The 57,671-nt window shown below is 41.5% G+C and carries 50 protein-coding genes (1 of these 50 running past the window's edge); 31 read left to right on the top strand and 19 right to left on the bottom strand.

The window, feature by feature from the left end:
- The 6 genes from Xinn_RS06190 to Xinn_RS06165 form a co-directional block, all read left to right on the top strand.
- Nucleotides 1-1,383, top strand: the 3' portion of a protein-coding gene (locus Xinn_RS06190; RefSeq protein WP_086956498.1) for an ABC transporter substrate-binding protein. The gene continues 228 nt to the left of window position 1, outside the view; the window shows 1,383 of its 1,611 coding nt (coding positions 229-1,611); its start codon lies off the left edge, out of view; it ends in the stop codon at nucleotides 1,381-1,383.
- 307 nt (nucleotides 1,384-1,690) lie between these two features.
- Entirely contained in the window at nucleotides 1,691-2,449 is a 759-nt protein-coding gene (locus Xinn_RS06185; protein ID WP_086954211.1) for an ATP-binding cassette domain-containing protein, read from the top strand.
- On the top strand, nucleotides 2,446-3,198 hold the full coding sequence (locus Xinn_RS06180) for an ABC-2 family transporter protein (protein ID WP_086954210.1): 753 nt from the start codon (nucleotides 2,446-2,448) through the stop codon (nucleotides 3,196-3,198). The genes Xinn_RS06185 and Xinn_RS06180 overlap by 4 nt, the downstream gene beginning before the upstream one ends.
- Entirely contained in the window at nucleotides 3,191-3,961 is a 771-nt protein-coding gene (locus Xinn_RS06175; RefSeq protein ID WP_086956497.1) for an ABC-2 family transporter protein, read from the top strand. Before Xinn_RS06180 ends, Xinn_RS06175 begins: the two co-directional genes overlap by 8 nt.
- 107 nt (nucleotides 3,962-4,068) lie before the next feature.
- Entirely contained in the window at nucleotides 4,069-5,709 is a 1,641-nt protein-coding gene (locus tag Xinn_RS06170) for an ABC transporter substrate-binding protein (RefSeq protein WP_244590146.1), read from the top strand.
- Between the two features lie 218 nt (nucleotides 5,710-5,927).
- Nucleotides 5,928-7,550, top strand: coding sequence for an ABC transporter substrate-binding protein (locus Xinn_RS06165; protein WP_086954208.1), 1,623 nt, complete (start codon nucleotides 5,928-5,930; stop codon nucleotides 7,548-7,550).
- A gap of 131 nt (nucleotides 7,551-7,681) precedes the next feature.
- On the opposite strand, the gene Xinn_RS06160 is transcribed toward Xinn_RS06165, so the two are convergent.
- The 6 genes from Xinn_RS06160 to Xinn_RS06135 all read right to left on the bottom strand — a co-directional run bounded on the left by Xinn_RS06160 (nucleotide 7,682) and on the right by Xinn_RS06135 (nucleotide 12,123).
- Complete coding sequence (locus tag Xinn_RS06160) at nucleotides 7,682-8,011, bottom strand: SymE family type I addiction module toxin (protein ID WP_086954207.1); 330 nt, start codon at nucleotides 8,009-8,011, stop codon at nucleotides 7,682-7,684.
- Nucleotides 8,012-8,142: 131 nt separating this feature from the next.
- The gene (locus tag Xinn_RS06155) at nucleotides 8,143-8,721 is read right to left on the bottom strand and encodes a TerD family protein (RefSeq protein ID WP_086954206.1); all 579 of its coding nucleotides are present in this window, start codon (nucleotides 8,719-8,721) and stop codon (nucleotides 8,143-8,145) included.
- A 40-nt stretch (nucleotides 8,722-8,761) separates the two neighbouring features.
- Complete coding sequence (locus Xinn_RS06150; protein WP_086954205.1) at nucleotides 8,762-9,859, bottom strand: TerC/Alx family metal homeostasis membrane protein; 1,098 nt, start codon at nucleotides 9,857-9,859, stop codon at nucleotides 8,762-8,764.
- A gap of 26 nt (nucleotides 9,860-9,885) precedes the next feature.
- On the bottom strand, nucleotides 9,886-10,341 hold the full coding sequence (locus Xinn_RS06145) for a tellurite resistance TerB family protein (RefSeq protein ID WP_086954204.1): 456 nt from the start codon (nucleotides 10,339-10,341) through the stop codon (nucleotides 9,886-9,888).
- 34 nt (nucleotides 10,342-10,375) lie between these two features.
- Nucleotides 10,376-11,536 (bottom strand): TerD family protein, encoded by a 1,161-nt coding sequence (locus Xinn_RS06140; RefSeq protein ID WP_086954203.1) that lies wholly within the window; start codon nucleotides 11,534-11,536, stop codon nucleotides 10,376-10,378.
- On the bottom strand, nucleotides 11,536-12,123 hold the full coding sequence (locus Xinn_RS06135; protein ID WP_086954202.1) for a TerD family protein: 588 nt from the start codon (nucleotides 12,121-12,123) through the stop codon (nucleotides 11,536-11,538). Before Xinn_RS06135 ends, Xinn_RS06140 begins: the two co-directional genes overlap by 1 nt.
- Before the next feature lie 486 nt (nucleotides 12,124-12,609).
- Between Xinn_RS06135 and Xinn_RS06130 the strand changes: the two genes are divergently transcribed.
- The 5 genes from Xinn_RS06130 (at nucleotide 12,610) to Xinn_RS06110 (ending at nucleotide 17,240) form a co-directional block, all read left to right on the top strand.
- On the top strand, nucleotides 12,610-13,779 hold the full coding sequence (locus Xinn_RS06130) for a phosphoribosyltransferase domain-containing protein (protein WP_086956496.1): 1,170 nt from the start codon (nucleotides 12,610-12,612) through the stop codon (nucleotides 13,777-13,779).
- On the top strand, nucleotides 13,772-14,608 hold the full coding sequence (locus Xinn_RS06125) for an HAD family hydrolase (RefSeq protein ID WP_086954201.1): 837 nt from the start codon (nucleotides 13,772-13,774) through the stop codon (nucleotides 14,606-14,608). The genes Xinn_RS06130 and Xinn_RS06125 overlap by 8 nt, the downstream gene beginning before the upstream one ends.
- Complete coding sequence (locus Xinn_RS06120; RefSeq protein WP_086954200.1) at nucleotides 14,608-15,687, top strand: cysteine protease StiP family protein; 1,080 nt, start codon at nucleotides 14,608-14,610, stop codon at nucleotides 15,685-15,687. The genes Xinn_RS06125 and Xinn_RS06120 overlap by 1 nt, the downstream gene beginning before the upstream one ends.
- A gap of 13 nt (nucleotides 15,688-15,700) precedes the next feature.
- Entirely contained in the window at nucleotides 15,701-16,645 is a 945-nt protein-coding gene (locus tag Xinn_RS06115; RefSeq protein WP_086954199.1) for an HpcH/HpaI aldolase/citrate lyase family protein, read from the top strand.
- Nucleotides 16,646-16,739: 94 nt separating this feature from the next.
- Nucleotides 16,740-17,240 carry a tellurium resistance protein TerW gene (locus Xinn_RS06110; protein WP_086954198.1) on the top strand — a complete coding sequence of 167 codons (501 nt, stop codon included), beginning with the start codon at nucleotides 16,740-16,742 and terminating at the stop codon, nucleotides 17,238-17,240.
- A gap of 46 nt (nucleotides 17,241-17,286) precedes the next feature.
- Here the strand turns inward: Xinn_RS06110 and Xinn_RS06105 are convergent, their stop codons facing one another.
- From Xinn_RS06105 to sbcD, 3 genes are all read right to left on the bottom strand, one after another.
- A complete protein-coding gene (locus Xinn_RS06105) occupies nucleotides 17,287-17,781 on the bottom strand; it encodes a TIGR00645 family protein (RefSeq protein WP_086956495.1) in 495 nt (164 codons plus the stop codon).
- 66 nt (nucleotides 17,782-17,847) lie between these two features.
- Nucleotides 17,848-21,543 carry an AAA family ATPase gene (locus Xinn_RS06100; protein ID WP_086954197.1) on the bottom strand — a complete coding sequence of 1,232 codons (3,696 nt, stop codon included), beginning with the start codon at nucleotides 21,541-21,543 and terminating at the stop codon, nucleotides 17,848-17,850.
- A gap of 15 nt (nucleotides 21,544-21,558) precedes the next feature.
- Complete coding sequence (sbcD, locus tag Xinn_RS06095; protein ID WP_086954196.1) at nucleotides 21,559-22,785, bottom strand: exonuclease subunit SbcD; 1,227 nt, start codon at nucleotides 22,783-22,785, stop codon at nucleotides 21,559-21,561.
- A 303-nt stretch (nucleotides 22,786-23,088) separates the two neighbouring features.
- Here sbcD and phoB point away from each other — a divergent pair, with 303 nt between their 5' ends.
- The 6 genes from phoB (at nucleotide 23,089) to Xinn_RS06060 (ending at nucleotide 30,703) form a co-directional block, all read left to right on the top strand.
- A complete protein-coding gene (gene phoB, locus Xinn_RS06090; RefSeq protein ID WP_086954195.1) occupies nucleotides 23,089-23,778 on the top strand; it encodes a phosphate regulon transcriptional regulator PhoB in 690 nt (229 codons plus the stop codon).
- Nucleotides 23,779-23,882: 104 nt separating this feature from the next.
- Nucleotides 23,883-25,184, top strand: a complete 1,302-nt coding sequence (gene phoR, locus Xinn_RS06085) for a phosphate regulon sensor histidine kinase PhoR (protein WP_086954194.1) — start codon at nucleotides 23,883-23,885, stop codon at nucleotides 25,182-25,184.
- 387 nt (nucleotides 25,185-25,571) lie between these two features.
- Nucleotides 25,572-26,912 (top strand): branched-chain amino acid transport system II carrier protein, encoded by a 1,341-nt coding sequence (gene brnQ, locus Xinn_RS06075; RefSeq protein WP_086954193.1) that lies wholly within the window; start codon nucleotides 25,572-25,574, stop codon nucleotides 26,910-26,912.
- A 664-nt stretch (nucleotides 26,913-27,576) separates the two neighbouring features.
- The gene (gene brnQ / locus Xinn_RS06070; protein ID WP_086956494.1) at nucleotides 27,577-28,917 is read left to right on the top strand and encodes a branched-chain amino acid transport system II carrier protein; all 1,341 of its coding nucleotides are present in this window, start codon (nucleotides 27,577-27,579) and stop codon (nucleotides 28,915-28,917) included.
- A 269-nt stretch (nucleotides 28,918-29,186) separates the two neighbouring features.
- On the top strand, nucleotides 29,187-29,393 hold the full coding sequence (locus Xinn_RS21925) for a branched-chain amino acid transport system II carrier protein (protein ID WP_086954192.1): 207 nt from the start codon (nucleotides 29,187-29,189) through the stop codon (nucleotides 29,391-29,393).
- Nucleotides 29,390-30,703 (top strand): sodium-dependent transporter, encoded by a 1,314-nt coding sequence (locus Xinn_RS06060; protein WP_086954191.1) that lies wholly within the window; start codon nucleotides 29,390-29,392, stop codon nucleotides 30,701-30,703. Before Xinn_RS21925 ends, Xinn_RS06060 begins: the two co-directional genes overlap by 4 nt.
- A gap of 100 nt (nucleotides 30,704-30,803) precedes the next feature.
- Here Xinn_RS06060 and ggt read toward each other — a convergent pair whose 3' ends face one another.
- From ggt to Xinn_RS06045, 3 genes are all read right to left on the bottom strand, one after another.
- On the bottom strand, nucleotides 30,804-32,567 hold the full coding sequence (ggt, locus tag Xinn_RS06055) for a gamma-glutamyltransferase (RefSeq protein ID WP_086954190.1): 1,764 nt from the start codon (nucleotides 32,565-32,567) through the stop codon (nucleotides 30,804-30,806).
- Nucleotides 32,568-32,816: 249 nt separating this feature from the next.
- On the bottom strand, nucleotides 32,817-33,419 hold the full coding sequence (locus tag Xinn_RS06050; protein WP_086954189.1) for a peroxiredoxin C: 603 nt from the start codon (nucleotides 33,417-33,419) through the stop codon (nucleotides 32,817-32,819).
- 155 nt (nucleotides 33,420-33,574) lie between these two features.
- Nucleotides 33,575-34,198, bottom strand: coding sequence for an acyl carrier protein phosphodiesterase (locus Xinn_RS06045; RefSeq protein ID WP_086954188.1), 624 nt, complete (start codon nucleotides 34,196-34,198; stop codon nucleotides 33,575-33,577).
- Between the two features lie 105 nt (nucleotides 34,199-34,303).
- On the opposite strand from Xinn_RS06045, the gene queA reads away from it, so the two are divergent.
- The 13 genes from queA to Xinn_RS05980 all read left to right on the top strand — a co-directional run bounded on the left by queA (nucleotide 34,304) and on the right by Xinn_RS05980 (nucleotide 48,749).
- On the top strand, nucleotides 34,304-35,404 hold the full coding sequence (gene queA, locus Xinn_RS06040; protein ID WP_086954187.1) for a tRNA preQ1(34) S-adenosylmethionine ribosyltransferase-isomerase QueA: 1,101 nt from the start codon (nucleotides 34,304-34,306) through the stop codon (nucleotides 35,402-35,404).
- Between the two features lie 70 nt (nucleotides 35,405-35,474).
- Nucleotides 35,475-36,599, top strand: coding sequence for a tRNA guanosine(34) transglycosylase Tgt (gene tgt / locus Xinn_RS06035; RefSeq protein WP_086954186.1), 1,125 nt, complete (start codon nucleotides 35,475-35,477; stop codon nucleotides 36,597-36,599).
- A 170-nt stretch (nucleotides 36,600-36,769) separates the two neighbouring features.
- The gene (gene yajC / locus Xinn_RS06030; RefSeq protein WP_086954185.1) at nucleotides 36,770-37,108 is read left to right on the top strand and encodes a preprotein translocase subunit YajC; all 339 of its coding nucleotides are present in this window, start codon (nucleotides 36,770-36,772) and stop codon (nucleotides 37,106-37,108) included.
- Nucleotides 37,109-37,136: 28 nt separating this feature from the next.
- Entirely contained in the window at nucleotides 37,137-38,984 is a 1,848-nt protein-coding gene (gene secD, locus Xinn_RS06025; RefSeq protein ID WP_086954184.1) for a protein translocase subunit SecD, read from the top strand.
- Nucleotides 38,985-38,994: 10 nt separating this feature from the next.
- Nucleotides 38,995-39,963, top strand: coding sequence for a protein translocase subunit SecF (gene secF / locus Xinn_RS06020; protein ID WP_086954183.1), 969 nt, complete (start codon nucleotides 38,995-38,997; stop codon nucleotides 39,961-39,963).
- Between the two features lie 144 nt (nucleotides 39,964-40,107).
- Nucleotides 40,108-40,557 carry a transcriptional regulator NrdR gene (gene nrdR, locus Xinn_RS06015; RefSeq protein ID WP_086954182.1) on the top strand — a complete coding sequence of 150 codons (450 nt, stop codon included), beginning with the start codon at nucleotides 40,108-40,110 and terminating at the stop codon, nucleotides 40,555-40,557.
- Nucleotides 40,558-40,567: 10 nt separating this feature from the next.
- Nucleotides 40,568-41,707 carry a bifunctional diaminohydroxyphosphoribosylaminopyrimidine deaminase/5-amino-6-(5-phosphoribosylamino)uracil reductase RibD gene (gene ribD, locus Xinn_RS06010; RefSeq protein ID WP_086954181.1) on the top strand — a complete coding sequence of 380 codons (1,140 nt, stop codon included), beginning with the start codon at nucleotides 40,568-40,570 and terminating at the stop codon, nucleotides 41,705-41,707.
- An 89-nt stretch (nucleotides 41,708-41,796) separates the two neighbouring features.
- Nucleotides 41,797-42,267, top strand: coding sequence for a 6,7-dimethyl-8-ribityllumazine synthase (gene ribH, locus Xinn_RS06005; RefSeq protein WP_086954180.1), 471 nt, complete (start codon nucleotides 41,797-41,799; stop codon nucleotides 42,265-42,267).
- A 27-nt stretch (nucleotides 42,268-42,294) separates the two neighbouring features.
- Nucleotides 42,295-42,711 (top strand): transcription antitermination factor NusB, encoded by a 417-nt coding sequence (gene nusB, locus Xinn_RS06000; RefSeq protein WP_086954179.1) that lies wholly within the window; start codon nucleotides 42,295-42,297, stop codon nucleotides 42,709-42,711.
- 100 nt (nucleotides 42,712-42,811) lie between these two features.
- Nucleotides 42,812-43,858 (top strand): thiamine-phosphate kinase, encoded by a 1,047-nt coding sequence (thiL, locus tag Xinn_RS05995; RefSeq protein WP_086954178.1) that lies wholly within the window; start codon nucleotides 42,812-42,814, stop codon nucleotides 43,856-43,858.
- Nucleotides 43,851-44,342: a phosphatidylglycerophosphatase A gene (pgpA, locus tag Xinn_RS05990; protein ID WP_086954177.1), complete on the top strand. Its 492-nt coding sequence runs from the start codon at nucleotides 43,851-43,853 to the stop codon at nucleotides 44,340-44,342. Before thiL ends, pgpA begins: the two co-directional genes overlap by 8 nt.
- Before the next feature lie 411 nt (nucleotides 44,343-44,753).
- Nucleotides 44,754-47,576 (top strand): aldehyde dehydrogenase family protein, encoded by a 2,823-nt coding sequence (locus tag Xinn_RS05985; RefSeq protein WP_086954176.1) that lies wholly within the window; start codon nucleotides 44,754-44,756, stop codon nucleotides 47,574-47,576.
- Between the two features lie 9 nt (nucleotides 47,577-47,585).
- The gene (locus Xinn_RS05980; RefSeq protein WP_086954175.1) at nucleotides 47,586-48,749 is read left to right on the top strand and encodes an MFS transporter; all 1,164 of its coding nucleotides are present in this window, start codon (nucleotides 47,586-47,588) and stop codon (nucleotides 48,747-48,749) included.
- 115 nt (nucleotides 48,750-48,864) lie between these two features.
- On the opposite strand, the gene pcp is transcribed toward Xinn_RS05980, so the two are convergent.
- The 7 genes from pcp to Xinn_RS05945 form a co-directional block, all read right to left on the bottom strand.
- Nucleotides 48,865-49,512 carry a pyroglutamyl-peptidase I gene (gene pcp, locus Xinn_RS05975; protein ID WP_086954174.1) on the bottom strand — a complete coding sequence of 216 codons (648 nt, stop codon included), beginning with the start codon at nucleotides 49,510-49,512 and terminating at the stop codon, nucleotides 48,865-48,867.
- Between the two features lie 23 nt (nucleotides 49,513-49,535).
- The gene (locus Xinn_RS05970) at nucleotides 49,536-50,552 is read right to left on the bottom strand and encodes a DUF979 domain-containing protein (RefSeq protein ID WP_186435695.1); all 1,017 of its coding nucleotides are present in this window, start codon (nucleotides 50,550-50,552) and stop codon (nucleotides 49,536-49,538) included.
- Nucleotides 50,549-51,277: a DUF969 domain-containing protein gene (locus tag Xinn_RS05965; RefSeq protein WP_086954172.1), complete on the bottom strand. Its 729-nt coding sequence runs from the start codon at nucleotides 51,275-51,277 to the stop codon at nucleotides 50,549-50,551. Before Xinn_RS05965 ends, Xinn_RS05970 begins: the two co-directional genes overlap by 4 nt.
- Before the next feature lie 333 nt (nucleotides 51,278-51,610).
- The gene (locus Xinn_RS05960) at nucleotides 51,611-52,291 is read right to left on the bottom strand and encodes a helix-turn-helix transcriptional regulator (protein WP_086954171.1); all 681 of its coding nucleotides are present in this window, start codon (nucleotides 52,289-52,291) and stop codon (nucleotides 51,611-51,613) included.
- Between the two features lie 461 nt (nucleotides 52,292-52,752).
- On the bottom strand, nucleotides 52,753-54,207 hold the full coding sequence (gene nhaC, locus Xinn_RS05955) for a Na+/H+ antiporter NhaC (RefSeq protein ID WP_086954170.1): 1,455 nt from the start codon (nucleotides 54,205-54,207) through the stop codon (nucleotides 52,753-52,755).
- A 37-nt stretch (nucleotides 54,208-54,244) separates the two neighbouring features.
- Nucleotides 54,245-55,246 carry a LacI family DNA-binding transcriptional regulator gene (locus Xinn_RS05950; RefSeq protein WP_086954169.1) on the bottom strand — a complete coding sequence of 334 codons (1,002 nt, stop codon included), beginning with the start codon at nucleotides 55,244-55,246 and terminating at the stop codon, nucleotides 54,245-54,247.
- A gap of 110 nt (nucleotides 55,247-55,356) precedes the next feature.
- Complete coding sequence (locus Xinn_RS05945) at nucleotides 55,357-56,031, bottom strand: helix-turn-helix transcriptional regulator (RefSeq protein WP_086954168.1); 675 nt, start codon at nucleotides 56,029-56,031, stop codon at nucleotides 55,357-55,359.
- Nucleotides 56,032-56,667: 636 nt separating this feature from the next.
- On the opposite strand from Xinn_RS05945, the gene Xinn_RS05940 reads away from it, so the two are divergent.
- Complete coding sequence (locus Xinn_RS05940) at nucleotides 56,668-57,561, top strand: type VI secretion system baseplate subunit TssF (protein ID WP_099137619.1); 894 nt, start codon at nucleotides 56,668-56,670, stop codon at nucleotides 57,559-57,561.
- Nucleotides 57,562-57,671: the final 110 nt, after the last annotated feature.

Below are 57,671 nucleotides of genomic sequence, written 5' to 3'. Positions count from 1 at the left end.
CAAAAAGGCAATATCGCTCCCCGATTGGCGACAAGCTGGGAAACGAATGATAACCAAAACTGGGTTTTTCATTTAAGAAACGGGGCTAAATGGTCTGATGGTACACCAATCACCGCCCATGATGTGGTATTTAGCTGGCAGCGTTTACTCGATCCGACAATGGGTTCACCTTATGGCAATTACCTTGTTGATGCTGCTGTCATTAATGCGGATGATATTCTTAAAGGCCAGAAAAACGCCGATGAGTTAGGGATAAAAGCACTGGATGATTATACGGTTGAAATAAAATTAGCCCAGCCTGTCGGTGATTTTTTGCAGAGACTGGCACATCCTGTCATGGTGCCTGTCAGTAAAAAAGTCATTAAAAAATATGGCGATAAGTGGATACAACCTGAATATTTTGTCAGCAGCGGGGCATTTAAATTATCTGAGTGGGTAGTGAATGAGAAAATTGTCGGTGTGAGAAATTCCCATTATTGGGATGATAAAAATACGGTTATTAATAAAGTCACTTACCTTACTTTAACTTCAAATAAAGCGGACTTAAACCGTTATCTGGCAGGGGAAATTGATATAACGCTGACCATTCCACAGGAATCCTTTGCATCATTAAAGAAAAAGTATCCAGAGCAAGTTCATGTTTCCCCCAGAATAGGCACTTATTACTATGAAATTAATACCGCAAAAGCACCGTTTAATGATGTGAGAGTCAGGCAGGCATTAAGTCTGGCGATAGATAGAGAAGTCATTGCTGATAAGGTATTAGGCCAGGGGCAACAACCGGTTTATACTTACCTTCCACCGAGTATTGGCGGCATTGATTTTAAACAGCCTGATTTTGCGACATGGACGCAAGAACAACGGATTGAAAAAGCGAAAAAATTATTAAATGAAGCCGGGTTTAATCAGAATAACCCGCTGAAATTTACCTTGTTGTATAACACGCTGGAGTCTCACAAAAAAATTGCCATTGCAGTCAGTTCAATGTGGCGGAAAAATTTGGGGGTTGATGCCACTATACAAAATCAGGAATGGAAAGTGTTGATAGATAATAAATATCAGGGGAAATATGATATTGCCAGATATGGTTGGATCGCTGATTATAATAGCCCGATGACTTATTTTAATATCTTTACCACAGGCCATACACAAAACTCATCTTTTTACTCAAATAAACAATTTGATCAATTGGTACTTGAATCGGGTAAAACAGGTGATATAGACGGGTATCAAAAAGCCTTAGACATTATTTCCAATGATACTCCGATGATCCCAATTTATTCTTATGTGAATAATAAAATGATTAAGCCTTATCTTGGTGGTGTTTATGTTGATCCACGAGGTTATTATCTTACAAAGGATATGTATGTGATTAAGCATTAAATAATCATTCATATTAATTTTAGTTTAATTATCACTAATGTCTCTCATTATAGGGATGTTAGTGATGCTATTAATTCTAACATAGAGACTTAAATGTTACAGGAGTCATAATGTTAATGTAAATAGTTTTTGATTGGACAAAAAACAAACATTGACATGATGTGTTAATTGGAATTATAAAATGATTGGCGCGGTTTTAATTTTAATTATTTTATGTCAGGTAATATTCTCTTTATTTCCCGATAGAGAATTATTGTCAGAAGTTGGGAATTATAAAAATTACTGTCTATAAAAATAGTTGGCTGGCATGATAAAAATAAATAATTTGCATTTTAGCTATCGAAACAGAGAGATTCAAAATGGCTTTTTTAAGAATTTATTTAAATCAAATGAAACTGAGGTGAGATTATTTGAGAGCTTAAATATAGAAATATTTAATGATGAAAAAATTATCGGATTGCTGGGTAAAAATGGTGCGGGTAAGACAACATTAATAAAACTGATTACGGGTATTTTGACTCCCAATTCTGGTGATATTAGTGTGTTTGGTATCTCTCCACACGGAAGGCCAGCTAAACTTTTATCTGATCTTGGCGTTGTTTTTGGGAATAGATCAATGCTCTGGGAGGAGCTATCACTCTATGAAAACATTGAGCTTTTTTCCAGAATCTATAAGCGCGTTTATGATAAAGAGCATATTGAAAGCCTGATCGAAATGATGAACCTCAGAAATATAGTCAGAAAACCGGCAAAAACCTGCTCTTTAGGCCAGTCTGTTAAATCTAATCTGTTAATACATATGCTGAATAAGCCAAAATTACTTATTTTAGATGAGCCAACAATTGGATTAGACATAGAATCACAAATTTTATTACGTAGTATTTTAAAGGAATACGCCAATATTAATGAAAGTAAAATACTGATCACTTCTCACAATATGATTGATATTGCAGATATTTGTAAAGATATTATCTTTTTGAAAGAAGGAAATGTGTCAAGAGTCAATCTTAATGAAAATGATTCAAAGGAAAAGAATGCCATATATTTAGAGAGGCTATTTTTGTGATTGCTAAATTCTCTTTTATAGAAACTATTCGCGCTAAGAATATTATATTAGGTTACTATTTTCTTATAATAACACTGTATACGGTTGAATTATCTTTTTGGAGTACAATGACAAATTCAAATGATTTTGCTCATTATACTCGTAATGAGATAATTACTTATATATTATGGTCTGTTATGGTGTTTCAATTAACAAGTATTGCAGGGTTTCCGGAGAGACTGGCATTCAATATTGAAGATGGAAGCATTGATAAATTAATTATCATGCCTAAGTCAATATTATTATACTATTCTGAATATGCGCTTGGGCAGATGTTATCAAGGATGTTTGTTATGTCTCCGCTGATTATTTTTATAATCTGGTATCAGGGGAATATGCCAGATTTATTATGGCTATTTATGGCGCTGTGTATAGGGTTGTTGATTAACTTATATTTAACTATGATATTATCCTGTCTGGCATTTAAATTCAGAGGGGCTTATTCATTTATTATGGTAAAGGATACGTTATCATGGGCATTATCAGGTGCAGTGATACCATTGGATGTATTTAATGATACTGTAAAAACAGTTTTTAATTATATTCCATTTCAATACATTACTTATGTCCCTGTTAAGATTGCAACAAACTCAATATCTCTCTACTTTATGCTTAGCGGTTTATTGGTGATGATATGTCTGGCGATAATTTTTAGTGTAATCTGGCGTTATATGCTGAAGTATAATCAAGGGTATAATGGAAATGCTTAATCTTATCATTATCGGATTTAAAAATAGCTTATCAGAAGCCAAGAAAAGCCCGTTTAATTTCTGGATGGCCGCTTTTATTAATTTTAATTTCTATGTGGCTCAGGGTTTTTTCTGGTATGCTATTTTAGGAACGCAGTCTGTAGATTATATGTTATCGCGTGATTTTATCCTTATATTTTTCACTACAGTGTGTTTGGTTGATAACTTTTATCTGTTTTTATTCGGGAGAGGAAGTTTTCTGCTAACAAATAAAGTTAAATCATTAAAACTCGATCCTCATTTGATATTACCTATTAATACACAGTTTCTTTATATTGCGACTGGTATCGCGTTTGAGCATTTTCTTTTATCATTCTTATCCCTTATACTGTTTTTTGCTGTTCATATCTACTTAGAAACGGAAGCCATTTACATTATTCTTCATTTAGTTATGGTGTTTGAAGGGATTCTGGTACTGACGGCGATTACATGGATTATAAGAACGACAATATTCTGGACATCTGCTTTAGTAAGTATTAAATATTCCAACCCTTGTTTTAAGGTATTGGTAAGACCGGAACAGTCTTTTCATGGTCTGATACGTATTATTCTGATGTTTGTACTTCCCTGTCTGTTTATAACTGGTGTTCCGGCTTCAGTTGCAAATGGAATAATGAGTATAAAATGGTTTTTTATTCAAACAGTTGTTACATTGATTTTGATTATTATAGCAAAGCTGGTGTTTGATATTGGTGTCAGACGATATGCAAAATATATAACGTAATAAAAAGTATCAAAGTATTATTTTTTAATATGTCAGATAGGTTATTTTTTACAGAGAAATATAATATTGAGTGTTTACATAATAATATAATTATGGAGAGCTTCATCATGTATATTAAGAAAATTATAGGGAATATAAAAGTAAATAAAAGAATCAGTTTACTCTCTTGTGTTATTGCAGCAATATTCGGAAGTATTTCATTATCTCAGGCAGCCGTTGTGCCGGAAGGGACAAAACTGGCAGCTAAACAGGAGATTGTACGTCAGAGTTTATCTGAGCCTGCTTCATTGGATGTACATAAAGTATCCAGTGATACTGAATTTGATATTATTCACGATTTTTTTGATGGGCTGGTTTATACCGACAGGCAGGGAAATATTGAACCGAGGTTGGCTGAACGCTGGGAAACGAATGATAATCAAACATGGGTTTTTCATTTAAGAAAAGGCATTAAATGGTCTGATGGTTCCCCCATTACTGCCCATGATTTTGTTTTCAGTTGGCGGCGTTTGGTTGCTCCTGACACCGTATCTCCCTATGGTAGTTATCTTGAAAATATCAGTATCATTAATGCTAATGATGTACTCACAGGAAAAAAGAAAGGCGAAGAACTTGGGGTAAAAGCATTAGATGATATGACATTAGAGGTTCGTCTGGATAAACCGATGGGCGATTTTTTACAGGCATTGACACATACAGTTATGGTGCCCCTTAATAAAAATGTCATTGCAAAATATGGTGAAAAATGGACAAGGCCGGGAAATTTTGTCGGTAATGGGCCATTTAAATTGTCCGAATGGAAGGTGAACGAAAAAATTATTGGAGTCAGAAATATCCATTATTGGGATGATAAAAATACTGTTATTGATAAAGTACATTATCCGGTGATTGCTTCTGAAAAGGCTGCTTTAAGTCGTTATTTGGCAGGTGAAGTTGATTTTACCAAAACAATTCCACTTGAATCTTTTGAGTCGGTAAAGGAAAAAATGGGGGAGCAGGTCTATATTTCTCCTAAAGTCGGTACTTATTTCTATGAATTTAATAATAAAAAGCCACCTTTTGATAATATTAAAGTCAGGCAGGCATTAAGTTTAGCTGTAGACAGAGATGTGATCGCCCACAAAGTATTAAGGCAGGGGCAAAAACCGGCTTATACTATTGTGCCACCAAATGCAGGAGGCTTTAAATTTTCAGAACCTGACTATGCTTCATGGACTCAGGAACAACGCATTGAAAAAGCTAAAGCGTTATTGAGCGAGGCGGGATTTAATAAAAACAACCCATTGAAATTTAATCTGCTTTACAATACCCATGAATCACATCAAAAAATTGCCATTGCTGTCAGTTCCATGTGGAAAAAGAATCTGGGTGTTGAGGCTACTTTACAGAATCAGGAATGGAAAGTAATGCTGGATAATATGCATCAGGGTAAATTTGAGGTTATCAGAAGAGCATGGATTGCTGATTACAATAGCCCAATGAGTTTTCTGAATATGTTTATGTCAGGGCAGGTTAAAAATACAGCTTTATATGAAAATCGTGATTACGATGAAGCCATTAAAAAAGCCAGTGAGACTAATGATGTATTATACCAGCAGAAAGGTCTGGATATAATAACGAAAGATTCACCTATTATTCCTATTTATTATTATGTCAATTCAAAGATGGTGAAGCCCCATGTTGGTGGGTTTTATGTCACTCCGATGGGCTATGTATCAACTAAAGACCTTTATATCATTGAACATTAAAAGGTAAATATATCTATTTTTTCATAGAGTAAGCTGCATCTGTTAAAGTTGCAGCTTTTTTCGTTCGCCATTCGCGGTCACTATCATTAATTAGTTTTTTTAAATTGTTATTTTCACCAGATGATTTATTAAATAAGAATATGCATTGATTGTTTTAAATGTAAGTCAATATTTCTTATTGATAAGGAATATTCATCACGTCAATAGAGGAAAATAATATGTTAAATAAAATGATTAATAGTAGGGCTGGAATATTAATTTATTCTATCATTATAGTATTGGGAAGTATTACGTCCTCCTATGCCGCAGTGATTCCTTCTGGAGTTCAATTAAGTGAAAAGCAAGATATTATTCGCAATAATGGCTCGGAGCCAGAGTCACTGGATGTTGATAAGGCTGAAGATAATATTTCAATGAATATTATCAATGATTTTTTCGATGGATTAGTCGGAACGGATAAAAACAACAAAATTGAACCCAGATTGGCAGAGAGCTGGGATACGAAAGATAATAAAACGTGGATTTTTCACTTGAGAAAAGGCATCAAATGGTCTGATGGTACCCCTATCACTGCCCATGATGTTGTTTTTAGTTGGCGTCGGTTGATTGATCCGGCAACTGTTTCTCCTTATGGTAGCTACCTTTCTGATGCTTTTGTTGTCAATGCACAAGCTATTTTAAACGGAAAAAAGAAAGTAGAAGAATTAGGAGTAAAAGCGTTGGATGATACGACGCTTGAGGTTAAGTTGGAAAGGCCGGTTGGTTATTTTCTGCAAATGTTAGCTTTTCCTGTTCTATATCCTATTAATGAAAAAGTAGTAACAAAATATGGGAATAAATGGATACAACCAAAATATTTTGTCTCCAGTGGGCCGTTTAAATTATCTGAGTGGCGTGTTAATGAAAAAATTGTTGGTATCAGAAATCACTATTATTGGAATGATAAAAATACAGTGATTAATAAAGTGACATATCTACCTATATCATCAAATAAATCAGAGTTAAATCGCTATTTAGCCGGAGAGATTGATATCACGTTTACGATCCCGTTAGAAGACTTTGCCTCATTAAAGCAAAAAATAGGTAATCAGATTCATATTACACCACTCCTGAGTACATACTATTATGACTTTAATAATAAAAAATATCCGTTTAATGATGTCAGAGTCAGGCAGGCGTTAAATTTAGCGTTGGATCGGGATATTATTGCTAACAGGATTGTTGCTCAGGGCCAGATACCGGCTTATACCATTCTGCCACCGGATGTTGGTGGGTTTAAATTTAAATTACCGGAATATGCAGCGTGGACACAAGAGCAACGAAATAAAAAAGCACGGCAATTATTAGAGGAGGCCGGTTTTAATAAGGACAATCCACTTAAATTTAATCTTGTTTATAATACTTCCGAAAGCCATAAAAAAATCGCTATTGCTGCTGCTTCCATGTGGAAAAAGAATATTGGTGCTATTGCCACTTTACAAGCCCAGGAATGGAAAGTCATGCTGGATAATGAACATGCCGGAAAATTTGATGTTGTCAGGGGAGGATGGATTGGGGATTATAATAATCCGGTAGCTTTTTTAAATCTGTTTATTACCAACCAAAGTAACAATGTTTCATCATACTCTAATAAAGAGTTTGATAATTGGGTGGAAAAAGCAGGAGAAAGCAATAATCAGGCTGATTTTCAGAAAACTATCGATATCTTAATAAAAGATTCGCCTATAGCTCCCGTTTATTACGCTGTGACGGCGGTGTTGGTAAAACCTTATATCGGTGGGTATTATGCTGATATAACCGGATATACAGCCACGAAAGATCTTTTTGTGATTAAACATTAATAACGGGTAATTTTATGGTTTTGGCGGGAGGAAAATAAGTTGCCATTTGTTCTGTCATTAATACTCAACCGGAAAAGAGGGAACATTTTCCGGTTGATATATCCTGCAAATTTCGACAAAAAAGTTTGACATTATTGCTTAGGTTTAAGGATTATTTTCCCGGTCGTGATTTCAACATTAATGGGTTGCTCTATTAATTGACTGTCAGTCAACCAATCGCCTGCAATATAAAGCTCTCCATTCTCACGAACGTTATCTATTCCCTGTTCCGGCTTGTTTTCAATTTCGTGAATCAGATTGGCAAGATCAGTTTCGGGAGCAAGCAGAGAAATAATTATTTCATCTGAATGCTGGGATATATGAAATAGGGAATCAGAACCGAATCCGGCATCACTGAGTGCGCTGCCACTGAGGGTTAATTCAGGCATATCAGTATGGCGAAATAAAACATGAAGACTCATTTGACGTTCCTTGTGTCATTTGGACATGTTGCAATACTTTAGCAGTAGTTTAAATGATTAGGGAAATAAAAAACCCTGCCAGTATTGTCAGGCAGGGTTTGGTATGAATTTAATCAATTGCTTAAAATGAATTAGGCTGCGTTAATGCCATACTGAGCACAAACAGATGCCAGACCACCCGCATAGCCCTGACCAACTGCACGGAATTTCCACTCATTATTATGGCGGTACAGTTCACCGAACAGCATAGCGGTTTCAGTTGATGCATCTTCAGTCAGGTCATAACGGGCAACTTCAGCCTGTGTATCATCGTTAACCAGACGAATGAAAGCGCCTGAAACCTGTCCGAAGCTCTGACGGCGAGTCTGAGCATCATGAATGGTGACAACAAATACGATTTTGTCTACGTCAGCAGGGATCTGATCCAGTTTAATTTTCAGTGATTCGTCATCACCATCCCCTTCACCGGTACGGTTATCGCCAGTGTGCATAATGGAGCCATCAGAAGATTTCAGATTGTTGTAGAAAATGAAATCAGCATCACTGCGTACTTTGCCGTTTGCTGCCAGAAGGAATGCAGAAGCATCAAGGTCAAAGTCCTGTCCGTCAGTCGCACGGGCATCCCAGCCCAGACCGATCAGAACATTTTTCATTGTTGGCGCTTCTTTGGTCAGAGAAACGTTACCGCCTTTAGAAAGAGATACACCCATTATTATTTCCTCACTTATTTATCATATTTACTTACAGGATTTAGCTTGTTTTTTCTTTTTCGGGAAACAGCAGGCTGGCAATAATACCGGCAGCCAGTACCCCGAGTACGACAAACAAACTGGTTGCCGCCGAAATGGAATAGCCGTGGTGGAACATGTGTTCAGATGCGTTAAGCCCCAATTTGATCGCAATAAAGAACAGCAGAACAATGACGGCTTTTTCCAGATGAACGAGATATTTTTTCAGGGCTTCCAGAACAAAGTAGAGTGTACGCAGACCTAAAATAGCGAACATCATGGCACTGTAAACGATTAATGGCTCACGGCTGACCGCAATAACCGCAGGTACGGAGTCAAAGGCAAACATGACATCAGAAAGTTCAACCACAGCCAGACACAGCATCAGTGGTGTAGCATAAAGCGCAGCTTTACCGACACGTCCTGCCTTTTCACTGTTTTTGCGGCCACTGTTTTTGCGACCGCTGTTTTTAAGACCGCTGTTTTTAAGACCAATAGTCACATCCGCATTTTCGGGTTTCGCCAGTTCTGCATCGACTTCTTTCTGGGTGAGTATGAAATCATGACCACGCAGTTTCGGCCAGATTGGGAAGAAACGCTTCACCAGACGGTAGGCCAGATGCTGTGAGTAATCTTCGATTTCATCATCATTGTCACCACTTTTCAGCATCATTACGGCTGTCCAGCCGACCACAACGGCAAAAACCATTTCAACCCACGGCCCCAGTGTCAGCAGGCTTGCCCCGATGGCGACAAAAATACCACGGAAGACAATAGCGCCGATGATGCCCCAATAAAGAACGCGGTGGCGATAACGATCCGGGACAGCAAACCAGGAAAAAATGGCCATGATGACAAACAGGTTATCGACAGAAAGCACTTTTTCCAGCGCATAGCCGGTAATAAACAGGCTTGCGACTTCGGCACCGTGATGGACAAACAGGAAACCGGCGAAAACAAGAGCAACAGCAACCCAGAATACAGACCAGAGAGCGGCACTGCGCAGCGAAATCGGCTTATCATGACGATGCATAAAGAGGTCGATAAAGAGCGCACCAACCGACAGAATAATAAATACAGCAACGGTTTCCATCGGAAAACCAATGTGCGTGGATACCATGAAGTAAGCCTCTTAATTATCCGCGATTACAGACCGAAATCTGTTGCTACAAAGCCTAAGGCCGTACATATTTCCCTGGCAGCATTTTTTTCGTCATTATCAAAATCACCATCACTCTTGGCGACAGCAATACCGACACGTAAAGCGAGCTGTGCCGCTTCCGGCTGCTGTTTCAGTGCCATGATGTATTTCATTGCTTCACCTTTGCCGATGTCAGCATCAAATTCATAGCTGCTGACCAGCTTGTTGAAAAATTCGATAATTTCAGTCGTGTCGAATACTTTCAGTTCAGGTGAGCTTTTGATAAACCCTACCATTTTCTGTTTTTCTTCAGAACTGACGCCGTTACTTGCCATTGCAACGTGTGCACATACAGCGACAGTTCCTTCCATGAACTTTTTGTTTTTGAAACGACCAACCTGATTAGTCAGCTCTTCACGACCTGCACTGAAAGCTGATTTGATTTTATTTAAAAAGGACATAAGTCCCTCCGTTAGTTGTATAACAATAAACGTATTATTTACTGCCTGATGTCCAGCGAAAGCCCCAGTCAAAGGCTCTGTCCATTTTTTTGTGGCTACTGAAATACTGATTGATACGCTCTACTTTGATAGCACCGTTGTCATTAACAAGGCGGGCAATGGCGCACATATTTTTCTGGTTATGCCCTTCTGTCAGACGGGTTTCAATCGGAGGCTGATCATTAACGTAAATCGTGACAACACCATCGGTATCGTTCCAGCTTGGTACACCTTCATAGATAAAGGCATAGATCAGAACTTCGCTGATATTTTTCCACTCAAGGCCATTGATATGGAGCCATTCACCATCTGTGACACTGCCTGTGCGATCATCACCCTGTAACTGGACATAGGGCTTGTTATGATAAGCGCCAAAGCCGTTCCCCAATGCCTGTATAACGTCACGAGAACCATCGCGGAGCCGGACAAATGCGCCGAGATCCAGATCCACCCCTTTGCTGGTATTAAACAGGTTCTGGAATATTCCCCGGCTGGCAGGAGCCGAACCCTGATTCCAATTAAGATTGACGCGGATTTCACCGAAGTTGTCACGTTTACTCAGGCTGATAGCGGGTTTTTCTTTAGTAAGAGAAACTTTGCTCAGATTAACACGTTTCGGTGCAGGAGCAGGAGCAGGTGTTGAAGTTGGCGCTGGTGCATCATCGACAATATCGACACCAAAATGCTCCGCCAGCGGCTTAAGGCCACCATTAAAACCCTGCGCAATAAAGCGGAACTTCCACTCACTGTTGCGGCGATAAAGTTCACCGAGAATCAAAGCGGCTTCTGTGCGCCCCTGAATCTCAACACTCCCTTGTAAAACCACGCTTCCATTCAGCTCGACCTGAATAGAAAGGTTTTGCAGGCTGGAAATAGTCTGGCTACCGTCACAGGTCGCGGTGAATGCGACTTTCTGTACTTCCTGCCGAAGAGCAGGCAGATTAACAGAAAACACAGTATTGGTATTACCGCCGGACAGGCGGATGGTGTTATCGTCACTATCCGGCTGACCATAAAAGACCATGTCCGCATCGCCCTGAACTTTACCGTCAGAATAGAGGCGGAAAGCGGAGACATCGACTGCTGAGCCTGAAAGCACTCTTATGGTCAGCATCTGATCGGAGACGGGGGCATTTCCCCCCGGAGTCAGATTCATCAGCGCACCACCGTTTCAACGATTTGCGGATACATATCATCGATGGTACGCCCACGGCAGGGAGTACCATGCGCAGTGAAATCCCACATTCCGTTATTACGGTGCAGGGAAGAGATAAGAATACCGGTATGAGCACCCTGTTCGTTTAACTGATAGCGTGCCAGCTCTTTGCCGCTCTGATCAACAACCCGGCAAAACGCATTTTCAACATCGTTGAAGGTTTGGCCGCGGAAGCTATTAACGGTAAAAGCGAGATATTCAACATTGGCAGGTAGTTTAACCAAATCGACGCTGATGATTTCATCATCCCCGTCACCTTCACCTGTCAGATTGTCGCCACTGTGCCGTATAGAGCCACATTCTGATTTAAGCTGCCCGAACCAGACAACGTCGATGGAATTGCCGGATTTATCGAGCAGAATGCAGCTGGCATCCAGATCAATTTCATTATTGTCTCCGCCGAATAAACGTGACAGAAATCCTTTTTTTTGAGCTACTGGATCCCATCCCAGACCAAAATCAATTTTAGCCAGAGAAGTGCTCTGTTTGGTAAGCGAAACGGACTGATGTTTACTCAATGAAACCATTAATAACACCTCTTATTTATCGGTGAATTGTTTTATAAGTGATTTATTTTTTATCGTGAATCGCTATCAGTGAATTGCGATAATTTCACTTATGGAAAAAATCATAATATGACCAGATAGATGGCTGAAATCCTGTCATATTATGATCCTCACAAATTGTAAGTTACTGTTAACTACATGATAGAGAACAGTCTGGCTTCGCGTTTTATAATTTCTTTTCCATGGAGAAAAGTCAAACAAATTTTGCTCTAAAAAATCATATTATGATTGACATTGAATGAGTCAAAGCTCTAGACTCCTGCGCATATTCCACCCAATTTGAATTGTAAAACGGACGTAACAAATTTGGCTGATGCCTATTTAGCAATAGGCGCTGTCTGGATAGCAAAATTTGGTTTATGAAAGGGATATTTGTTTTATGAAAGAATCACGATTGCCTTTGCCTCACTTCCTGAACTTGCTGAAATTTTTTTAAAAGGCCTCTTTATGACAGTATGTACTCATCTTCAGCGCCACTTATCTCCGGTGAATAAAAAACAGTCTTATAAAAAACAGTTAAATAGTGGAACTCTGACTGTGACGGCTGAGTGTGGTGAAACGTCTCTGGAAACATTGTTTGATATTGCAGAACGACGTAATCCCAAAAGAGCATTCTTATTTGTCAGCAAAGTGTTAGGGCGCCATATTCCTGTCAGTCCGTCTATGATGCGTACAGTTTATCAGCAGTTATCAGAACAATTCCCGGTTAATCTTCCCGGGCCTGTGCTCTATATCGGGATGGCTGAAACGGCGGTTGGTCTGGCGGCGGGGGTTTTTCAGGAAACCCGGCATAAAGTCACTTCTCCGGTATTCCTGACTTCAACACGTCACCCGGTTGAAGGTGATTTGCTGTGTGAGTTTAAGGAAAATCATAGTCATGCAACCGACCATCTGATCTATTGGCCGAAAGAAGAACATCTGCGTCAGCGGGTAAGCGATTCCCGTACACTGGTTCTGATTGATGATGAAGCGACGACCGGCAATACTTTTCTCAATTTGTTCGAAGCATTGCATCGCGCCGGGCTGGAACATATTGAGCATATCATTACCGTCACCCTGACTGACTGGAGCGGGCAAAGCATTATAAAACGCTGTCCGCTTCCGGTCTCGGTTATTTCTCTGATAGAAGGTGAGTGGCAATGGGATGCGGATAGTTCAGCTCCTGTACCTGTTATGCCCGCAGTGAATGTTACGGCATGGGGAAAAGTCGATATTATCGGTACTCAGAACTGGGGCCGTTTAGGAATGGATGATATTCAAGATGATCTGGGAGCCGAGATTCGGGCTAAAATCGGTGAGAAAATTCTGGTACTTGGTTCCAGCGAATTTGTCTGGCAACCGTTTTTGCTGGCAGAACGTCTTGAACGAGAAGGGGCTGCCGTGAAGTTTGGTTCGACAACCCGTTCTCCTATTTCCTGTGGGCACGCTATTCAGTCTGTGATGGCATTTACGGATAATTATGGTTTAGGTATCCCAAATTTCCTCTACAACGTAGCGCACCAGCAGTTTGAGCGTGTCTTACTCTGCCTTGAAACACCTAAAGCCGCAGTTGATCCAGCACTGATGGCACAACTATCTCTGGTTGCCCCTGTTGTAGATATTGTGACCTATGACTAAATCTAAGTTCAAATCAAGGCCCGTATTTTTTACCGACCTTGACGATACGTTGTTTCAAACCCGCCGGAAAATAAAAGATCTGCCGGATATGGACTCTCTTCATGTGGCGACTGTCGATCGGCAGAACTCTCCCCATAGTTATATGACGGAAGAGCAGGCTATGTTGGCTGACTGGTTGCTGGAATATGCAGAAGTCATTCCTGTCACTGCCAGAAATACAGAACAACTCAGGCGGGTGCAGCTTCCGTTTACCTCATGGCAAATTGCCACCCACGGTGCGGTACTTCTTACACCTGACGGGCAGGTAGATCCGGTGTGGCAGTCGCATATGCTGGCTGAACTTCAGCCTTATCGGGATAAGTTACTGGCGCTGGAATGTCTGGGTAATCGCCTGATAGCTTCCGAGGGTTTTGATGCATGGACACGTATCAATTATGAATATGATGATGTCCCTGTCTATCTGACGATTAAACATAGATCAGTTAGAAATAAATCAGTTAAACACAGAGAAAATAACCAGCCTGGAGATCCTGATGCACTGCTTGCTGCCATGAAACAGGCAATGGGCGATATGTTTGATACTGATGATTTCTATTTTCATCACAATGATAACAATCTGGCTTTTTTGCCAAAATGTGTGGATAAAGGGTTGGCAACTCACCATCTTCTACAAAGGCTCCGTGATGAAAGAGGTGTTTTTCCGCTAATTGGTATGGGAGATAGTTTAAGTGACCATCGTTTTATGAAATTGTGTGATTGGTTTGCGATCCCTCAACGCAGTCAATTTGCTGACACCTTAACGGCTTCTTTATTCGGAACCCATAAATAATGAATAGTTTTCCCCCATTTTCCGGCTCTTATGCTGCTGATGATGTTCAGTTTTTGCTGAAACCCGTTCAGATTGAAATGACGCCGATTGAAAGAAAAGAAGAGTTAATTCAGTCTGGTGCCCGCCATTATTCCGATATGTTGAGTCAGGAGCCAGCACCAACTTCTTATCATCTTGAACTGTTTGATAAGGCGCTGGAAATAGGTGCGGAAAGGCTGGCGAGAGAAGTTGTTATGCTTGCCAAGGCGCTGATATCGCGCTTTGGTGATACACCGGTTGTGTTGGTGAGTTTAGTCAGGGCTGGTGTTCCTCTGGGGGTCATGTTGCATCAGGCTTTAAGGGCAATGGGAAAACGTTCATATCACTACGGGATCAGTATCATACGGGATCGTGGCATTGATGATACGGCGTTATCATATATAGAACAGCAGCATGGAACGGCTGGTCTGGTCTTTGTGGATGGCTGGACAGGTAAGGGTGCGATTACAGCAGAACTATCCCGTTCATTGGCCGGGCGACAGGGTTATTCAGGTATTCCCCGTTTGGTCGTATTGGCTGATCCGTGTGGATGTTCATGGCTGTCGGCGAGTGATGATGATTGGTTAATTCCTTTTGGAATCATGGGGGCACCGGTGTCAGGGTTAATATCGCGCTCAATCTGGAATGAAAATGGGCTGCATGGCTGTGTGAAATGTGATCATCTGAGTGAGTTTGAATGTAGTGGTTTGCTGGTTGATACGGTTGCTAACTACCGAAATCGTCTCGATTTAACGACTATACCTGAGGCTGATTGGCAGACTCAGAAGAAAATGTTTTTGCTGAAATTAAGTGAGAAGGTTATTTTAACGCTTGCTGATTTATACAAGATCAATAGTATTAATCGTATCAAACCGGGAATTGCAGAAGCAACTCGCGCTGTATTGAGACGAGTTCCTGAACAAGTGCTTGTTCGCTCCAAAAATGATCCAGATGTTGCTTTGCTGGTTTATCTGGCACAGCAGAAAAATGTTGCTATTACTGAAGTGGGTGATTTGATTGGCCAATATCGGGCAGTCACGATTATCAAAAAAGTAGCATGAAAAAGGTGATCCGATGAAACAGAACCCTTTCGCAAACCAGCTTGGCGCAACGCTTTATATGCCAGCAACCCGTCAGAATATTATTGAAATTATCCTGTGTAATAAAGTTGTCGGATTACGCTCTCTGGTGATTTGTCTGGAGGATTCAGTCGCAGATCAGGATATTCCTGTTGCTATCGAAAACCTCGTGTCAGTCTTACAAACTCTGACCAAGGCTAGGAGTTCTGCCGCTAATACCGAGCACTATCCGTTGATTTTTATCCGCCCACGGAATCTATCCATGGCGCGATACCTGATTAATACTGTTGATCTTAGTGCTGTCACTGGCTTGGTATTGCCTAAATTCACGCAATTATCATTACCGGAATGGTGGGATATTATTGCTTCAACACATCTTGGCGTTATGCCGACGCTGGAAACGGAAGATGTTTTTGATGTGCAGCAAATGAACCACTTGGCTGATAAGCTAAAATCTCATCCTTGCTGTGAGCGGATCATCGCGTTACGCATTGGTGGTAATGATCTGCTGAATCTCATTTCGATACGTCGTTCGCGTGAATTTACTCTATATGATGGCCCGATGGGATATGTGATCAAAATGCTGGTGGCTGTTTTTGGTTCACGGGGTTTTTATTTAACCGCTCCTGTTTGTGAGCATATCGATGATCTGGAATTACTTGAAAAAGAGCTGCAATTGGATATTGCTCATGGGCTTATTGGGAAAACGGCTATTCATCCACGGCAAGTAGAACGAATCCATAAAGCATTGATGGTGAACAGCCGTGATTACGCAGATGCTTTGCAAATTCTTAATGCAAAGCAGGCGGTATTTAAGTCCCACGGAGCAATGTGCGAACCGGCTACACACCGGCGCTGGGCTGTAAATATTCTGGAGCGGGCGAAATATAATGGTGTTTATCCCGGATGTGAGACTGAAAATCATGGGATTTTTAACTAGTTTTAGTATTGATTTACCAGAATGAGAAGCTATTCTGGATGTTGTGTTTATATATTAGGAAGTTATCGTATTCCTGACTTGGTAATTGAAAACGATGTTACTCAGCCCCAAACAACTCAGAAATTTTAAATTAACTTTGCTGCTTTCACATGAAAGACCAGTCAGCAAAGTAAAAGTGATCGAGGCACTCAGTTGTTCCGGGCCAACATTGACTCGTACTTTAAGGGAACTAAGGGATCACTATCGTGCTGATATCCGGTTTAGCAAAATGGGAAATACTTATCAATTAGTGGATAAGGGGTTATTGACCAGAAAAGAAGTGCGCAGGATTGAAGAGCTACTCACTCAACACAATAACTTTGAATTGAAGGAAGCTACCAGTCATGTTTTCCTCGACAAGGAAAAAAAGAAACCGGTTTCTCTGTCGTTGCGGATGTCTGTCATCCGAAAAATAGACGGGTTGTCCAATCGGCTTGGAACGAGCAGGAGTGAGGTAGTTGAAATGTTCGTGGATCGGTTTATCGATGAGTTACAGAAAGAAACCGTTCATGGTCATTCACAGGAAAAAAGGGTTCCCCGTAATGCCAGCAAGTGATATTGAGCTGGCATCAGGGCAAAGTCATCTTAGGTAAGCTCCCATGCTAATGATGGTGGCGTGTGAGTTTATCCAGATATCCCATCACAAATGCAGATACTACAAACGTGAGGTGGATAATCACATACCACATCAGTTTATTATCTGGCACATTCCGGGCATCCATAAAGACACGCAGCAGATGAATGGATGAGATGGCAACAATGGAAGCCGCAACTTTATTTTTAAGTGAAGTTGCGTCCATTTTCCCCAGCCAGTTTAATTTCTCTTTATGCTCTTCGATATCTAATGTTGAAACAAAGTTTTCATAACCGGAGAACATGACCATCACTAACAACCCGCCAACCAGAGCCATATCAATCAGAGAAAGCAGAGTCAGGATCAATTCTGATTCAGCGATGTAAAAAATATGTGGCAGGACGTGAATGATTTCCTGAAAGAACTTTATAGCCAGAGCAAATAAAGCCAGTGACAAACCAAAATAAACAGGTGCAAGTAGCCAACGGGAGGCATACATTGTGTTTTCAATAAATCTTTCCATGCTGTTCTGAATATGTTGCAAAAGGAGACGCATTATAGATCAAGATCCTGTGTGAGCTAATATATATCAACGAATTCTGAATTCAGGTTCTAGTTTACTGACCCCTAATCCATTCATCTTCTCAACTTTTATCTGAACAGGAATGCGTTCTTTCATTGCCTCAACATGACTGATAACACCGATGGTTTTGCCTGTTGCATTAAGATGATCGAGTGCATCCAGTGCGATATCGAGCGTTTCGGAATCAAGTGTGCCAAACCCTTCATCAAGAAACAGAGATTCTATTTGGGTTTTGTTGCTCACCAGATCAGAAAGTGCCAACGCCAGTGCCAGACTGACGAGGAAGCTTTCGCCACCGGAAAGGGTTTTGGTATCACGAATAGCATCGGCTTGCCATGTATCAACAATCTGTAACTCAAGTCCTACATCATCTTTGTTTTGTCGCTTTCGTTGCAGGTAGTAACGACCATGCAATTTTTCTAACCGACTATTTGCCAGATGAACCAGATGATCCAATGTCAATCCCTGAGCAAAACGGCGGAACTTTGCCCCATCCGCCGAGCCGAGCAGGTTATTGAGATAGCTCCAGTCATCATAGTTCTGCTGTGAGAGAGCAATTTTCTCCAATAGTTCCTGTTGCTGACTCCTGCTGTTGGCATCACTGGTGAGCCGGTTTTTGACCTCTCCTTGCTGTTGATTGTTTTGTCTCAATTCATTGGCTTTATTAGTTAATAGTTCAGCTAATTGTGGTGGCTCAAACTGTTTCAGTAGTAACGGCGATTTTTCTCTGTGGCGCTGTAACAGGATTTCAGATTCGTGACACCGTGTGTTCGCTTGCAGGTTTTGTTTGGTAAGCTGTTCCTGTAGCTGTTTAAGGCTTTCCCGTTGTTCCGGTGCCAGTAAAACATTTTCAAAAGTGGCCTGATTAGAAAAACCTTGTTGTTGCAGGCCTTGCTGGAAAGAGTCAGACGTCTGTTTGTATCCGCTTTCGGCAATCTGGCAGCTTCGTTTTATTTCACCGGCTGCACCCGTTAATTGATTTACCTGATTTTGTAATTGTTGTAGATCAGCTGTCGCTTGTTTACAGGCATTATCCAGTTCGCTCGTTTTTTGCTGTAACTCCTGACGGACAGTGCTGATGGATTGTTCGCCAAATAATTGATAACGTTCTTGCTGAGTTTGCTGTAATACCTGCTTCTGCTGTTGTTGTTGTTCACTCAGTATTTGTTGCTTATTGATTACTCTGCTTTTTTGTTTTTCCAATTCAGTCAGTTTGCTTTGTAGAGCAGCCTGATCCCGCTGTAATTGCTGCCATTTTTCTCGGGAGCTACGGTAGTTTTCCAATTCAATTTCACGTTGTTGCAGCCAGCTCTTCACTTCATGCGGTTCTGGCAGGGTAAATGGCGTATCATGTAAGGTATTGATTAATTGATCTATTGTTGTGGCAGATTCTGCCTCTGCCTGATGGAGTTCAGCAGTATTTTCTGTGAGCTGCTTCTGATAAGAGTCTTGTCTGACTTTTTCCAATGCAGTTTGTTGCTCATATGATTTGTACTGTTCACGGTTAGTCGAAAGTGCTTTTTCCGCAATCTGACACTGCTTTTCAGCCTGCGTCAGAGCATCATATTGTTTTTGGGATTGGGTGTAGGCTGACTGGCGCAGCATAATAAAATGCCTGACGGGTTCTGCTTCCATTGGTAATTCGGAAACTTGTAGTTGCTGGCAGTGGTATTGCCAGTGTTTAGTTATTTCAGCCAGTTGAGATGTGAGATGTTCTATAGATTGCTGTAGTTGTTCACTCTGCTGTTGCTGAAACTGCTGTTTTTGCTGTAAAGCAGAACGCTCTCCCTGTAGCTGTTCTATTTTCTGGCTAAGAGTTTTCAGGCGTTCTTCTGATTCTGGCAGGGTGATATTTTGGTATTCACTAATCAAAGGGTGGTCAGTCGCTCCACACAGTGGGCAGGCTTCTCCCGCTTTTAGCTGATTACGTTCCTGTTCCAGACTGATGATACGTTGTTCCAGACGAATGCGTGCGGCTAAATCCTCATGGTGCTGCTGTGTTTCTGTCAGTTGTAGTTCAAGAGTGTTTAATTGAGTTGGTAAAGGTTTGAGTAATGCTTGAGTTTGTGTAAATTGGGCTTGATTGGCTGATATCGTTACCTGTAATTGCTCAATTTGAGGCAGAAAAATTTCCAGTTGGTTTTGTGAACTGAGCTGCGACTGGTAATCCGATAACTGTTTTTGTAATTGTTCTAATGGATGTTCGGTTTGTAAACCAGCCAGTTTTTTTTCTGCCAGTTCAAATGCATCCTGTAATGGCTGGCATTGTGCAGCCTGCTCTTTCAGCAATGTATTTAAGCTATTCAGATTTTCGGCTATTCGGGTAAGCTCAGTCGCCATTTGTTGTTGTTTTTGTTTGAGCTTAGCTATTTGCTCCAGTTTTTCCTGCTGACGGGAAAAGAGCCGTTGCCATTCAGACAACTGTTTATCGAGGTTGCGTAAATGAGGATGCTCTTCATCGTATGTCTCCAGCCTTTTTTGTTCTTTACTCTGTGCCGTATACTGGTTTTCAGTCAGTTGATGTTGGGATGATATTTCCGCAAGCTCTCGATTCAGTACATTGGCTTCTTTTTCCAGCGTGAGCAAATCTTTAGACAGCATCTCAATCTTATGATCAAGCGGTATAACCTGCTCTGAAATCAATTTTTCCTGTTGTATATGATGTTGTTGATATTCTTTTTGAATTTTTTCCAAATTAAGCTGTTTTTGTTGAGCGGGTTGCAGCAAAGTAATTTGTTGTTGTAGCTCAAGTTCTATTTTTTTGTTTTGTTCATCAAGACGCTGTTTTTCAGTTAAAGCCCGATTATATGCATCCCACAACGGACGAATTTTTTCAGCGGGTTCACTGGCAGCCAATTGTTGTAACAGGGAAGAAGCATCCTGTATTGCCTGTTCAGACTGTTGCAGTGATAACTTATGGTTTGTTAGGGACTGTTCGAGTTCATGCTGCCGTATAAGCCATTGTTCAGCGGCCTGTAAGTCTTTTAGCTGTCGGCTGAGCTGAATTTCTGCGGCAATTAGCTGTTGCTGGTGATTCTGATACTCTTCAAGTTGTGCTGGCGTTAATAATTCAATTGAAGATGCTTTAGCCTGTTGGATATTCAAATCGGATTGGGCTTCTTTATGGCGCTGATAAATTTCCTGTGACAGAATGCCATAAATTTCCGTACCGGTAAGTTCTTCCAATAAATCAGCCCGATCTTTGTCATCGGCATTTAAGAATGCGGCAAAATCCCCTTGTGACAGGAGTATGGATTTGGTAAACCGTTTAAAATCAAGGCCGGTTATTTCAGCGATTTTCTCTTTTTTATCAGGAATTTTGTCAGCCAGAATTTTGCCTGTTTTTTTATCCGCTAATTCTCCTTTCGGCGGCTGGAGTTTACCCTCAGCCTGATTTCGAGCGCGGCGCTGACTCCAGAATGCGCGATAGGCAACGCCTTTTACTTCAAATTCGACTTCTGACAGACACTCGGCAGTATGACGGGTCATTAATTCATTTTGATTGGCTGAAATAGTGCTGAGCCGAGGGGTTTCGTGATATAGAGCAAGGCAGATGGCATCCAACAGTGTAGTTTTCCCCGCTCCGGTTGGGCCGGTAATGGCAAATAACCCATTGCTTGCAAAAGGCTCTACTGTGAAATCAATTTTCCATTCCCCCTGAAGGGAATTAATATTTTTCAACCGTAAACTAAGAATTTTCATGCTGCATCCTGACCGTTATTTCTGCGTGTATTGCTGGGTAATTTCATCCAGTGTCTGTTTGAACAGGGTTGTCAGCCGCTGTTTTTGTGACTGATCGTCAATTTCAGCCATCGCCAGCCGCCGTTCGAAGACTTCGGACACACTCAATTCAGTCAGCGTTTCTTTATTTTTCTCTGACAATGAGATTTGCCGGGCAGTTTTACTACGTCGTAACAGGATAATTTCGACAGGTAAATCTGCGGCCATCGTTTGAATACGCTTCTGGATATCATGCAGGTAATCTTGAGTTGCGACTTCAATATCCAGCCAGACAGGCCGTTCTCCCTGATATTTACTGAGGGTTTGTAACTGTTCTTCTATTTGTTGCAGATTACCCCGAACGAGCTGCATGGGCTGATAATTAGGAACAGGTAACAGGGTGACGCTATTGAATTTATCTTGCTTAAAATCCGCCAGACAGACGCTTTTCTCTTGCCCCACTTCATCAAAACTCAAAGGAATAGGAGAACCACTATAACGGATATGCTCAGTTTTATTGACTGATTGCGGACGATGAATATGCCCCAGAGCAATATAGTCAGCGGGGGGGAATGCTTGCGCCGGAAAAGCATCTAATGTGCCAATATAAATATCCCGGACTGAATCAGTCGTGGATGCGCCTACTGTGGTTAAATGCCCGGTTGCAATAATGGGTAGGAGTTGACCGAGTTGCTCCCGTAAATTACACGCCTGTTGATAGAGATGATGGTAGTGTTCAGCGATGGCATCCTGTAAAGCCTGTTGCTTCTGTATGGCTGACTGGCCTGCTTTGCTGAACATGACATCCCGCGGACGTAGATAAGGAATGGCGCACAGAATGGCTCCCGCCTGACCATTTTTTTTATTCAACACTTTAATTTGTTGCTGGATATCTGTTTCGGCACAGGCAATAACAGTGGTATTCAGGTAAGAGAACAGGGTTTTGGATTCGTTGAGTGTTGCAACGGAGTCGTGGTTTCCGCCAAGAATGACAAGCTGGCAGCCAGTGGCCTGTAAGTCTACCACAAATCTGTTGTACAGCTCTCGGGCATAGCTCGGCGGAGAACCTGTATCGAAAATATCTCCGGCAATAATCAGGGCGTCGACCTGATGTTCATTTATTTGCCCGATAAGCCACTGTAAGAAGTGCTGATGTTCTGCCGCACGATTTTTGGTAAAGAAATATTGCCCGAGATGCCAGTCTGATGTGTGAATAATCCGCATAATATTTTTACTCTGCTTATCTTGCCTGTTTTACTGTCTTGCCTATGTTACTTCTCAGTGCTGTTCAGATGTTAATTATAATGAGTGCCCTGCGGATGTCGTGGATAATTATAATTTCATTCAAAGATTTTCGAGTGGCTTCGCAGCCACAATGAAACAAAGTAATTGCCTGATAACTTTCCCTCAATGTTGGTTACAGTTTTATGATTAAGATTGAATCACTTTCATAAAACTGTAATAAAATTGACTCACAATAGTTCACTGTGAATTTTGCTGACACCAATCATACTGACAGGATTAACCATGGTTAGACGTATTTTGGTTGTTGAAGATGAAGCCCCGATTCGTGAAATGGTCTGTTTTGTTCTGGAGCAGAATGGGTATGAGCCTGTTGAAGCGGAAGATTATGATACTGCGGTAGGGTGCCTGTCTGAGCCTTATCCTGATTTAGTCCTGTTGGACTGGATGTTACCCGGCGGTTCAGGCATACAAATTATCAAGCAGATGAAACGCAATAATTCAACCAAAGATATTCCTGTCATGATGGTGACTGCCCGGGGGGATGAGGAAGATCGGGTGCGGGGGCTTGATGTCGGTGCTGATGATTATATTACTAAACCCTTTTCTCCTAAGGAGTTAATCGCCCGCGTTAAAGCTGTATTGCGCCGTATTTCCCCAATGGCAGCAGAAGATATTATCAATATAGAGGGGTTGATGCTGGATTCGGTATCTCACCGAGTTTCCAGCCTGGGGCAGACTGTTGATATGGGGCCAACAGAATTCAAACTTCTTCACTTTTTCATGACACATCCTGAGCGTGTTTATAGCCGCGAGCAATTGCTCAACTATGTGTGGGGAGCCAATGTTTATGTGGAGGATCGCACAGTTGATGTACATATTCGGCGCTTGCGTAAAGCTCTCGAAATGGGGGGGCACGATAAAATGGTGCAGACTGTGCGTGGTACAGGGTATCGATTTTCCACCCGCTATTAATTTTTCCGAACGATTTCTGGGCTGCCTGAATAAACTCAGTTTTGGGAAGCCAGCCAGAAGATAAGCAACTTGAAAGATGACCAATATATACTGGAGAGAGTTAAGTGCTTGAGAGATTATCTTGGAAAAAGTTAGTACTGGGGCTGTTTTTTTTCTGTCTCCCTGCGGTTATTTTGTCTTTCTTTATCGGTTATCTGGCTTGGCTGTTGGTTATTGCACTATTTTTGGCATTAGTATGGCATGGTTATAATTTGCTGAAATTATCTGACTGGCTGTGGCTTGATCGCAGTATGTTGCCTCCGGCAGGCAGGGGAGGGTGGGAACCTGTTTTCTACGGGATTTACCAGTTACAGCAACGCAATCGTAAGCGGCGCAGAGAGCTGGCAATATTGATCAAACGGTTTCGTAGTGGTGCTGAGTCATTACCGGACGCATTGGTAATGATGACACAGGAAGGGAATATTTTTTGGTGTAACCGTTTGGCTCAACATTTATTAGGCGTTCGCTGGCCTGAGGATAATAGACAGTCTATTTTCAATCTTCTTCGTTACCCTGATTTCAGTCGCTATATGATTGCGGGTGATTTTACCTCTCCTCTCTCTCTCGAATTAAATAATGGCCGTATAGTGGAATTTCAGTTAATGCCTTATTCAGAAAGCCAATTACTGATGATTGCCCGTGACATTACGCAAAAAAGGCGACTGGAAAATTCCCGTCGTGATTTTTTCGCGAATGCCAGTCATGAGCTGAAAACACCGTTAACAGTATTGCAGGGTTATCTGGAAATGATGCAGGATCAGGAACTCAGCGGGAAAGCAAATCAGAAAGCAGTCAGTAGTATGCAGGAGCAGGTGCAAAGAATGGACTGTCTGGTCACTCAGTTATTACATCTTTCCAGAATTGAAATTGGCTCAAGGGTAGATGTGCATAATATAGTTGATGTTCCGGCTATGCTGGCTGTATTAGAACAGGAGGTGCGGACATTGACAGATAAACAGTACGATATTGTGTTTAATGTCGATGCGGCACTTCATGTGTTGGGAAATGAAGAACAACTGAGAAGCGCAATGTCGAATCTCATCCATAATGCTATCAATCATACCGAAAAAGGAACCCACATTGAGGTTAGTTGGTTGAGATCCACTCATGGTGCATTGTTCAAAGTCGAGGATAATGGCTCCGGGATCAGCCCTGAGCATTTACCGCGCCTGACAGAGCGTTTCTACCGTGTTGATCGTGCCCGCTCACGAAAAGCCGGAGGAAGTGGCTTAGGGCTGGCTATCGTGAAACATGCCTTACATCACTACAACACACATCTTGATATCACAAGTACTGTCGGGAAAGGTTCTGTATTCAGTTTCTTATTACCTCAGCAGTTCATTGCCTCTGATACAAAAACTGACTAAAGAAATCATAATGTTAAAAAAATTAATGTTAATAATACAGGCAATAAATTGATTTATTAGCCAATGTGAGCAAAAAAAGTGCAAATCATATAGGGTGTATTCAGTGATAGATGATAATAATCACTAATTTTGAAATTAGTTTAAAATATTACTCTGCTTTTCGGTTTGTTACTTGCCTTTTAACGCTATAAAAGTTTTACTTGTGGCCAGTTGTTGGCGATTCTACCTACTATTACCACCATTTAGGCATCTTACGTGTATCAGTGAATATGATGCTGTTCACTGACTGTTTAATCAGGATCTAGATTCGCCAGTGAAAATTCAAGTGCTTGCAATATCTCTTATTGTATATGCAATTCTTTTAGCAACAATAATGTAACACTCATTATGACATATCGTTTATCATCTAAGGATATTTGGGCATTAGGCTTTATGACCTTTGCTCTGTTCGTTGGTGCGGGAAATATCATTTTTCCACCTATGGTTGGCTTACAGGCGGGTGAGAATGTTTGGATCGCGGCTGCTGGCTTTTTGCTTACGGCTGTAGGCCTGCCTGTTATTACTGTTATCGCTCTGGCTAAAGTTGGTGGTGGTATTGAAGAGCTCAGTTCCCCTATCGGTAAGACAGCCGGTTTAATATTGGCAACTATCTGCTATTTGGCTGTTGGCCCGTTGTTTGCCACACCGAGAACAGCCACTGTTTCTTTTGAAGTGGGTATTGCTCCGTTAACTGGTTCGGGAGAACTCCCGCTTTTTATCTATAGTGTCATTTATTTTTTGCTGGTGGTTTTAGTTTCACTTTATCCGGGTAAATTACTGGATAGCGTCGGGCATGTGCTGGCACCAATCAAAATAGGGGCACTGGTGATTCTTGGAGGAGCTGCTGTACTATGGCCAGCGGGTCACTCTGTTCCCGCAATTCCGACTTATCAGGATATTCCGTTTTCAAATGGCTTTGTGAATGGCTACCTGACAATGGATACTCTGGCGGCGATGGTATTCGGTATTGTTATTGTCAATGCTGCACGCTCCAGAGGGGTGGAGTCTTCTTCATTATTGACGCGTTATACAATGTGGGCAGGTTTGATAGCAGGGTTTTGCCTGACTCTGGTTTACCTTTCTTTGTTCAAATTGGGAGAAGGGAGCGGCGAATTAGTACCAACCGCTGACAATGGTGCAGCAATTCTGCATGCTTATGTTCAGAATATTTTTGGTAACTATGGAAGCTTCTTCCTTGCGGTACTGATCTTTATCGCTTGTATGGTAACTGCAATAGGCTTAACTTGTGCCTGTGCAGAGTTTTTCAGCCGTTATTTGTCTCTTTCTTATCGCACTCTGGTGTTACTTTTGGGGCTTTTTTCCATGTTGGTTTCCAATCTGGGGCTGAGCCATCTGATTACGTTTTCAATTCCGGTACTTACGGCAATTTATCCTCCTTGTATCGCTCTGATTTTGCTTAGTTTTACTATTCGCTGGTGGCATAATTGTACCCGTATTCTGGCACCAGCCATGCTGGTGAGCCTGATATTCGGAATTTTAGATGCGATTAAATCATCTCATTACCTGTCCCATTTGCTGCCTGAGTGGGCAACTCATTTACCTTTGGCAGATAAGGGGCTGGCATGGTTAATACCAACTCTGCTATCTGTGGCCGCATTTGCTATTTATGATCGCATTGCGGGAGAAACGAAACTCCCAAAGCATGAAATGCAGCAAGGGCAAGGCTAATTATTATATTTTGACTCTTTTTGGGAATCAAAGAATGAAGCACCGCAGCATGAACCCATGCTGCGGTGTTCTTGTTTTGGACATTATTTTATAGAAAGAATGTTATCTTTCAGTAAATATAAAATTGAATTTCATTCATAATGCAAAAAAACTTTAATGAATTATACGCAATAAACTTGAAGATGCATGATAGGATACAATTCATATTATTGATTTTAAACTGTTAATTTAAAAATCAACCCAGCATTTTGAAGTTAGATGAGTATAAATAATCATTAGAAAGTATTTTTGCAAATTCAGATTTATCGATAAATAATAACGAAAAAATGAAAATCATATATTATGCATTCAATTATAGATAATGATAATCACCAGTTTTGAAATTTAATTAAGAATATTATTCTGCATTTTTGTTTGCTACTTGCCTTTTTGCGATATAAACGCTTTACTTACACTTATTTGTTGGCGATTCTGGTTGTTACTATAATTGTGTAGTATATGGTTATAACTGCATATAAAACACGCTATAAATTAAAGTTAACATCCGAATTCATCAATGAAAAATTCGGTGCTGATAGCAGTGACTTTATTTTTATTTGTAACTGCACTTATGGCATTTATTATTTCATATTTAATTATAAACAATAATATATTATCAATCACTATGGCACATCGTTTATCATCTAAAGATATTTTGGCATTAGGTTTTATGACCTTTGCCTTATTCGTCGGGGCGGGAAATATTATCTTTCCGCCTATGGTTGGCTTACAGGCAGGAGAGAATGTCTGGATCGCGGCTGCTGGCTTTTTGCTTACGGCTGTAGGTCTGCCTGTTATCACGGTTATTGCTCTGGCAAAAGTTGGCGGCGGCATTGAAGCGCTGAGTTCTCCTATGGGAAAAACGGCGGGTCTGATACTGGCTACTGTCTGTTATTTGGCGGTTGGCCCGCTGTTTGCCACACCGAGAACAGCAACAGTCTCTTTTGAAGTCGGTATTGCTCCGATAACAGGAGGCGGTAAACTTCCGCTTTTCATTTACAGCATCGTCTATTTTCTGTTGGTAATTCTGGTATCACTTTATCCCGGTAAGCTATTGGATAATGTGGGGCGCATTCTGGCACCTATCAAGATGCTTGCATTGGCTACTCTGGGGATTGCTGCCGTCTTGTGGCCTGCGGGTAGTCAGATTCCTACTGTTGGTAATTATCAGGAAATGCCATTCTCAAATGGTTTTGTGAATGGTTATCTGACAATGGATACTCTGGGTGCAATGGTATTCGGGATTGTCATTGTTAATACCGTGCGTTCCAGAGGCATAGAGTCACCTTCATTACTGACCCGCTATGCAATATACGCAGGCCTGATGGCCGGACTTTTCCTGACTCTGGCGTATCTCGCTTTGTTTAAATTAGGGCAAGGTAGCGGCACATTAGTCCCTGATGCAAAAAACGGTGCGGTGATCCTGCATTCTTACGTTCAGAATACTTTTGGCAACTATGGTAGTTTTCTTCTGGCAGTATTGATCTTTATGGCCTGTATGACCACTGCAATTGGCTTAACCTGTTCCTGCGCTGGGTTCTTCAGCCGTTATCTGCCATTGTCATACCGTACTCTGGTTTTGCTTTTGGCCTTTTTCTCTATGCTGGTCTCCAATCTGGGGCTGAGCCACCTGATTACATTTTCAATTCCGGTACTTACAGCAATCTATCCACCTTGTATTGTGTTGGTATTACTGAGTTTCACAAGTGGTTGGTGGAATAACTTTTCCCGGATTCTGGCTCCCGCTATGGTAGTCAGTTTGCTGTTCGGGATTCTGGATGCGGTTAAGTCTTCAGATTATCTGATTCATTTTTTACCAGAATGGGCGACGCATTTATCATTGGCAGAGCAAGGACTGGCATGGTTAATTCCAACTCTGGTGTCGGTAGTGGCATCTGCTGTTTATGATCGCATTGCACGAACAACAAAAATTTCAAAACCTGAGATTCAGCAGAAACAGATCTGATTATCTGTTCTTTATAATTATCTGAATAGCATTGAAAAAAGAGTTAAAACACAGGTTGCTCATTTAAAATGCGCAACCTGTATTTTGTCGATTACTAATTTTGGACATCTTACAAGGCATAGGGTCGAGTCTTTAAGCACTTAAAATTTTTACTCGGTGTAGTTGTTGGCTACCCTGACTGTTATTATCTCTATCCTAGAAATTTAAGTACTTGTGATGGTAACTATTACAAGTGAAATTATTTTTGAAGTAATAAGTTAACAATTATCATGACATACTGTTTATCATATAAAAATATTTGGGCAATAGGTTCTATGACCTTTACCCCATCCATCGGGGAAGAATATATCCTCTCCCCATCTATAGTTAACCAGCAGGCAGGTGAGCATGTTTGGAACGCTGATGCGGATCTTTTGCTTACTGCTGTGGGGCTGAATACATGTGCTGACACCGTATCTATTCGGGGGTTAGCATGAGTCAACAATGGACATCCCGTCTGGGACACATATTAGCAGCAACCGGATCTGCCGTTGGCATTGGTGCCATCTGGAAATTCTCTTATGTTTCAGCAACAAATGGTGGTGGTGCATTCCTGATAGTATTTTTATTATTCAGTTTTGTGATTGGATTAGCAGTCCTGCTAGCTGAAAATATACTGGGGAGCAGTACAAGTGAAGTGGCTGTTAATGCGTTTAAAAAATTAATGGGTAAACACTGGGGGTGGGTTGGCTTTATAGGCGTACTCAGCTCATGGTGTATCTATAGTTTTTACAGTGTTGTGGGTGGCTGGACCATCGGTTATACGGTGATGGCGAGTACAGGCCAGTTAAATATTACGGATACTTCCCAACTGACTTCTATTTTCACTAATTTCATCAGTAATCCATGGTGGCCGATAATTGCACATCTGGTATTTTCAGGACTAACTTGTTACGTGGTGTTGTCTGGTGTGCAAAGAGGTCTGGAAAAAGCCGCTAAGGTCATGATGCCGATGTTATTCTTGATCATGATCATGTTAATTATTGTCGGTATCCGCTTACCCGGTTCGTCAGAAGGGCTAAAATTATTCTTATACCCGGACTTTAGTAGCTTGACTGGAAAAGGTGTTTTGGATGCATTAGGGTTGGCGTTTTTTTCACTGTCTATCGGTTTGGGTATCCACATTACTTATAGTTCCTATTTACCTGATAACAAAGGTATCTGTCGTTCGAGTATCTGGGTTGTCATTCTCTCCTGTCTGGTCTGTATATTGGCTGGTCTGATGATCTTTCCTGCTTTGGCTGCTGCTGGCTTAAAACCAAATGCCGGGCCGGGGTTAACGTTTATGACAATGCCAATCTATTTTGCCAGCCTTCCCGGTGGTTCAATATTAGCCGTTACTTTCTTTTTATTGTTATTAATGGCCGCGCTGACCTCCGCAATTTCATTACTTGAACATATTGTTGCTTATGTACAGTCACGTTTTAAATGGCGGCGCCGTAAAGCAGGTTTAGCTGTTACAGCGTCGATTATGTTGATGGGTATCCCTGTTTCTTTATCTTTTGGCCCCTTAAGTCACTTAACCTTATGTGGAAAAACCATCTTCGATATGCTCGATTTTGTGACTTCCAATGTCCTGATGCCATTGTTCGGAATTATCATTTGTCTCGTATTTGGCTGGTCACAGAAGGCTAATGCTTTAATGCCAGAAAACATGCCATTGCGGAGCCGTCAGTGCTTAATGTTTATATGGAGATATGTCGGGCCGTTATGTATCGGCGTAATTTTGGTACACGGGCTTATTTGATTGCCTGACTCGCAGGTTATCTGAATGGCTTTAATAAGGGTGGGCATCTGAATGCTCACCCTTATTTTTTAAGCGGAGTTACTCTAAACTGATAGACCTTTTAATAACCAATAGCTGCTCCGGCCGGTCGCCGTACATCATTGGCACCATAGATATACCCTTCGCGAACCTTGCCTGAAACAGCAGAGTCATTGCCTGATGAATTGACCGGAGAAACTCCCGCAGCTCCCGGCAAACCTATCATGATTAATTCTGTTGCACCCCACGGAGTCTGTTCTACCATTTTGTAGCCCATTTTTTCCAGCAGATTTAAGGTGTCTTTCGAAAGGCCACGTTGCTCATAATAGACTTCATCCGGCAGCCATTGATGGTGAATGCGTGGGCTGTTCACTGCTTCTTGTGGTGGCATATCAAAGTCAATGATATTCAGTGCAGCCTGTAAGGTAATGGAGATAATTCTTGAACCACCGGGAGAACCTAAGACCAGAAAAATTTTATTGTCTTTAGTCACTAATGTCGGGCTCATTGATGATAGTGGGCGCTTACCGGGGGCAATGGAGTTAGTTGCTCCCTGAACCAGACCATACATGTTCTTTTCTCCGACCTTGGTGGTGAAATCATCCATTTCATCATTAAGGAAGAAACCCGTTCCCGGAGCAATAACGACTGCGCCAAAGCGTCCGTTGATGGTATATGTTGTCGATACCGCGTTGCCATCTTTATCAACTACAGAATAATGCGTTGTTTCCGGTTTTTCATGTGGGCCAATACCCGGCTGAACCTGTGTTGACGGTGTTGCTTTGTTCGGCTGGATCTCTTTACGGATGGATTCTGCATAACTTTTGCTTAGAAGGCGGTCAAGCGGGTTTTTAATAAATGCAGGATCTCCGAGATAAGTGTTTCTGTCGATATATGCGTGACGCATGGCTTCCGTCAACGTATGAATATAAGCAGCAGAGTTGAAGCCCATAGATTTGAGGTCATAGCCTTCGACGATATTCAATATTTCGCACAAGGTAGCGCCACCAGAGCTGGGAGGTGGTGCTGAGATGAATTTATATCCGCGATAGCTACAGGTAACAGGCGTAGTTTCGGTAATAGTATAATTGGCAAAATCAGCAGCTGTGATGATCCCGCCTGATTTCTTTGAGGTTTCTTCAATGATTTGAGGAATTTTTCCGTGGTAGAAAATATCTGGCCCTTGTTTGGCAATCATCTCCAGTGTATTGGCTAAATCAGTCTGTACGAGCCTGTCACCAGGCTGGAATGGAGTGCCATCTTTACGCAGGAAGATACGGGCTGCTTCCGGGTCCTGAGCAAAACGTTTGACGGTGGTATCCATAATATCGGTATCACCACGGGTCAGAACATACCCTTCCCTAGCCAGTTTAATGGCTGGAGCCATGACCTGCTCACGGGTGAATGTGCCGTATTTTTGCAGCGCGGTATCCAGCCCCATGACTGTTCCCGGCACACCAATGGCTTTGTAACCATACAGGCTGGCACCTTTGATAACATTGCCGTCTTTGTCCAGATACATATCGGCACTGGCAGCCGCTGGGGCTGTCTCACGGAAATTAATAAATTTATCTGTACCATCTGCCAGATGTATGGTCATAAAACCACCGCCGCCGATATTACCGCAGCAGGGGTTAACAACCGCTTCTGCATAGCCTACAGCAACAGCGGCATCAATAGCATTACCCCCCATTTTGAGAATATCAATACCAGCCTGTGATGCCAGATGTTGTGCACTGACTACCATGCCTTGCTTGGCTTCAACTGCAAGTTCGGTAGCTGCGTAAAGAGAGGATGAAACGAATAGTGAGGCGACGATGAACGGAATTTTCCATGTTTTGGACATATTTCACTCCTGACTTTTGGGCTAAGGTAAGACCCGAAAGGTTATAAGGTTATGTTAATTATTTGTGACATAACATTATCGGAAGCTCAGGATTTTTGAAAGATGATTTTCCGTGTACCAGTCAATAATTCGGAATATTTAATAAATAATTTTCAATTATAGAAAAAACAAAAACCAGCCGGCAATGCGGCTGGCTTATGGAATCCATTAATAATGTGGTGCTATTAACGGATTGAGTACTGACGAAGATTACAGTTTGTCAGCATTTTTAGTCAGGTATTTTGCTACGCCTTCAGGGGAAGCGCCCATACCTTCCTGGCCTTTTGCCCACTGTGCAGGGCAGACTTCGCCGTGTTCTTCGTGGAATTGCAGCGCATCAACCATACGCAGCATTTCGTCAATATTACGACCCAGTGGCAGATCGTTAACAACCTGATGACGGACAACACCGTTTTTATCGATCAGGAAAGAACCGCGCAGAGCAACACCCGCTTCTGGGTGCTCGATGCCGTATGCTTTCATGATGTCACGTTTGATGTCAGCAACCATTGGGTATTTAACTTCGCCGATGCCACCTTCGCTGATTGGAGTTTTGCGCCATGCGTTGTGAACGAACTCAGAGTCGAAGGAAATGCCAACAACTTCAAAACCACGTTTTTGGAATTCTTCATAACGATGATCGAAAGCAATCAGCTCAGAAGGACAAACGAAAGTGAAGTCCATTGGCCAGAAGAAAATCACGGCTGGACGACCATTCAGGTGTTTTTTCAGGTTGAAGTTATTAACGATTTCGCCGTTACCGAGAACCGCAGCAGCGGTAAAGTCAGGGGCTTGGCGGGTTACTAAAACCATAATTGACTCCTAAAAATTCTGTAGGTGTTTGTGGAAACGGATTACAGCATAAGGAATTAAGTTATAGCAATAAAGGATAAATTACCAATTGATATAATAGGTTTTACCTATCAATAATCTATTTTTAATTCCTTTTAGCCTACCATAAGATAAAGCTATTTGGGAAAAGTGCAAGGTTCTGGCGAAATTTCCTGTTCGGGCAGGCTGTAGCGCGTCACAAGATCCATCATCTGAGGGTAAAACTGCCAGAATAATACTTCAAAATCAGAATAATGCTCTTCGATATCTTGATATGACCCTGCCAGTGCCGATAATTTGGGGCGTCTGCGGGACATACTCTGTAGCACATTGGCAATACATGTCAGGTCAGCGTAACGGATAAGCAGATTTTGTGACCAAAGGTACTGATTCAGTTCCTGAAATTTTTCTGGCGTAAAACTGAGATGAGGTTCTATCTGGCTGCGCGCCAGTTGAACAAATTCAGGCAAGGAATAATTTTTTTCGAGCTTGCTCCAGTGCCGGGAAAGAAAGTGATCCCAGATGATATCAAGAGTGATAGGGGCTACGCGCCGATATTCGCTACGAAACAGAGTCCGGGCTTCAATGACCAGCGGGTGGCTGTCTGTCAGGCTGTCTATTCTGCGATGAAGACGAATGCCTGAGACAATATCAGGAGCGAACCGACCTTCTGGGGTGCCACGGACAAAATCCGCCATTAAATTACCCAGCAGAGAGCTTTCAGATAATGTAGCTAAATGGAGGTGTGCGAGAAAATTCATGGTGAGAGTATAACGCAAATAGTTAAACTAATATGCTTCTTTCTTGCACCCTTGCTTGTGCAGCACTAGACTAGTCCGCCTGTTTTTTTGAATGATACAGATAAAATGCGTGTCGCTGATTTTACATTTGAACTGCCAGAAGAGTTAATAGCTCACTATCCCCAACCACAACGCAGTGGCTGCCGCTTGCTCTCTCTTGATGGGGAAACGGGAGAGCTGACTCATGGTATTTTTACTGATGTGCTGAATAAACTGGAAGCAGGTGATCTGCTGGTTTTCAATAACACCCGGGTTATTCCTGCCCGCCTGTTTGGTCGTAAGGCGACAGGTGGCAAATTAGAAGTTTTAGTCGAAAGAATGCTGGACGATAAGCGAGTACTCGCTCACGTTCGAGCATCTAAAGCCCCAAAAGAAGGCGCAGAACTACTTCTTGGTGAGGATAAAGCATCCGGCGATATTAAAGTCGTTAAGGCGACCATGCTGGCACGCCACGAGGCTTTATTTGAAATTCGCTTTGATGATGAACGTGATGTATTGACCGTTCTGAATGAAATAGGTCATATGCCATTGCCTCCTTATATTGCCCGTCCTGATGAAGAGTCAGATAAGGAACTATATCAGACGGTATACAATGAGCGTCCGGGCGCTGTTGCTGCACCAACTGCCGGGTTGCACTTTGATGAGCCACTTTTAGCTGCCTTACGTGAAAAAGGTGTTGAAATGGCTTTTGTTACTCTGCATGTCGGAGCGGGAACTTTTCAGCCAGTGCGTGTAGAGACTATCGAAGACCATGTGATGCACGCTGAATATGCAGAAGTACCGCAGGATGTTGTTGATGCGGTACTGGCCTGTAAAGCCCGTGGCAATAAAGTTGTGGCTGTGGGAACAACATCAGTCCGCTCACTGGAGAGTGCAGCCCGGGCTTGTCAGAATGGGCTTATTGCTCCGTTTTTTGATGATACCCAAATTTTTATCTATCCGGGATTTGAATATCAGGTTGTTGACACCCTGATTACCAATTTCCACCTGCCGGAATCAACATTAATCATGCTGGTTTCTGCATTTGCGGGTTATAAAAATACCATGAGGGCTTATAAAGAAGCAGTAACCGAAAAGTATCGCTTCTTTAGTTATGGTGATGCGATGTTTATTAACCGCAACTCCATGGCAGCAAAAGAGATGGTAGCCGAAGAAAAAATAGCGTAATTCCAGCTCCGCTGGTTTGAACGATTTTTAAACATCACATCAGACTGTTTTTCTGATGTCTGGAGGTTAAGTGAAATTTGAGTTACAAAAGACGGATGGGCATGCCCGCCGTGGTCGTCTGATTTTTGATCGTGGTATCGTGGAAACTCCGGCTTTTATGCCTGTAGGAACTTACGGCACAGTCAAAGGAATGACACCGGAAGAAGTTAAAGATACAGGTGCACAAATCCTGTTGGGAAATACTTTCCATCTCTGGCTGCGTCCGGGTCAGGAAATCATGAAACTGCATGGTGATCTGCATGATTTTATGCAATGGCATGGGCCAATCCTGACTGACTCAGGCGGTTTTCAGGTCTTCAGCCTTGGTGCAATGCGTAAAATCAAGGAAGAAGGTGTTCATTTCCGCAACCCTATCAACGGAACGCCAGTTTTCCTCAGCCCGGAAAAATCAATGGAAATCCAGCATGATCTGGGTTCCGATATTGTCATGATTTTTGATGAATGCACGCCATATCCTGCGGATTGGGATTATGCCAAACGCTCTATGGAGATGTCACTGCGATGGGCAGCACGCAGCCGTCAGCGTTTTGATGAGCTGGGTAATAAAAATGCGCTGTTTGGTATCATTCAGGGGAGTGTTTACGAAGATCTGCGTGATGTCTCTGTCAAAGGGCTGGTGGAAATCGGTTTTGACGGTTATGCAGTGGGTGGTCTGGCTGTAGGTGAACCAAAAGAAGACATGCATCGCATTTTGGAACATGTTTGCCCGCAAATTCCGCAGGATAAGCCACGCTATTTAATGGGAGTGGGTAAGCCGGAGGATTTGGTCGAAGGTGTTCGTCGCGGTGTTGATATGTTTGACTGCGTAATGCCGACCCGTAATGCCAGAAATGGCCATCTTTTTGTAACTGAAGGTGTGATCAAGATCCGCAATGCGAAACATAAAGAAGATACATCGCCATTAGATGAACATTGTGACTGCTATACTTGCCGGAATTATAGCCGCGCATATCTGCATCACCTTGATCGCTGTAACGAAATTCTCGGTGCAAGGCTGAATACGATACATAATTTAAGGTATTATCAACGCCTGATGGCCGGAATTCGCAAAGCCATTGAAGAAGACAGGCTGGAACAGTTTGTTGAAGAGTTCTATCAGCAGATCGGTAAACCCGTTCCACCGTTAAATGTATAATTTGGCGTGACTAACCAGCCTCAATGTGTGTAGCATATTGGGTTGGTTTTTGATCGAGCCACTGTCGATTTTCGATAACAATTTTTTCGATAACCATTTTTTGTAAGCTGTTTGTCTGTAAACTGTTTTTTCGCAAAATAAGTGTTTTCGATAACAATGAGGGATATTTGATGAGTTTTTTTATTTCTGAAGCTGCGGCAGCTGCTGGCGCACCAGCGCAATCTCAGGGAAACCCATATTCTCTGATTATCATGCTGGTTGTCTTCGGTTTGATTTTCTATTTCATGATCCTGCGTCCACAACAAAAACGCACCAAAGAACATAAAAAACTGATGGATTCCATCTCCAAAGGAGATGAAGTGCTGACTTCTGGTGGTTTAGTTGGTCGTGTCTCTAAAGTGTCTGAAACGGGTTACGTTGTGGTTGCCCTGAATGACACCACAGAAATAACTGTCAAACGTGATTTCGTCGCTGCCATTTTGCCTAAAGGTACGATGAAAGCTATTTAATTTTCCGATTTTCCCGAAGGGAACTGCCGTGTTGAACCGTTATCCTTTGTGGAAGTATCTGATGCTGATCGCTGCGATCCTCATCGGTCTGCTTTATGCACTTCCCAACCTATATGGTGAGGATCCGGCTGTACAAATCACTGGCGTGCGAGGTATCGCCGCCAGTGAAAAAACGCTGGACCAAGTCCGTAATGTTTTAGATAAAGACCATATTCAGAGCAAGTCTATTGCGCTGGAAAATGGCGCAATTCTTGCTCGTTTTAATAGTACTGATGTTCAGCTCCGTGCCCGTGAAGCGCTGGTTTCTGCTTTGGGCGAACAATATGTCGTGGCCTTAAACCTCGCGCCTGCGACACCTGTCTGGTTAAGTAAAGTCGGTGCAGAGCCGATGAAGCTGGGGCTGGATTTGCGTGGTGGGGTTCACTTCCTGATGGAAGTTGATATGGACACCGCTCTGAGCAAACTTCAGGAACAGAATATCGATAGCCTGCGTTCTGAACTGCGTGAACAGGGTATTGCTTATACCACTATCCGCAAGGCAGAAAATTACGGTGTAGAAATTCGTTTCCGTGATAATGATGCCCGTTCTAAAGCCGAAGACTATCTCGAACCCCGTCACCGTGACCTTGTATTCTCTACAGGCAGTAACAGTACGCTGAAAGCGGTTATGAGTGATGAGCGCCTGCGTGAAGCACGTTCTTATGCTGTTCAGCAGAACATCACAATCCTGCGTAACCGTGTTAACCAGTTAGGTGTTGCTGAGCCTCTGGTACAACGTCAGGGTTCGGATCGTATTGTTGTCGAACTGCCGGGTATTCAGGACACCGCTCGTGCGAAAGAAATCCTTGGTGCAACTGCAACACTGGAATTCCGTCTGGTGAATACCAACGTTGACCAGAGTGCCATTGTCTCGGGTCGTATTCCGGGTGATTCCGAACTGAAATATACCCGTGATGGTAATCCGGTTGTGCTGTATAAGCGCGTGATCCTGACTGGCGACCATATTACTGACTCCACATCAAGCACTGACGAGAACGGCTATCCGCAGGTCAATATCTCACTGGATAGTGCTGGTGGTAACGCGATGTCTAACTTCACCAAAGATAACTTACAGAAGCCTATGGCTACACTGTTTGTGGAGTATAAAGACAGCGGTAAGAAAGATGCTAACGGCCGTGCGATTCTGGCTAAGCAGGAAGAAGTTATCAACGTTGCGACCATTCAGTCCCGTTTGGGTAATAACTTCCGTATTACAGGGATCAGTAACCCGAATGAAGCCCGTCAGCTCTCATTGCTGTTACGTGCAGGTGCTCTGATTGCACCAATTCAGATTGTTGAAGAGCGTACAATCGGGCCAACTCTGGGTTTACAGAACATCGAGCAGGGGCTTGAAGCCTGCCTGTGGGGGTTAATTTCCTCTGTACTGTTTATGGTGGTTTACTATCGTAAATTCGGCCTGATTGCGAGTAGCGCACTGTTGGCAAACTTGGTACTGGTTGTCGGTATTATGTCTCTGTTGCCGGGAGCGACATTAACGATGCCGGGTATTGCGGGTATCGTACTGACTCTGGCCGTTGCCGTCGATGCGAACGTTTTGATAAACGAGCGAATTAAAGAAGAGCTGCGCAACGGGCGTTCCGTACAGCAGGCGATACATGAGGGTTATAAGGGGGCGTTTTCCAGTATTATTGACGCAAACCTGACAACACTGATTACCGCTGTGATCTTGTATGCTGTAGGAACCGGCTCCATCAAGGGCTTTGCAATCACAACCAGTATCGGTGTCGCGACGTCAATGTTCACTGCCATTGTAGGAACACGTGCAATCGTGAATCTGCTGTATGGTGGTAAGCGCATCAATAAGTTGTCAATTTAAGGAGCACGTTGTGGCACAGGATTATACTGTTGAACAATTAAACTATGGGCGTAAAGTCATTGACTTTATGCGCTGGGACAACGTTGCCTTTACTATTTCGTTGCTGCTGTTGGTCGCGTCCGTCGTTACGATGGCAACCCGCGGGTTTAACTGGGGGCTTGATTTTACCGGTGGTACGGTAATTGAAATCAATCTGAGTAAGCCCGCCGATCTGGACAAAATGCGTGAAAGTCTGGCGAAAAATGGTTTTGCCGATCCGCTTCTGCAAAACTTTGGCAGCAGCCGTGATGTCATGGTTCGGATGCCACCAGTGACAGGTAACGCAGGTCAGGAGTTGGGTCATAAAATCATCTCGGTTATTAACGCGGATATTGATAAAGACGCAGTTGTTAAGCGGGTTGAATTTGTTGGTCCGAGTGTGGGAAGCGAATTAGCACAGACTGGCGCAATGGCGTTGCTGGTGGCGCTGATCTGTATCCTGATTTATGTCGGGTTCCGTTTTGAGTGGCGTCTGGCGCTGGGTGCGGTTATCGCACTGGCTCATGACGTTATCATTACGTTAGGCATACTGTCGTTGTTCCATATTGAAATTGACCTGACCATCGTTGCATCGTTGATGTCTGTTATCGGTTATTCACTGAATGACAGTATTGTGGTTTCGGATCGTATCCGTGAGAACTTCCGTAAAATACGTCGTGGTACATCGTATGAAATTACGAATGTTTCTCTGACTCAAACCCTGAGTCGTACGATCATGACTTCTGCAACAACACTGTTGGTGGTGGTGATGCTTTATATTTTCGGTGGCGAAATGCTGAAAGGCTTCTCACTGGCGATGTTAATCGGGGTTTCCATCGGTACGGCATCTTCCATTTATGTTGCTTCTGCACTGGCATTGAAACTGGGTATGAAGCGTGAGCATATGATTGTGCAGAAAGTGGAGAAAGAAGGGGCAGACCAGCCATCTATTCTTCCCTAATTAATTTTCTGTATGTAATTACATTGCTTTTAATGACATAAACAGTCTTATCTAAACACCCTGTAAGTGCTCACTTACAGGGTGTTTTTCATTATCACTTCAGGGTAAACTGTCTTCCTGTTCGGTTAACTGTCAGGAAACAATATGCATTGCCCATTTTGCGCAGCCGTTGATACTAAAGTTATTGATTCCCGTCTGGTAGGGGATGGCTCACAAGTGCGCCGCCGCCGTCAGTGTCTCGAATGTCATGAACGATTCACCACATTTGAAATTGCAGAACTGGTTATGCCCAGAGTGATTAAAAGTGATGATATTCGAGAGCCTTTCGACGAAGAAAAATTGCGTCGTGGTATGCAGAAGGCACTGGAAAAGCGGCCTGTCAGCTCCGATGATGTGGAAACAGCAATTAGCCACATTAAATCTCAGGTTAGGGCGACGGGAGAGCGTGAAATCCCGTCTAAAATGATTGGAAATTTTGTGATGGATGCACTGAAAAAGCTCGATAAAGTGGCTTATATCCGTTTTGCATCTGTCTACCGTAGTTTTGAAGATATCCGGGAATTTGGCGAAGAGATCGCCAGACTACAAGACTAGAGGCTGTTATATGACTCTTGATGAAACATATATGTCCCGTGCGCTGGAACTGGCATATCAGGGGCGTTTTACCACATCGCCGAATCCGAATGTGGGTTGTGTGATTGTAAAGGATGACCAGATAGTCGGAGAAGGTTTTCATTTACGGGCGGGAGAGCCTCATGCCGAAGTTCATGCGCTTCGTATGGCCGGTGAAAAAGCAAAGGGAGCAACCGCTTATGTTACTCTTGAGCCATGCAGTCACCACGGTAAAACCCCACCTTGTTCTGATGCCCTGATTGAAGCAGGTATCAGCCGCGTTGTAGTGGCAATGCAGGACCCGAATCCACAAGTTGCCGGACGCGGTTTATATAAATTACAGCAGGCAGGTATTTTGGTTGAGCATGGTTTAATGATGGAACAGGCAGAAATGCTGAATAAAGGGTTTCTCAAACGCATGCGCACCGGGTTCCCTTATCTGCAACTGAAACTGGGGGCATCACTGGACGGTCGTACCGCGCTGGCATCAGGTGAAAGTAAATGGATCACTTCCCCAATAGCGCGGCAGGATGTACAGAAACTGCGGGCACAATGTAGCGCCATCCTGAGTTCCAGTGCGACGGTACTGGCGGATGACCCGTCACTGACAGTCCGTTGGAATGAGCTGGATGCAGAAACACAGGCCGTTTATCCGCAGGAATCTTTACGTCAGCCTGTTCGTGTGATTGTTGACAGTAAACAACGGGTAACGCCACAGCATCAGGTCGTTCAACAAGCCGGTCAATGTTGGTTAGCACATACTGACTTAGAATCTTCTGATGGCGTAAATTGCTCTGATAAAAATGAACAACAGTGGCCGGATCATATAGAAAAAATATTACTTCCGGCACACGGTACAGGTGTTGATTTAGTTCTGCTAATGATGCAGCTTGGTAAACGCCAGATAAATTCAGTCTGGGCTGAATGCGGGCCAACGCTGGCGGGAGCGTTATTATCTCTGGGGCTGGTAGATGAGCTTATTCTCTATATCGCGCCGAAAGTATTAGGAAATGGTGCTCGCGGGTTATTTGCCATCCCTGAACTGCAAAAATTATCAGATGCACCTGAATTCACTCTGATAGATGTAAAACAGATTGGTCCTGATATCCGTCTGCGTTTCAAACCGCTCTGATTTAAGTTTGAACATAAATCAAGACGCAGAGAAAAAGAATGTGATAAGATCCGCGCCCCTGCGGATATGAATAAGATATAAGGAAGGCTATGAACGTAATCAAAGGTGTTGTTGCAGCTCCTGAAGCCCGCATCGCTATTGCGATTGCCCGCTTTAACAACTTCATTAATGACAGCCTGTTGGAAGGGGCCTTGGATGCGCTGGAACGCATCGGTCAGGTTTCTTCGGACAATATCACCGTAGTATGGGTTCCGGGGGCTTATGAATTGCCATTGACAGTTAAGGCGCTGGCTGAGTCCGAAAAATATGATGCGGTTATCGCTTTGGGTACTGTTATCCGTGGCGGTACAGCCCACTTTGAATATGTTGCTGGCGAGTGTAGTTCTGGCCTGTCCAGCGTAGCAATGTCGAGCAATATTCCTGTCACATTTGGTGTTCTGACAACTGAAAATATTGAACAGGCGATTGAACGCGCTGGTACTAAAGCGGGTAATAAAGGCGCTGAAGCTGCCTTAACCGCATTGGAAATGATTAATGTAATTAAAGCCATTAAGGCTTAAGTTTTAGTTTTAATTAAGGGGAATTTTGTGAAACCTGCTGCTCGTCGTCGTGCTCGTGAGTGTGCTGTTCAGGCAATTTATTCATGGCAATTATCCAAAAACAGCATCGCAGATGTTGAATTGCAGTTTCTGTCAGAGCAGGACGTAAACGGTGTTGATGTCACCTATTTCCGTGAATTGCTGTCCGGGGTAGCGGTCAATGCGACAAAATTGGATGCCTTGATGGCTCCTTATCTTTCCCGCCAGCTCGAAGAGTTGGGTCAGGTGGAAAAAGCTATCTTGCGCGTTGCGATGTTTGAACTAAGCTTTCGTGATGATGTCCCCTACAAAGTGGCTATCAATGAAGGTATTGAACTGGCGAAAACGTTCGGTGCTGAAGACAGCCATAAATTCGTGAACGGGGTATTGGACAAAGCTGGCCCGGTAGCACGCAAAAAAAAGTGATTGCCCGCCAATAGCCCCTATTATAACGCGATGATTTTACACATGAGGCCGGTTTTCCGGCCTCATGTTCTCATCGTCAGTCATTTTTTGGAATTCTATTATGGCATGTGGTGAATTTGACCTCATTGCACGTTATTTCAATCGCCATGTTATCCGCAGACGTGATGTGAATCTGGGGATTGGCGATGATTGTGCACTGATGACCGTTGCAGAAAAACAAGAACTGGCAGTGACAACAGATACATTAGTTTCTGGTGTTCATTTTCTTCCTGATATTGCTCCGGAAGATTTGGCTTATAAAGCACTGGCTGTCAACATTAGTGATTTGGCTGCTGTCGGAGCAGACCCAGCCTGGGCATCATTAGCTCTGACCCTGCCTTCTGTCCATGAGGATTGGCTCAAGCGGTTCAGTGACAGTCTGTTTGAACAACTGAACTATTACGGAATGCAGTTAATTGGCGGAGACACCACCAAAGGTCCGATGAGTCTGACCTTGACGGTACATGGTCTGGTTCCGGCTGGCAGAGCACTACGTCGTACCGGTGCTAAAAATGGTGACTGGATCTATGTAACAGGAACTTTGGGCGATAGCGCGGCAGGGCTGGCTTTGTTGCAGGATCGTCTGAAAATAGAAGAAACATCGATCCGCAACTGGCTGGTTAAACGCCATCTTCGTCCACAGCCTCGGGTCTTGCAGGGGCAGGCACTGCGTGACTTAGCTTCATCTGCAATTGATCTATCCGATGGGCTGATTTCTGATTTGAACCATATTCTGACTGCCAGCCAATGTGGTGCACGCATTAATCTTGATGCTCTGCCTTATTCTGAAGCAGTGCAGAAATATGCAACGGCAGAACAGGCATTAAGCTGGGCATTGAGCGGTGGTGAAGATTATGAGCTGTGCTTTACTGTGCCGGAGCTTAATCGTGGTGCATTAAATATGGCATTGGCACACACAGGCGCCAGTTTCTGTTGTATCGGCCAAATCAGACCAGAATCAGAAGGCATCCGCTACTTTAATAATGATGAAGAAATTGAGCTGGATCTGAAAGGGTTTGATCATTTCAGTACGGAGAAAAAACCGCAGGAAGCTCACTATACATCAGAACATGCAGAGGATGATCAGACGGAGGGGACGCATGGATGATGCAAAACGCCGCCTGAGGATGAGCAATCCGTGGCATTTGTTGGCTACTGGGTTCGGTAGCGGATTATCACCGATAATGCCGGGCACAATGGGCTCTGTGGCGGCTATTCCATTCTGGTTACTGCTGGTACAGTTACCGCAATGGGGAATTTGGCTGGCTATTCTGCTAGGCACAATAATCGGTTGTGTGATTTGCCAGAAAGCTGCCGATGCTATGCAGGTAGAAGATCCCGGCGCTGTGGTCTGGGATGAATTTATCGGTATGTGGATTACTTTAATGGCAATACCTGTTCTCAACTGGCAATGGGTTTTAACCGCTTTTGTGGTATTCCGTATTTTTGATATGTGGAAACCATGGCCGATCCGCTGGTTTGATAGTTATGTCAAAGGTGGGATTGGTATTATGCTGGATGACATTATCGCGGCAATTTTTGCGGTCATTGTTATCTGGTCGCTGAACTTTTATCAATTGTTACCTTTTTGAATATCTTATCTTAATTTGTATTGTTGATAAATAAGCCACTGTATACAGTGGCTTATTTATTTCTATACTCATCTTTTATCAAGTTGATTTTTTATTTCTCATATATAATCTGTTATTTTTTGTTTGATGGTTTTCTATTTTGAAAGCCTGCTTTTTATATGAAGAAAGTAGTAAAAAATAAGTTTGCAAAAAATAAAATCAGCATCATAAATAATGATAATAAGAGAAAATAGACGTTCATTGACTTTAATAGAGATGTATATATGATTTTTTTGGTTAAACCAAAACCACAGCAACTAATTTATTATTCTTTTTTCCTTTGGTTATGGTTTTGACGATTGATTTTAATATTTGAAAATATTACTTATATCAATTTTAAAATATATTCATTCATCTAGGAGTCGGTTATTTATGAAGTGGCATGTTACAGAAGCATCAGAAATAAATAATGACATTATCTATGGAAGAGAAATTAACATTGGTGCTGGGTTTGGGCCAACAGGCATTCCCCATATAGGTACGCTTTGTGAAATAATTCGTACTAACTTAGTTAAAAAAGAGCTAAGTAAGCTTGGTAGAAATGTTAATTTTTATCTTATTTCAGACGATTTAGATCCTTTTAGAAAAATACCATCTAATATACCAAACCCAGAAAGGTTAATAGATTATTTAGGGATGCCTATAAACAAAGTGCCAGATCCATTCGGGGTTTATTCTTCATTTTCAGAAATGGCAGAGATGCGATTACTTGAACTTACGGAAGAATATGGCATAGAGTGTAACATAATCAAAAATTCTCTGGCTTATGAAAAAGGCGACTATAACGAATCAATTAAGTTGTTCTTAAAAAATTTTTCCACTATAAATCAAATATGCAAGGATTCTACCGGTTTTTTAAGGCAAAGAACATATAACATTATAATGCCTATCTCTGAAATTACCGGAAAAGTGCTTGAACATATCGTTATTACCGATGTAGATCCGAATAAAGGGGAGATAAGCTATTATATCCCCTCAGATGAGATAGTGAACAAACCAGGATATGAATATGGTGTAGAACTTAAAGAACTTTATTGTGGTGAAATATTTGACCAAGAGAAAAAAATTTCAGTATTAAACGGTAAATCTAAGCTTCAATGGAAAGCAGACTGGAGTATGCGTCTGCTACACAGGAATATTCATTTTGAGATGCATGGGGAAGACCTGACTGATTCAGCTAAAGTTGTTAATCAGATTTTCAGAGCGTTAAATCAGCCTGCTCCACGTCTTTACCGATATGGGCTTTTTCTTGACTCTTCTGGTAAAAAGATATCTAAGTCAAAAGGCAATGGATTTTCTTTGAATGATGCTAAAAACCTTCTTACACAAGATGCTATCCAGATTTATTTGTCAAAAGACCCTAAAAAGGCAAGTAAATTTTATATAGAGCAATCACCTAGATTAAATGATCAAGTTAATATTTCGAAAAATAATAAAAAACGTCTCTCTTTTTTAAAAATTTCCAGAATACTAAAAGCTGCAAAACCTGCCAGTCTGACATCAGCAATGAAATTTCTTGATCTATACCGAAGAGATGGAGAAGTGATATCAGAGGAAGAATTGAAAATAAGTTATAATTATTATTTTAAAACCAATAAAAATAATAATTTAGGTTTAGTGTCAGTTGAAGAAGAGCAGTACTTTTCTGCTGTTGCAAGTTTTATGGAAAAAGGAAAGTGTTTTTATAAAGAGGAAGTGTTTAACTTTATACTTAATACCTTTAAAGATCATTTTCCAGAAAGAGAGACTGCCAAAGTATGGAATCTGCTATATAGAGGATTATTTGGTGATAAATGTGGACCCAGAATTGAAACATGGCTGGAGTTAAATGACAGTAAAGATATTATTAATTTTTTTAATAATCCACATAAGCAGAAAGAAATCAATAAACCACAAGAAAGTGAGAATGTTAAAAAGGAATTCTCTATTGTAAAAGAGATAGATATAAATCAAGGGCTACATATGACTAAGTTATTTGGTAAGATTGATTTTAATCAAGTGAAACAAAAATGTAGTGAACTATCCTGTGAATTGAAAAAACGGAGTAGTGGATTAATTGATGCACTCTCTGGATATCAGTGTAAAATTGTCACGGAAGATGAAATTTTACGTTCGGTAGATCTCCTGGAGAATATTGGAAAAAATGAACAATATTTCCAACAAAAAATCTACGGAATTACATCTTTTCTTCCATTGAATCAGCCTATTTACGCTTCTGTCTGTTTTGGTTTTATTCCGTCTCTTATGGCTGAAAATGTTTGTATTCGTCCACCTACCGCGATGCATACTCATTATAAAAAATTTGAGAATGTCATTGAACTATCAAAAATATCTGAGTCATTATCAATTTCCTATGAAGATAAAGAATTATTTTTAAGCCAAAGAGTAAAAATAACTGATGCTGTTATTTTTACAGGAACCCCGGAAAATGCCGTTAAGGTTAGAAAACACTTTAGAAAAAATACCTTATTTATTTTGAATGGTGCTGGACATAATCCTCTTGTTGTATCAAAAGATGCGAGTATCGATTTAGCTATCGAAAGTGCTAAACGGGTTGTACTTTACAATCAGGGGCAGGATTGCGCTGGGCCGAACTCAATATTGGTTCACAATGATGTATATGATTCATTCAGAGATAAATTAATTTCTAGCTTAAAAGAAATTGAAGGTAAAGTAGGTAGCTACTCTGACTATGATAATATAGTAGGCCCTAATAGTGATATTGACCACAGTATAAAAATTGCAGATTTATTTAAAATAAACCGCAGTTATTGTACCTATGGTGGAGAAATAAATCCTATAGATGGCATGATAAAGCCGACCGTGTTTGAAAAACCAGTTTCTTTAGGTGGTAATTATAAAGAGTTTTTTGCACCCGTGTTCTTTTTGCAAAAGTATTATTCAGATCAAGAACTGGCAGACTATTTTACTCATCCAAGCTATTCTGCTAATGCTATGTATATTTCTTTGTTTGGTACAAGCGATTACATTAGCTATCAGTTAAATAAGAAGTTACACTTGCCGGATAGTATTCTCCATGATACAGATCTACATTTGGAAGAGCATGGTTATCTTCCATATGGTGGGCAAGGCCCGGCGGCATCATGCCTCTGGTACGATGGTGTCAGGATTAACGGAAGTACACTGCCCCAAAGGGATATATATCAATATTTGGTTGAACCACACAACGGGTAAAAAATAAAAATGACTGCCAGTTTTAATAAATCATATATGATGTCCATTATATTGAGTGCGTCTCTCGTAGGATTAGCGATGGGATATACATTACCAATGGTCAGTTTAAAGCTGGCAGGGCAAAACCACACTACAATTATTATGGGAATAGTATCTGCTCTTCCGGCAGTAGGAATGCTTATTTCCGCCATGTTAACACCAATACTTACACGTTCATTTAATTTAAATAATTTATTGAGTTTTATTTTATTATTACTGGCCGTTTCTACTTTTTTTTCTGCTTACTTAAACCAAGTGTATTTTCTTATTATTCCTCGATTCTTAATGGGGTTTGCTTGTGGTGTCATTGTCGTTATTGGGGAATCCTGGATTAGCGATAATACCCATGATAAACATAAAGGAACCCTACTGGGGTTATACGCTTCAGTATTTACAGGGTGCCAATTACTGGGGCCATTATTGATTTCTATCGTTGGTATTGTCTCGTTGGTTCCTTCAATTTTATTGGGCTTGCTTTCTCTTCTTTGTGTTGTACTTATATTCATTAATCCTTCTGTATCGCTATCAAAACAGACCGAACAAGGTGAAAAAATAAGATACTCTGTCTGGCCTATAGTTATGTCTGTTCCTTGCCTTATGATTGGTGTTTTTTGTTTTTCTTTTTTTGATGCAACGACATTATCCATGTTTCCGTTATATGGTTTGTCATTAGGGCTACCTGAAAAAATTACCATTACCCTGATAACGGTGATTTTTTTAGGCGATGCAATTTTCCAGATTCCTATAGGATGGCTGGCAGATAAAACTAATCACCAGAGGATGCACCTCATTTGTGGTGTAGTTTTCATCCTCTCCTTACTGGCACTTCCCTTTACTGTAAATTCTGTCTTTTTATGGATTGATGTCATCATTATGGGGGCATTTGGTGGTGGAATTTATACCTTATCACTGGTGAGAGCCGGGAGAAAATATTCGGGGCAGACACTAATTACCATCAATTCCCTATTTGGCATAATTTGGGGGATAGGTAGTCTTACAGGGCCTTTAATGACTGGGGTTGCAATGGATCTATTTGATGAAAAAGGATTCATTATTATTCTTGTCTTGGTTGGGTTAATGTTTGTGTTTTCGCCTTTAATACCGAAAAAGCCATTCGTTCCGCATCAGGAATGAAAGATCAATTTATCGATTGTTCGAAACGGTTCAATCTACTCAATAGATTCTATGGATTTCAAGTTGCGGCTCACAAAACTGCAACTTGAAATCCATTGTGTATAGGTCGATAGACTTAATGTGTCGCTCCACCTGTCACAACAATATCTGATTTATTATTCCAAGCCACTTCAATCGCTGTTCTTAGCGCAATAGTCATGCTTTCCAGCGACATACTCGGCATATTCTCATGCTCTACAGCCTGTTCTGGTAAATAAGGAACATGAATAAATCCTCCGCGAGCAGCAGGATATTTTTGTGCAAGATAATGTAACAGGCCATACATCACATGGTTACAGACAAAAGTACCGGCTGTTTGGGAAACTGCCGCAGGAATGCCAGCTATATTCAGTGCGTTGACCATCGCTTTGATGGGCAAGCTGGAAAAATATGCGGCAGGACCCTCGGCGATAACGGGTGTATCGATCGGCTGTTTACCCGCATTATCAGCAATTCTTGCATCGTTGATATTGATGGCGACCCGCTCTACGGTAATATCCTGCCTGCCACCGGCTAATCCAACGGAAATCACCAGCTCCGGCTGGTAATCATCAATAAGAGTGTAAAGCTGCGTCAGTGATGTATCGAAGATGCAGGGGAGTTGATGAACTTTAATATGTGCATCAGCAATTCGGCTGTTTTGTAGCGGCTTTATAGCCTCCCATGAAGGATTGATGGCATCACCCCCGAAAGGCTCAAAAGCAGTGACTAAAATTGTTTTCATCGCTGTTTCCATTCATTGTTTCGTCAGAACATCAGAAAATAGAGTAAAAAAACATTGGCAATCAGCAAGGTACATCCCGTAGGGAGCTGTGCTTTAATCACTGCGTTTCGATCTGGTAATTCTAATAATGCGGCAGGAACCAGATTAAAATTTGCTGCCATCGGTGTCATCAGTGTTCCGCAATAGCCAGAAAACATGCCGATTGCTGCCATGACGGCCGGATTACCGCCATGTTGTAGTACAAGGATAGGAATCCCAATTCCGGCAGTTACGATAGGGAATGCAGCGAAAGCATTTCCCATAATCATGGTTAATAGCGCCATACAAAAGACATAAGCCATTACTGCGATAACCCGGTTATCAACAGCCAGATAACTCTCTGTCAGATAAGAGATAACCGTACCCACTCCCGCAGCGGTAAACAGTAACCCAAGCGTTGCCAGAATTTGTGGCAGGATGAATACACAGCCAATAGCGTCCAGTAACCGACGTGTTTCCTGCATAGGCTGTATAATTTTCTCGCGAGTGATACAGATAGCGATTACCAGTGCGATAAGACACCCAAGCGTGATGGAGAATAGAGTGGCCAGTGTTGTATTATTGCCTTCGCCAAAAACTGTGCGCTCTAATCCGGGAATATGGTTAAACGCAAGAACGCCCAGCATAGTGATGATGGGAATAAGCAGCGCAGGTAAAAATAGCCGATTACCGAGGCGGGTTGCACTTTTCTGTCGTTGCTCTGGTGTTGGCTGATGATAATTACCCAAACGCACGCCTCCAAAACCAGCAAGCAGTGCCATCACAAGCACTAAAATTCCTACTCCGATATGTACAGCTTTTATTGAAAGAGCTTCATTACCGGTCCAGCGTTCTGCCAAACGATAACTCCAGTTTCCCAGCAGAAAAATAAAGCCATAAAGCCCCCAGAATAGCCCGGTAGTCAAACGGCGGGGATTGGCTTTATCGCGCCAGGACATTACCGCCACAATAAGCAGAATGATGCCTGCCAAATAATAAAGATACTGTAACTGAAACATTATATTGCCCCCTTATCTGCCTGCTTTTTATGGCTCAGGGAAGCAATTTCTTTGGCGAGCCTGCTATCCAACCGATATAGCCGGACTGAGTGAATTAAAAAAGCACAAATCGCAGTCGGAATTCCCCACAGGGCAATGTGCAGAGGTTGTGTTTCGATACCAGCGGAGTTCAGCATAAAGTTATGCATAAAAATAATGGCACCAAACGCAACAAAAATGTCTTCCCCAAAAAATAAACCGGTATTATCTGTTGCGGCGGACATAGCACGGATGCGGTAGCGAACATGTTTTGGTAAGTCCCCATACTGATTTTCGGCTGCTCCTTCAGCCATCGGTGCCAATAATGGGCGAACCATTTGTGGATGCCCGCCCAGACTGATTAAACCCAGAGCGGCAGAAACTTCGCGTATAAACAGGTAGACAATCAGTAAACGCCCGGTTGTAGCACTTTTTATATGAGCAATGGCACGTTGAGCCTGCTCTTTTAAACCATGCCTTTCCAGCAGGCCGATGATGACTAAAGGCAGCAGAATGGTCAGTGATAAGTTCATTGTATTAAGAAAGCCAGAGCCGAGTTTTTCCAGAATATCGAGAATCGGCATATGGGCAGCTAACCCAGTGACTAATCCTGCAATTGTTACAACCAGAACAGGGTTAAACTTGATAATAAAACCAATAATGATGACTGCAATCCCGATTAAGGGCCAAAAATTGACAGTATTCTGCATAGCTTACTTCCTCTTCTGGATAAATGAGGTGTTTTATTGTTGATCTTATTTTTATTAATTGTTGGATTATTGTTTTATTGTTGTTGAACAATAAATAAGTTACGAACAAAGAATGATCAATTTAAATCTGTGTTTGATTTAAAAACTGGAATACAGATCACTGATTGGATGAAATTTTTATTGAAGTTATTTGGAAATGAAAAGAAGATAAAACCGATATTTTTAGCACCATTTGTAGAGTTATATGGCGTTAAAAATATCGGTTTTAATTGAAAATACTTTCACAGTAACTGAGATGATAATTTATATGTGAATATTATCAATGATTGATAATCAAGATAATATACGACTTCCGCGCTGTAAGAATTTTTCTGGTACATAAAGGTCGAAATTATTCAATCGGCAGTATTCTTCTAATTGCTGAGCAGAGCTGACTCCAACCTTTTTATATATTTGTGCAGTATAGTTTTCAACGGTGCGATAGGAGATATTTAATATCCTGCCGATCTGTTTGCTGGTGTATTTATGCAAAGAGAGGAAAATCACATCCCATTCTCGTTGAGTGAACAAGTCAGTTGGAGGCTGAAACATAATGGAGGCAGGAAGCTTACCATGATACAGGCGAGTCAAAGAATAATCCTGAGCTTTCCACAAGTGATATATAATCCCTATACAGTCGCCATTGTCATGATAAATAGGAGATTTTTCACAGAAGTAAGACGATAATGATTTTGTTTCCCCCCAAATATGTGTTTCAAGCGAAACATAGGATTTTTCTTCTTTCATGACTTTCTGATCATGATGGATATAGGCTTCTGCAAATTCAGCACCATCCCAGGGAAGTTCATGATCATAAAGCCCTTCAAAATCAAAGGAATCTGAAAATCCCTTAATCGTATTCAATGCCTTATTACCATAGATAAAACACGAATTGATATCCTTGATCCCCCACGGCTCATTACTTGCTGCTAGTGTGTTAATTATTTGAGGTGAAATAATCGACTTCTTACTCATATCAATATTCCTTCATTATTTCTGATTAATATAATTATCTCAGTTTTCTGCTACTATCAGTTTTTGTGACTAATAGCGATAAGCCTATCAGGGATTTTTGAGTCAACATTATGTTATTTATGAGATTATTTCAAATCTACATTTCTCGGAAATTGCATTTATTATGCGAATGTAAAATATTAATAACTAAACTATATTCAGTAAATTATTTTCAATTGTAATATTACCGATTATAAATGGAATTGAGTAAAGTATTTTATACGCTTCCAACGTTTCCAAAAATGAATAGAATTATTGAGAGTTTTATTTTATTGCCAGCCCCAGGGAAGTTTATAAGTTAATATAATAAGTAGATGAATTAAATTAATTTCCGCGTATTTTTACAGATCACTAATAGTCGAAGCTGCCCACCATGATCCCGGCGTTGGACTATATGCTAGCGCTGGGTAATCTGATTAAAATCAGGCAAGTTCACGTTGACCTTCCTGATTATTTGATGAATCTTCCGGTATGATTTTTGCTATACCAAAACCAGTAAAACCATAAATGAGTGCTAAAAAGACAGCTGAATAGCACTGGATTGCCCAAGGCAGTAAATCGAGGGTACTGACGCCTAATGTTGTTGCCATATAAATACCGGCAGAAGTCCAAGGGAGCAGAGGCTCAATAACGGTGCAGCCATCTTCTATTGTTCGGGACAGATTTTTATTATCCAGTCCCATCCGTTGATAAGCCCCTTTGAATAGTTCTGCCGGAATAAGCAATGCCAGCTTTCCATCACAGGTTGTACCTGTTACCAGAATGGTTGTAGCTAAGGTTGTAGCGATGAGTTGTCCGGTAGTATGGACTGCCTGTAGAAGCCAGTTAATGATGATAGTCAGGGAACCGGTGAGGGTTAATACACCAGCAAATGAGAATGCACAAAATATCAGCAAGATGGTTTCCATCATGGAAGACATACCACCGCGATTAAGCAGGCGGGGAATATCGCCAACGATCCCGGCGAAATTATCTCCTCGCTCAGAAAATATGGAGAGATTGAAACCATCAATTAATGAATTAAGTCCCTGCTTGATTGTAAATCCCTGAAGCCCCACACCGATTATAATTGCCAATATAGAAGCAGCCAGCATAACGGGTATTATCGGACGTTTGGTCACCGCTCCCCATACAACGAGTATTGGTGGCAAAATAAGAAATAGATTGAAATGATATAGACTTTCAAGAGACTGAATAATTTGCGTGATTTTTTCAGGTGTTGCTGTGTTATCCGTCAAGCTCGTATGACCGGTAATAAAATAGACAATCGTTGCTAAAACGAAGCTCGGAATAGTGGTATACATTAAATGCTTAATATGGCCGTAAAGATCGGTGTCGGCAACAACTGCTGCAAAATTTGTTGAGTCAGATAATGGTGACATTTTATCACCGAAATAAGCACCTGAAACTACTGCCCCTGCTGTAGCAGCTAATGAAACATCGAGACTGTCGGCTACTCCCATTAACGCGACGCCCACTGTTCCCGCAGAGCCCCATGATGTTCCGGTACAAACAGAAATAACACTGGTAATAAAGAATGCGGCGATAAGGATATACTGAGGGCTAATGAGCTTTAATCCCCAATAAATCATATAAGGTATCGTTCCGCTCAGCATCCAGGTTCCAATTAAGCCCCCGACGCAAATCAGTATCATGATAACTGGTATTGCTTTGGCTAATTTTGCCACTATGGCATCAATAATGTCATCCCAGCGGTAGCCTTGCCAATATGCCAGTAATGCTGCAATTACTGCTGATGTGAGTAATAAGGATTCTATTCGGAGGTTCAGTTGGCCATAACCAATAATTAGTAGCAGAAACATGGCTGCAATGGGCAATATAGCGAGAACCAGATTTAGTTTTTTCTTGTCATCCATCTGAAAATTCCAGTTTTAGGTGGAGTGTTGAAAAAAACTACTCAATCAAAGAAACTGACTCTCTGATGATTAGCTTTCCTGAGAACATATTCATTTGTGGTGGTAGTTCTTTTTTGGCGCTGAGGTCTAATGCCATATTGGCAGCTCGTTGAGCCATTTCTTCAATTGGGTTGTGTATAGTAGTTAAAGGAGGGTAGAGATATTGGGCTGTGACAATATTATCAAATCCAACAATTGACAGTTGTTCGGGGAGCTTAATTTTTCTCCGATGAAAAAACCGCATCATTCCGGCTGCCATAACATCATTAAATGTTATAGCGGCAGTAAATCTTGTACTGCTATTTAAAAGTTTTTCAGCTGCTTGCTCTCCACCTTTTTCGTTAAATGGGGCACTAATAATCCAATCGTTACCTATTGTAATACCTGCATGAGCCATTGCTCTATAATACCCTTCCAGTCGGAGCCTTCTATCATCAATAGGTATATCTGCTGTTATATAAGCAATTTTTCTATGACCATTTTGAATGAGGTAATTGGTAGCTGTCTGAGAAGCACTGATATTATCTAACCAAATACAGCGATTAGCGATAGCCGGAAAATAGCGGTTTATAATGACTAATCCGGGAGTATGGGCAGCATAGCGTAATATATCTGCTTCACTCATTCTGCTGACATACGCAACTATGGCTTCACACCCCTGATTAATTAAAAAATCCAAGGCTGCTTTTTCGAGTTCTGCCTGATGTTTTCCACTACAAACCATCAACTTGGCTTCTTTTTGGCGGGCAACCTTTTCAACTCCGCGAGCTAAAAGGGAGAAAAAAGGATCAGCCCAATTACCAGTTAGTAAGCCCAACATATTCCCACATCTTTTGGCTAATGCCAGTGCAGCTAAATTGCGACGATAATTTAATTCACGCATGGCTTTTTCTACACGTTCACGAGTGCCGGGTTCGACATAAGTTGTATTATTTATAACCCGGCTGACAGTTGCTACAGACACTCCTGCCTGATGCGCTACTTCTTTCATGGTTGCCATGTTTATTCCCAATAGTCCTGTAATGTAAATATCCATCTAAATCATATCTCAATTTATTCATATAATCATGAATGCCTTTGTGGAGTTTATACTCAACGGAATAACGTAGCTTAATACAGAATGTTATGACTGATGGATTTGAAATATTGAGAAGGAATATATTGGTCATAGTTGTTTTTTTCACAAAGTGTTTTTAATTCAATGGTTGAATTAATGCATAGCTTTTCATAGATTACTTTAAAATATCTTTCTAATGTTCGACGCGATATATTTAACTCTTCAGATATTAATTTGTTGTTGACTCCTCGGCAGAATAGAAAAATTATTAGCCATTCTTTTTCTGTCAGAACATTACTGGGAGGATTTAGATTGATAGATGTGGAAATATTTCTTTTAAGATAATTATGCACAGAGAAGTGGTTTATTTCTTTAATATGGCCAATGATACCCATACATTTATTACTTTCACTCATTAGTGGATATTTTTCACAAGAGTAAGGTATTAATTTTTTTGTGTTAGGTTGAAAGTAAGTTCCAATAGACGATATCCGCTGCATAGATTGCAAAACTTTCTGGTCATGATCTTCAAATAAATGAATAAGGTCTCTAAATGGAGTGACTAACTCTCTCTCTGTATAATCTATGATATCAAAACTATCAGGTAGGTTATTTAATTCAATAAATGCTTTGTTTGCATATATAAAACGGAGTTTCTTATCTTTTACAAACCAGGATTCATGACTTTTATCCCATATATTTGTTAACTGAGGGGTGATTTTATTCATATCTAACCTTCAATAATAGTTGGGAAAAAATACTAAAATATATTAGTGATCATTAAGCCATGTTTGGTTGTTATTGGAGGTTAGCGAATTTGATTTAGAGAGAATGTGAGGGATGTTTGCTGTCCATGTAATTGGTTTCATGGAGTTCTTAAATGTGATCTACATAACGTTTTTCTTGAAGATTAGGCGATTAATACTATTAATATTATTATTTATATATTTAGATTTTTCTCTTGTAATTAATTTAACTAAATTAGTTTTGCAATGAAACTAGAGAAACCAGTAAGTTATATTTAGTAAATTAAGAGGAGGAAAAAAGATAACCTTATGTGACTTGCCTCTCATTTCAGATAGTTTTTAAATATCAATAAAAATCAGACTGTATTTTTCTTTTGATATATTCCCGCTACAGTTTATTATTTAGCTTGTTTCTTTTTTAATAAATCATGATAGGGTGCCTTGTTTTATATTGAAAATATTATTCCAATAAGTCGAAATATTAAATTGGCCTTATCTTAAATTAACAAGCTAATCATCTTTCAGGATGAATGGCTGTGTTTTTTATTACATTTTTAATTTACTTAAGGGAAATGGTAATACTCGTAATATGCCGCTTTAAGGAAAAAGGAGTTAGTGGTGAATCCGTTTGAATATTATTATCAGTGGGAACTTGATTACTTAAGGCAGCTTGCAAAAACTGCGCGTGAAGAGAAGCTACATCTTGGTGATGTACTCAGTGGCAGAGATCCTGATGCAGAAAGAGTTAATGAAGGCTTTGCCGCTTTGATGGCGCGTTTGAGCCAGAAAGTCGATGATGCTTTTCCTGAGCTGACGCAACCGTTACTGCAAAAACTACGAGCGCAGCCAATAAAAGGTATTCCAGCCACCAGTATTGTGCAATTTGATGGTGGGGCACAGGGGAGTTTTGCTTTTTCCATACCGGCAGGAACCGAAATTCATACTCATCATCGGCAGCCATTTGTGATGTGTCGTGAATGCCCTATCGAGCCTTTGATATTGGTGTCACGTGAAATTACTTATCAGGTACAGACAACTAAAATTACCTTAACATTTCGTTATATAGGTAAAGATGAAGAGTGGTTGACCCAGCCGATTAATCTGTTCCTGAGTAGTGATGAACAAGTGGCTGATACCTTTATGCTGGGGCTGACACAATATTATGCTGGCGCTGAATTACATCACAATGGGCAGGTTTATAAAGCGCACGGAGATCGGTTTGAACCACGTTCAGGCGCTTCCCGGCTGGTTTTGTCATCAGCTGTAGGAGATAACTGGGCACCGCAGCTTTTGATTGAATCACTCTATCTGCCACACGTTAACCAATTCCTGAATTTGCCTCTGCCAACAATGGCAAAACAGCTAAAATTGGCAGAGCAGCGTGAATTCAGTGTTGTTTTAACATTGAATACAGTGTTGCCGTTATCAGCCGCTCAAATTGAATCCGCATTTCTGCTGAATTGCGCTCCTGTCGTCAACCCTCTCTGTCAGCATAGTTGTCACCCTCATTAACAACGCTGATAGAGAAAAAAATGACACGTATTTCACCTGAACGTAAATCTGCCGCACTGGCTAAATTGCTACCACCGTACAACATGACTGTGACTGCGGTTGCACAAATG

This window comes from Xenorhabdus innexi (assembly GCF_002632485.1).
Lineage (GTDB): Bacteria > Pseudomonadota > Gammaproteobacteria > Enterobacterales > Enterobacteriaceae > Xenorhabdus > Xenorhabdus innexi.
Note: the sequence above shows the minus strand (reverse complement) of the source record. Positions and strands in the feature narration are given on the sequence as shown.

Coding starts and splice junctions, on each gene's coding strand:
- Xinn_RS06120 (WP_086954200.1), top strand. CDS start 14,608: ATGAATAGTTTTCCCCCATTTTCCGGCTCTTATGCTGCTGATGATGTT.
- Xinn_RS06105 (WP_086956495.1), bottom strand. CDS start 17,781: ATGGAAAGATTTATTGAAAACACAATGTATGCCTCCCGTTGGCTACTT.
- Xinn_RS06140 (WP_086954203.1), bottom strand. CDS start 11,536: ATGAATCTGACTCCGGGGGGAAATGCCCCCGTCTCCGATCAGATGCTG.
- yajC (WP_086954185.1), top strand. CDS start 36,770: ATGAGTTTTTTTATTTCTGAAGCTGCGGCAGCTGCTGGCGCACCAGCG.
- Xinn_RS06185 (WP_086954211.1), top strand. CDS start 1,691: ATGATAAAAATAAATAATTTGCATTTTAGCTATCGAAACAGAGAGATT.
- thiL (WP_086954178.1), top strand. CDS start 42,812: ATGGCATGTGGTGAATTTGACCTCATTGCACGTTATTTCAATCGCCAT.
- Xinn_RS06145 (WP_086954204.1), bottom strand. CDS start 10,341: ATGTCCTTTTTAAATAAAATCAAATCAGCTTTCAGTGCAGGTCGTGAA.
- Xinn_RS06155 (WP_086954206.1), bottom strand. CDS start 8,721: ATGGGTGTATCTCTTTCTAAAGGCGGTAACGTTTCTCTGACCAAAGAA.
- Xinn_RS06130 (WP_086956496.1), top strand. CDS start 12,610: ATGACAGTATGTACTCATCTTCAGCGCCACTTATCTCCGGTGAATAAA.
- brnQ (WP_086956494.1), top strand. CDS start 27,577: ATGGCACATCGTTTATCATCTAAAGATATTTTGGCATTAGGTTTTATG.
- ggt (WP_086954190.1), bottom strand. CDS start 32,567: ATGTCCAAAACATGGAAAATTCCGTTCATCGTCGCCTCACTATTCGTT.
- queA (WP_086954187.1), top strand. CDS start 34,304: ATGCGTGTCGCTGATTTTACATTTGAACTGCCAGAAGAGTTAATAGCT.
- brnQ (WP_086954193.1), top strand. CDS start 25,572: ATGACATATCGTTTATCATCTAAGGATATTTGGGCATTAGGCTTTATG.
- Xinn_RS06110 (WP_086954198.1), top strand. CDS start 16,740: ATGTTACTCAGCCCCAAACAACTCAGAAATTTTAAATTAACTTTGCTG.
- Xinn_RS06150 (WP_086954205.1), bottom strand. CDS start 9,859: ATGGTATCCACGCACATTGGTTTTCCGATGGAAACCGTTGCTGTATTT.
- Xinn_RS06160 (WP_086954207.1), bottom strand. CDS start 8,011: ATGAGTCTTCATGTTTTATTTCGCCATACTGATATGCCTGAATTAACC.
- Xinn_RS06170 (WP_244590146.1), top strand. CDS start 4,069: ATGTATATTAAGAAAATTATAGGGAATATAAAAGTAAATAAAAGAATC.
- Xinn_RS06050 (WP_086954189.1), bottom strand. CDS start 33,419: ATGGTTTTAGTAACCCGCCAAGCCCCTGACTTTACCGCTGCTGCGGTT.
- Xinn_RS05945 (WP_086954168.1), bottom strand. CDS start 56,031: ATGAATAAAATCACCCCTCAGTTAACAAATATATGGGATAAAAGTCAT.
- Xinn_RS21925 (WP_086954192.1), top strand. CDS start 29,187: ATGACATACTGTTTATCATATAAAAATATTTGGGCAATAGGTTCTATG.
- nrdR (WP_086954182.1), top strand. CDS start 40,108: ATGCATTGCCCATTTTGCGCAGCCGTTGATACTAAAGTTATTGATTCC.
- Xinn_RS06165 (WP_086954208.1), top strand. CDS start 5,928: ATGTTAAATAAAATGATTAATAGTAGGGCTGGAATATTAATTTATTCT.
- Xinn_RS05980 (WP_086954175.1), top strand. CDS start 47,586: ATGACTGCCAGTTTTAATAAATCATATATGATGTCCATTATATTGAGT.
- pgpA (WP_086954177.1), top strand. CDS start 43,851: ATGGATGATGCAAAACGCCGCCTGAGGATGAGCAATCCGTGGCATTTG.
- Xinn_RS06175 (WP_086956497.1), top strand. CDS start 3,191: ATGCTTAATCTTATCATTATCGGATTTAAAAATAGCTTATCAGAAGCC.
- ribD (WP_086954181.1), top strand. CDS start 40,568: ATGACTCTTGATGAAACATATATGTCCCGTGCGCTGGAACTGGCATAT.
- sbcD (WP_086954196.1), bottom strand. CDS start 22,785: ATGCGGATTATTCACACATCAGACTGGCATCTCGGGCAATATTTCTTT.
- Xinn_RS06100 (WP_086954197.1), bottom strand. CDS start 21,543: ATGAAAATTCTTAGTTTACGGTTGAAAAATATTAATTCCCTTCAGGGG.
- Xinn_RS05950 (WP_086954169.1), bottom strand. CDS start 55,246: ATGGCAACCATGAAAGAAGTAGCGCATCAGGCAGGAGTGTCTGTAGCA.
- Xinn_RS06115 (WP_086954199.1), top strand. CDS start 15,701: ATGAAACAGAACCCTTTCGCAAACCAGCTTGGCGCAACGCTTTATATG.
- Xinn_RS05960 (WP_086954171.1), bottom strand. CDS start 52,291: ATGAGTAAGAAGTCGATTATTTCACCTCAAATAATTAACACACTAGCA.
- Xinn_RS06125 (WP_086954201.1), top strand. CDS start 13,772: ATGACTAAATCTAAGTTCAAATCAAGGCCCGTATTTTTTACCGACCTT.
- ribH (WP_086954180.1), top strand. CDS start 41,797: ATGAACGTAATCAAAGGTGTTGTTGCAGCTCCTGAAGCCCGCATCGCT.
- Xinn_RS06045 (WP_086954188.1), bottom strand. CDS start 34,198: ATGAATTTTCTCGCACACCTCCATTTAGCTACATTATCTGAAAGCTCT.
- phoB (WP_086954195.1), top strand. CDS start 23,089: ATGGTTAGACGTATTTTGGTTGTTGAAGATGAAGCCCCGATTCGTGAA.
- pcp (WP_086954174.1), bottom strand. CDS start 49,512: ATGAAAACAATTTTAGTCACTGCTTTTGAGCCTTTCGGGGGTGATGCC.
- Xinn_RS05985 (WP_086954176.1), top strand. CDS start 44,754: ATGAAGTGGCATGTTACAGAAGCATCAGAAATAAATAATGACATTATC.
- Xinn_RS05965 (WP_086954172.1), bottom strand. CDS start 51,277: ATGCAGAATACTGTCAATTTTTGGCCCTTAATCGGGATTGCAGTCATC.
- Xinn_RS06060 (WP_086954191.1), top strand. CDS start 29,390: ATGAGTCAACAATGGACATCCCGTCTGGGACACATATTAGCAGCAACC.
- nhaC (WP_086954170.1), bottom strand. CDS start 54,207: ATGGATGACAAGAAAAAACTAAATCTGGTTCTCGCTATATTGCCCATT.
- Xinn_RS06135 (WP_086954202.1), bottom strand. CDS start 12,123: ATGGTTTCATTGAGTAAACATCAGTCCGTTTCGCTTACCAAACAGAGC.